The sequence below is a fragment of the Streptomyces sp. NPDC012466 genome (assembly GCF_042955215.1).
Lineage (GTDB): Bacteria > Actinomycetota > Actinomycetes > Streptomycetales > Streptomycetaceae > Streptomyces.
This window is the reverse complement of the sequence record NZ_JBIBEQ010000012.1, coordinates 1-55,889: the sequence shown is the minus strand read 5'-3', so window position 1 is coordinate 55,889 and position 55,889 is coordinate 1. Positions and strand designations below refer to the sequence as shown.

The following is a 55,889-nucleotide window of genomic DNA, read 5'->3' as shown; positions in this document are numbered from 1 at the left end:
TTCTTCAGCAGCACATAGCCGCCGATCAGCGCCGCGAGCACCCACAGCCCCATGATCCCGAGGCCTCCCCAGGGCCCGTACGGGGTGTCGTCGTCGATCGGCGTGACCACCTGCATGATCTTGCTGCCGGCCTGGTCCGGAAGGAACCGGCCGACCTTCTTCGTCGCGTCGACGTTGCCGAGGATGTTGGAGATCAGGAAGAAGAACGGCATCAGGATGCCCAGTGACAGCATCGGCGAGCGCAGCATCGCGGCGACACCCATGGAGAACATCGCGATCAGCGCCATGTAGAGGCCGCCGCCGATCACCGCCCGCAGGACCCCCGGGTCGCCGATCTCCGCCCGGTGCGAGCCCAGCATCGCCTGCCCCAGGAAGAAGGCGGCGAAGCTGGTGACGAGGCCGACCAGCAGGGCGAGCGCCGACGCGACCGCGATCTTGCTGAACAGGAAGGAGCCGCGCTGCGGCACCGCGGCCAGCGAGGTGCGGATCATGCCGGTGCTGTACTCGTTCGACACGACCAGCACACCGAAGACGATCATCGCCAGCTGGCCGAGACTCATCCCCGCGAAACTGATGAACGTCGGGTCGAACTCCGCCCGGTCCTGCGGGTTCATCGAGTCGAACTCGTTCTTCGACAGTGCCGAGATCAGCATGCCGAGGGCGATCGTCACGACCACCACCAGCGAGAGCGTCCACACCGTGGACGCCACCGACCGGATCTTGGTCCACTCCGACCGTACGACCTGTGCCGTCGCCATGCTCAGCCCCTCTTCCAGCCGTCGCCCCACTGCTGCCGCGGTGCCTCGGGGCTCGCCGCGCCCGTCTCGCTGTGTGCGTGATACTCCACCGACCCCGCCGTCAGCTGCATGAACGCCTCCTCCAGCGAAGCCTGTTGCGGGCTCAGCTCGTGCAGCGTGATCCGGTGTTGCGCCGCCACCTCACCGATCTGCTCCGCCTTGCCGCCGTCCACCTCCAGCACTCCCTCGCCGCTCTCCACGGCCACGATCCCGGCCTGGTGCAGCACGTCGAGCAGCCGCTCCCGCTGCGGACTGCGGACCCGGACGTACGACCGCGAGTTGCGGTCGATGAAGTCCGCCATGGAGGTGTCCGCGAGCAGCCGGCCCTGCCCGATGACGACGAGGTGCTCGGCCGTCAGTGCCATCTCGCTCATCAGGTGGGAGGAGACGAACACGGTCCGGCCCTGTGCGGCGAGCGACTTCATCAGGGTGCGGATCCAGTGGATGCCCTCGGGGTCGAGGCCGTTGACCGGCTCGTCGAACATCAGGATCCGCGGATCGCCGAGCAGCGCGGCCGCGATGCCGAGCCGCTGCCCCATGCCCATCGAGAAGCCCTTGGTCTTCTTCCTGGCGACCGCCGTCAGCCCGACGGTCTCCAGCACGTCCCGCACACGGCTGCTCGGAATGCCGTTGCTCTGCGCGAGGCACAGCAGATGGTTGTAGGCGGTGCGCCCGCCGTGCCAGGCCTTGGCCTCCAGCAGGGCGCCGATGTAGGTCAGGGGGTCCTTGAGCTGGTGGTAGTGCTTGCCGTCGATACGGACGTCGCCGGCGGTCGGGTGGTCGAGACCGAGGACCATCCGCATGGTCGTGGACTTGCCCGCCCCGTTGGGCCCGAGGAAGCCGGTGACGATGCCCGGTCTCACGGTGAAGGACAGGTTGTTGACCGCCACCTTCTCGCCGTACCGCTTGGTCAGCCCCTCCAGCTCAATCATGCCGTCACGCTAGAACGTGACAAAGCCCTCTGCCACCCGAGCGACAGAGGGCTTTGCGGAGGTTCAGACTCCGTATGCCGGGCCGTTACCGGGACTGCTGCGCCGGGACCCCACGGGAGATCGGCTCGTCCTCGGCCGGCGTACCGGCGGCGGCCACCGCGGCGCCCGTGAGCGTCGCGAGCATCTCGCGGACGTTCGTCAGCTGGGCGTTGATGCTGTCGCGGCGGTTGGTGAGGGCGGCCAGCTCGCGCTCGGATTCCGAACGGATGCGGTCGGCCTTGGCGTTGGCGTCGGCCACGATGTCCTCGGCCTGGCGCTGGGCCGTCTCCACTGTCTGGCGGGCGCGGCGCTCGGCGTCCGTGCGCAGCTTCTCGGCCTCCAGGCGCAGCTGCTCGGCGCGGTGCTCGATCTCGGCGAGGCGCTTCTCGGCCTTGGCCTGACGGGAGGCCAGGTCGCGCTCGGACTGCTCGCGGCGCTTGGCGAGGTTCGTCTCGAAGTCGGCGGCGGCCTGAGCGGCCTTGGCGCGGGTCTCCTCGAAGAGGGCGTCCGCCTCCTCACGCTTGGACTGCGCGTCCTTCTGCGCCTCGGAACGCAGCTGGGCGGCGTCACTCTTGGCCTTCTCGACGATCCGCAGGCCCTCGTCCTCGGCCTTCGCCTTGCGCTCCGCGGAGTACGACTCGGCGTCGTTGCGCACCTGCTGGGCCGCCGACTCGGCGAGCTCGCGGTGCTGCTCGGCGGCGCGCCGGGCCTCCTCGCGCAGGTCCTTCGCCTCCTCCTCGGCGAGGCGGAGGATCTTCTCCACGCGCGCACCGAGACCCGCGTACGACGGCTCGGCGTCGGTGATCTGGGCCTGGGCGTTCTGCGTCTCGAGGTGGAGCTCTTCGATGCGCTTTTCCAGAGCGGTGATGCGGGCGAGAGCGCTGTCACGGTCGGAGACGAGCTTGGAGATACGTTCGTCCACCTGAGCGCGGTCGTACCCACGCCGCACAAGCTCGAAGCCGTAGGGGGAAGTGTCGCTCATGGGGTTCCTGTCGAATGAGACCGGTGAGGTGATAGGTGGAATCCTAGGGGCCGAAACGGTGTGTCATCGAGCGGATGCGCGTTTGATCTGGAAAATGACACCCCTTTTGAGTGGCTAACCCCCGGACCGCTTGCCAAAGACTTGGTCAAAGGCCCCAGCACACACCGGATTCGCCCCGTTTGGCTAGCTATCCGAGGACTTGCCACCCGAACGGGGTGCGCCGACCGTCGCGCCGGCCTTGACTCCGTTGTCCTTGCCCGAAGAGGGGGCCTCGAAGGATTCCAACGCCTCCAGGACGTCCTGGACACGGGAGATCTCGGCGTTGATGTCCTCGCGACGGCGGACCAGGACCTCCAGCTCGCGCTTGCCCTCCTCGACCGTGCGCTTGGCCTCGCGGATCGCCTCGGCCTTGAGCTCCTCGGCCTCCCGGACCAGCGTGGACTTCTTCTGCTCGGCCTCCTTGAGCAGCCCCTCCGCCTTCTTCACCGCGGCGATACGGACCTTGCCCGCCTCGGAGTTGGCCTCCGAGACGATCTCCTTGGCCTTGGCCTGCGCCTTCGCCAGCTGCTCCTCGGCCGCCTTGACGAGCGCGTCGCACCGGTCGCCCGCCGACTTCATCGTCTCGGCCGACTCGCGACGGGCCCGCTCGTGCAGCTGTTCGATCTCGGAGGTGATGCGGTCGCGCAGCTCCTCGGCGCGCTCCCTTATCTGCGTGGCGTCCCGGCGCGCGCCGACCAGCAGCTCGTCCGCGTCCGTACGGGCCTTCTCCACCAGCAAGTTGCCCTCGACCGTCGCCTCGGACACCAGCCGGTCGGCCTCGGTGCGGGCCGCACCCACCATCGTGTCGGCCTGCGACTCGGCCTCCGCCGTGGTCTTGTGCGCCTGCTGCTGCGCATCGGTCAGCAGCTTGTCCGCCTCGGCCGTGGTCTCCGTGATGAGCTTGTCGACCTGCTCGGCCGCCTCGGAACGCCGCTTGTTGGCGTCCTTGCGGGCCTCGTCCAGCGTGCGGTCGGCCTCCTCGCGCGCGGAGCTGACCAGCCGCTCCGCCTCCGCCTCCGCATCCGACTTGACGCGCTGGGCCTCGTTGCGGATCCGCTCCGCGTGCTGCTGCGCCGAACCGACCGTCTCGGCGGCCTCGGCCCGCAGCCGCTCCGCCTCGCCGCTGGCCTCCCCGACCAGCTGCTCGGCCTTGGCGACCGACTCCGCCCGCACCCGCTCGGCCTCGGTGGCCGCCTCGGAGCGGACGCGCTCGGCCTCGGAGATCGCCTCCGTACGGACCCGCTCCGCCTCGGCGACCGTGTCCATCCGGAGCCGGTCCGTCTCCTGGATCGTCTCCGTCGCGAGCCGCTCCGCCTCGTTGCGCGCCTCGGTGATGAGGGTGTCCGCCTGCGTCGCCGCGTCCGACCGGATGCGGTTGGCGTCCTCCCGGGCGTCCGCCCTGGTGCGCGAGGCGCTCTGCTCGGCCTCCGCGATCGCGTCCGACGCCTCCGTGCGCACCCGCTGGGCGTGCTCGGCGACGTCCGTGCGGATCCGCTCCGCCTCCGCGATCGCCTCGGACATCGTCCGCTCGGCGAGCGCCTTGGCGGCCTCGGACTCCTCGTGCGCCTCGCGCCGCAGCCGGCCCGCGTCCTCGCTCGCGCGCTCCCGCTCGGCGTAGGCGTCGGAGCGGACCCGGTCCGCCTCCTCCTGGGCCTCCCGGCGCGTACGGTCCGCCGCGTGCTCGGCGGCGGAGCGCAGCCCGGTGATCTCCTCCTGGGCCTGCTCGTGCAGCCCCGCGACGGAGTCCCGGACCTGCTGGGCGTGCTGCTCGGCCGCCGACACCATCTCCGTGGCGCGACGGTCGGCCTCCTCGACCAGCCGTACGGCCTCGGCCTGCGCGTCCTCCACGCGCTTGCGCGCCGAGGCCAGCAGCTCCTCGCTCTGCTCGCGGGCCCGCTCACGCTCCTGGTCGGCCTCCTGCCGGGCGCTGCCGAGGAGTTCCTCGGCCTCGCGGCGGCGCCGGTTTGCCTCCTCCTGGGCGGCGGCCAGCGTCTCGGACGCCTCCGCGGCGAGCCGCTCGGCGGCGGACTGCGCCTCCGCGCGCATGCGGTCGGCGCTCTCCTGCGCCTCCGACTTCAGCCGCTCGGCCTCGTTCGCCGCCTCCGAGCGAAGCCGTACGGCGACGGCCTCGCCCTCGGCACGCGCCGCGGACGCGTCCGACACGGCCTCGTCGCGCAGCCGCTCGGCCTCCGTCTCGGCCTGCTGCTGGAGCGTACGGATCCGCTCGGCGGCCTCGGCACGCAGCCGCTCGTTCTCCTCGGCGGCCTCGCGGCGGATCCGCGCGGCCTCCTCACGGGCGTCCGACAGCGCCTGCTCGGCGGCCGTCAGCCGCTCCTCGGCCTCCCTCTGGAGCCGCGTCAGCTCCTCGGCGGCCTCGGCACGACGGGCCTCCATGGCCCGCTCGGTCTCCTCGTGCAGCTCCCGCGCCGCGCGCTCGGCGTCCTGCTTGAGCGCCTCGGCCTGCTCGACGACCTCCTCGCGGTGCCGCTCGGCCTCCTGCCGGGTGCGCTGGAGCGTCTCCTCGGCCTGCCGGCGCAGCGTCGTCGCCCGCTCGATGGCCTCGGTGCGGACCTTCTCGCTGTCCGCCTGGGCCGTCGTGCGCAGCTCGTCCGCGTCCGCCTTGGCCTTGGCGAGCAGCTCCTCGGCGGACTTCGCCGCCTCCTCGATCTGCGCCACGGCCTCCTTGCGGGCCTCGGCGCGGATCTTCTCGCCCTCTTCGACCGCGTCCGCCCGCAGCTGCTCGGCCTCGCCGCGCAGCCGGCGGGCCTCCTCCTGCAGCTCGACCGTCTTGGCGCGGTACTCCTTGGTGTCGTCCTTCGCCGCGCCCTTGAGCTGCTCGGCGATGTCGTGCGCCTCGGCCCGCAGCCGGTCCGCCTCCGCCTCGGCCTCCGAGCGGATCCGCTCGGCCTCCTCGGCCGCGGCCTTCGTGGTCTTCTTGGCGTCCTCCGACGCCTTGTTGAGGACCTCCTCGGCGGTCCTGGCCGCCTTCGACAGCTGGGTCGCGGTCTCCTCGGCGGTGAGCGTGCGGGCCTTCTCGGAGGCCTCCGCCACGATCTTCTCGGCCTCGGCGCGGGCGTCGGCGACCAGCTGCTCGGCCTCGGACTTGGTGTTCTCGGCCTCCTTGGTGGCCTCCTCGACCAGCCGGGCGACCTGCTCCTTGGCGGTGCGCGTGCGGGTCTCGTTGGCGGACTCGGCGCTCGCCAGGGCCTTGGCTGCGGCCTCCTTGGCCTCCGAGAGCAGCTTCTCAGACTCGGTCTGCGCCTTGCGCAGCGCCTCCTCGGCCTCGGTCATCCGCTGCTCGGCGGCCCGGCTCAGCTCCTGGGCCTCGCGGCGCGCCGACTCCGACTCCGAGACGGTGGACGTACGCAGCTGCTCGGCGTGGTCGGTGGCCTCCTGGGCCTGCGTGGAGGCGGCGTTGAGCAGGCGCTCGGCGTCCGTGCGGGCGCGGCGCAGGATCTGCTCGGCCTCGGCGCGTGCCTCCTCGGCCGCGCTCGTCAGCCGCTGCCGTGCCTCGGTCGCCAGCCGCTCGGCCTCCGCGCGGGCGGTGGCCAGGGCCTGCTCGGCCTCGGCCCGGGACTCCTCCAGCAGCCGGCGGGCCTGCTGCTCGGTGCGGGCCCGCAGCTGCTCGGCCCACGCCACGTTCTCGTTGACGTGCGACTCGACCGTCTGGCGGCGCTCGGCCAGCTCCTGGTCCAGCTGCTGGCGGCGGGTCACCGCCTCCTGGTGCAGCTCGGCCTGGAGCCGGGCCGCCTGCTCGGCGTGCTCCTGGAGGATCCGCTGGGTCTGCGCCCGGGCCTCGCTCAGCTCGCGGTCGGCGTCCGCGCGGATCTGGTCGGCCTGCATCTGCGCGTTGCGCAGCAACTGCTCGGCCTGCCAGCCGATGTCGCCCCCCTCGAAGGAGGGCCGGGACATGATGGTGCGCCGCGCCTCGTGCAGCTTGGCGCGCAGCACCTCGACCTGGTAGCCGAGGTCCTCGGCGTGCTGGATCGCCTTTTCCCGCTCGGTCTTCAGCCGCTTCATCTCGGCTTCGAACCGAGAGAGGTGGTCGACGTCAGCCGCCGGCTCTCGCTCCTGGCTCTCGTAGCCCCGCACTGCGCGGTCCCATCCGTCCCCTGGTCGCAACTCTCTCCAAACGAGCTCCGTCCATCCGCCGGACGGGGCCCCCGGGGAATGGTGTCAGATCATCGGCGGAGCGCAGGCTGCTGCCCCGACGCTCGTCCCCCGAAACCCGGACCCCGGTGGTCCTGCCGTCGCACGGCGGGACCGCGGTCACCCTGATGAGCGGCGACCGCCCCCAACCCTACCGGCCCCTATGTACGAGGGTCAGTGCTCAGGTGACTCAACAGGCGCCGAAGTGACCAGTTCTGTCAGTACGCCATGACAGTCCTTGGGGTGCAGGAAGGTGATCCGTGACCCCATGGAACCGCGTCGCGGCTCTTCGTACAGCACGCGTACGCCCTTGCCCTTGATCTCATCGGCGTCCCCGTCGACATCCGCCGTACCGAAAGCGATGTGGTGGACGCCCTCCCCGTTCTTCGCCAGCCACTTCGCGACGGTGGAGTCCTCGCGGGTCGGCTCCAGGAGCTGCAGGTACGAGGCGCCGCCGTCGGACGTATCGTTGATCTTGAGCATGGCCTCGCGCACGCCCTGCTCCTCGTTGACCTCGGAGTGGAACACCTCGAAGCCGTAGGTGGCACGGTAGAACTCGACGGTCTTGTCGAGGTCGAAACAGGCGATTCCGATGTGGTCGATTCGCGTCAGCATGGATTCAGTGCAGCGCTCCGAAGGTGGTTACGCAACGTGCGCGCGATCACACCGACAGCCCGATGACGGCACGGAGTGCCACTCAGTACATTCGAAGTAAACCCTCGTTCACTCCTCGGCTGTGCAGCCGGTAAGGGGATCGCAGCTCATGTCTTCTGCTACGACCAGCTCGGTGATCGTCTCGGGGGCGCGTACGCCCATGGGGCGGTTGCTCGGATCGCTGAAGTCCTTCTCCGGAGCCGACCTCGGCGGCTTCGCGATCAAGGCCGCCCTCGACCGTGCGGGGATCGGCGGCGACCAGGTGCAGTACGTGATCATGGGCCAGGTGCTCCAGGCGGGAGCGGGCCAGATCCCGGCCCGCCAGGCCGCGGTCAAGGCCGGCATCCCGATGAACGTCCCGGCGCTGACCATCAACAAGGTGTGTCTGTCGGGCCTCGACGCCATCGCGCTCGCGGACCAGCTCATCCGTGCGGGTGAGTTCGACGTGGTCGTCGCCGGTGGTCAGGAGTCCATGACCAACGCCCCGCACCTGCTGCCCAAGTCCCGTGAGGGCTACAAGTACGGCGCCATCCAGATGCTCGACGCCATGGCCCACGACGGTCTGACCGACTCCTTCGACGGCGTCGCCATGGGCGAGTCGACCGAGAAGCACAACACCCGCCTCGGCATCGCGCGCCCCGAGCAGGACGAGATCGCCGCCCTGTCGCACCAGCGGGCCGCCGCCGCGCAGAAGAACGGCCTGTTCGAGGCCGAGATCACGCCCGTCGAGATCCCGCAGCGCAAGGGCGACCCGGTGCTCTTCAGCAAGGACGAGGGCATCCGCGGCGACACCACCGCCGAGTCCCTGGGCAAGCTGCGTCCGGCCTTCGCCAAGGACGGCACGATCACGGCCGGGTCGGCCTCGCAGATCTCCGACGGTGCCGCCGCCGTCGTGGTGATGAGCAAGGCCAAGGCCCAGGAGCTCGGCCTGGAGTGGATCGCCGAGATCGGGGCGCACGGCAACGTGGCCGGACCGGACAACTCGCTCCAGTCGCAGCCGTCCAACGCGATCCTGCACGCGCTGAAGAAGGAGGGCCTGGAGGTCTCGGACCTCGACCTCATCGAGATCAACGAGGCGTTCGCGGCCGTGGCCGTGCAGTCCATGAAGGACCTCGGTGTGTCCACCGAAAAGGTGAATGTCAACGGTGGTGCCATTGCCCTGGGTCACCCGATCGGGATGTCCGGCGCGCGTCTCGTGCTGCATCTCGCGCTGGAGCTGAAGCGGCGCGGCGGCGGTGTGGGTGCGGCCGCGCTGTGCGGTGGCGGCGGGCAGGGCGACGCGCTGATCGTGCGCGTGCCCAAGGCCTGAGTTTCGGTACGTCCCTTATCTGAACGGAGCTGTGATGCAGGACGTCTCCACGCTGGTGGCCCAGGCCAGGGAGGGGAGGCCGCGGGCGGTCGCCCGGCTGATCTCCCTGGTGGAGGGGGCGTCCCCGCAGCTGCGGGAGGTCATGGCGGCGCTCGCGCCGCTGACGGGCGGGGCGTACGTGGTCGGGCTGACCGGGTCGCCCGGGGTCGGCAAGTCCACGTCGACCTCGGCGCTGGTCTCCGCGTACCGCAAGCAGGACAAGCGGGTCGGCGTGCTCGCCGTCGACCCGTCGTCCCCGTTCTCGGGCGGCGCGCTGCTCGGGGACCGGGTGCGGATGTCGGAGCACGCGTCCGACCCGGGCGTGTACATCAGGTCGATGGCCACGCGCGGGCACCTGGGCGGTCTGGCCTGGTCGGCCCCGCAGGCGATCCGGGTCCTGGACGCCGCCGGCTGCGACGTCATCCTTGTCGAGACGGTGGGGGTCGGGCAGTCGGAGGTGGAGATCGCCTCGCAGGCGGACACCTCCGTCGTGCTGCTCGCGCCGGGGATGGGCGACGGGATCCAGGCGGCCAAGGCCGGGATCCTGGAGATCGGCGACGTGTACGTCGTGAACAAGGCCGACCGGGACGGGGCGGACGCGACGGCCCGCGAGCTGAACCACATGCTGGGGCTGGGGGAGTCCCGGGGGCCGGGCGACTGGCGTCCGCCGATCGTGAAGACGGTGGCCGCGCGGGGTGAGGGCATCGACGAGGTCGTCGAGGCGCTGGAGAAGCACCGGGCCTGGATGGAGGAGCGGGGTGTCCTCGCGGAGCGGCGTCTGTCCCGGGCGTCCCGGGAGGTCGAGACGATCGCGGTGACGGCGTTGCGGGAGCGGATCGGTGACCTGCACGGAGACCGCCGCCTCGGGGCGCTCGCCGAGCGGATCGTGTCCGGGGAGCTGGATCCGTACCGGGCGGCCGACGAACTGGTGGCGGGGTTGACGGAGGGCTGAGCACCGCGGACCGGTGCGCGCGCCTCCTCGCCGGGTGCGGGCGAGCGGGGGCGGGCGTCCGGTCCCTCTCAGCCGCGGGCAGTCGTGCCGCCGGGGCGGCACGGGTGGGCGGTGGGGGTCCCCCCTGCTCGAGCGAAGCCGAGAGCTTGGGTGAGGCACCTCGTCGCGCCGAGCCGCGCGACGCCCCGGCGTCAGCACGGACACCGGGGCGGTCGACACACGACAGTGACCGGTCAGTCCTGGTCGTCGCTCTGGTCGTCGTCCTTGTCGTTGTCGTCCGCGCGGTCCGCCGTGACCTTGCCCGACGTCAGGTCGACCTTCCAGTCCTGCTCGGTGCCGCCGGACTTGTGCGTCTCGGCCTCCCAGGACTTGCCCTTGCCGTCCTCGTCGAGGTCGACGGACGTCACCACGCCCTTGCCGGCGGCGGCCTTCGCGGCTTCCTCCGCCGTCACGGAGGAGCCCTTCAGGGCAGCACGCACCTGCGCCGTGTCGTCCTCGTCGTCGGCGTGCGCACCGAGGACCTTGCCGTCGGCCGGGTCGACGCTCACGCTGTGCCAGGTGCTGTCGCCCGACAGGACGTCGACCTTCCAGACCACCTTGTCGCTGTCGTCCTCGTCGTCCAGCTCGGCGGAGACGGCCGTGCCCGAGGTGTGCTTCAGCGCGGAGGCGATGGCCTCGGACGCGGTGACCTTCGAAGAAGCCGCCCGGGCGCCGTCGTCGCCGTCGTCCTGCGCGTCCGGGCCGTCCTGGTCGTCCCGGACGTCGTCGCCCGACAGCCGGGTGTCGGCCGCCTGCCGCGCCGAGCCGGCGTCGTCACCGGTGGTCGCGAGAGCCGTGGCCGTACCGCCTCCGATCAGAGCGGCGGCGGTCACAGCGGCGATCACGATGTTGCGCTTCATGCGGATTCCTCCCGAGTCGTTTCGTTTGCGACGTCTTCGACTCTGGCTGATCGAGGCTGAGAGGAACCTGAAGACCCCTGAAGGGATCTTCAGGTTGCTTTTGCGACTCTTTACGCATGCGCCTGTTGATCGTGGAGGACGAGAAGCGGCTGGCCCTGTCGCTCGCCAGGGGCCTGACGGCCGAGGGGTACGCCGTGGACGTCGTCCACGACGGACGGGAGGGCCTGCACCAGGCCTCGGAGGGGACGTACGACCTGGTCGTCCTCGACATCATGCTGCCCGGCCTCAACGGCTACCGGGTCTGCGCCGCCCTGCGTGCCGCCGGGCACGACGTGCCGATCCTGATGCTGACCGCCAAGGACGGCGAGTACGACGAGGCCGAAGGGCTGGACACCGGCGCCGACGACTATCTGACCAAGCCGTTCTCGTACGTCGTGCTCGTCGCCCGGATCAAGGCGCTGCTGCGGCGCCGCGGACAGGGCGCGGGGGCCTCGCCGGTGCATGTGCACGGGGACCTGAAGGTGGACACCGCGGCCCGGCGGGTGTTTCTGGGCGAGGACGAGATCGCCCTCACCGCCAAGGAGTTCTCCGTGCTGGAGCAGCTCGTGCTGCGGGCCGGCGAGGTCGTGTCCAAGTCCGAGATCCTGGAGCACGTCTGGGACTTCGCGTACGAGGGTGATCCGAACATCGTCGAGGTCTACGTCAGCACCCTGCGGCGGAAGCTGCGGGCGGGGCTGATCCGGACCGTGCGCGGGGCCGGGTACCGGCTGGAGACGTCCTCGTGAGGCGGCTGTTCGGGTCCGTGCGGGCGCGGGCCACGCTGGGGGCGACGCTCGTGGTCGCGGTGGCGCTCGTCGCGGCCGGGGCCGCCGTGCTGCTGTCCCTGCGCTCGAACCTGATCGGCGAGGCCGGAACACAGGCGGAGCGATCCGCCCGGGCGGTCGCCTCCGAGCTCGCCGCCGGGACGCCGTACGACAAGCTCTCGGGCCTGGACGGCGACGGGCCGGTGCAGGTCCTGGACGAGCACCGGCGGCTCGTCGCGGCGGGCGAGGATCTGGAGCGCATCAGCGGCACGGACACCGACCGGGTGAAGCCGCAGCCGGCGGCGAAGCCTGCCGGGGGCGACGACGATGACGACGCGGAGGACGCCGGCGAGGCCCTCGAACCCGGTGAGATCTCCGGGGAGACCGTCTTCAGCAACGGGTCCGCGACGATCGACGGGGACGCGCAGGACTACCGGTTCGCCGCCGTCGAGGTGGAGACCCACGACCGGGGGCACCTCAAGGTCTACGCCGGTTCCCCGCTGGCCGCCGAGCACGGGGCCGTGCGGACCGCGCTGACGGTGATGCTGATCGGCTTCCCGCTGCTGCTCGGTGTCGTCGCGGGCGTGACCTGGCTGGTCACCCGGCGGGCCCTGCGGCCCGTGGAGGGGATCCGGCGCGAGATGGCCGCGATCACCAGGTCCGAGGACCTCGCGCGGCGCGTTCCCGAGCCGGACACGCACGACGAGATCGCCCGGCTCGCCAGCACCACCAACGAGACGCTCGCGGCCCTGGAGACGTCCGTGGAGCGGCAGCGGCGCTTCGTCGCCGACGCCTCCCACGAGCTGCGCAGCCCGATCGCCTCGCTGCGGACACAACTGGAGGTGGCCGCCGCGCACCCCGAGCTGCTGGACCTCGACGGGGCCGTGGAGGACACCGTCCGGCTCCAGCGGCTGGCGGCCGACCTGCTGCTGCTCGCCCGGCTGGACGCGGGGGAACGGCGGGGCGACACGAAGGTGGACCTCGCCGGGCTCGCCCGGGAGGCGGCCGAGGGGCGGAAGGGTGTCACCGTGGACGCGGAGCCGGTGGAGGTGGCCGGATCACGCGGGCAGTTGGGGCGGGTGCTCGCCAATCTGCTGGACAACGCCCAGCGGCATGCCCGGTCGGCCGTCACCGTGAGCGTGCGGCGCGAGGGGGGCCGGGCCGTGGTCGGGGTGGCGGACGACGGCGACGGGGTGCCCGAGGGCGACCGGGAGAGGATCTTCGAGCGGTTCGTGCGCCTGGACGCCGCCCGCAGCCGCGACGACGGCGGGGCGGGGCTGGGGCTCGCCATCGCCCGGGACGTCGCCGTCCGGCACGGCGGCACGCTCACCGCCGGACGGGGGCCCGCAGGCGGAGCCCTGTTCGAACTCCGCCTGCCGCTCGCCTAGCCGGGGGCCGCGGTCACGGGCGTCCGCGCTGCCCGCGCAGGTGCTCCGCGATGGGCTTGAGGGACTTGTCGAGTTCGGTCAGGGCCTCGGGGGACAGCAGGTCGATGAAGTGCCTGCGCACGGACGCCACATGGTGGGGCGCGACCTTCTGCATCGTCGCCATGCCGTGGTCGGTCAGTACCGCGTAGAGTCCCCGGCGGTCCGACTCGCAGTTCTCCCGCCGGACCAGGTTCGCGTTCTCCATGCGCGTGATCTGGTGTGAGAGGCGGCTCTTGGACTGGAGGGTGGCGGAGGCGAGGTCGCTCATCCGCATCCTGTGATCCTCGGACTCGGAGAGATTCACCAGGATCTCGTAGTCGTTCATTGTCAGGCCGAACGGCTGCAGGTCCTTTTCGAGCTGGTACGTCAACAGCCTGTTGACCTCCAGGTGGGTGCGCCAGGCGCACTGCTCCGCATCGGTCAGCCAGCGGGTGGCCGTCTCGGTCTCCATGAATGAAGTCTACCTAAAAGGTTGAAAGGCGAACTAGTGAGGGGTGGCGTGTGACCGCGCACACCTGGGCGAACAGCAGTGCGCAGGCGTTCGATGTCACACTCCGCAGACTACCGCTCACAGCCCGAAGCGACGCTGGAGGTCCCCCAGCTGTCCGGGAAGACGCGGTACTCCGGACTGCCCGGCCTGAGGGCTGTGCGCCCCGCCGCCGGGCACGCCCGCCTGGTGCGGAACGGACCCTGTGGCGTGCTCGGCCATCAGGGTCTCCGACGACTGGAGCAGCACCGTCCCGGCGCCGACGAACTCGAACTGGTGCTCCTCGCCGGAGGCCCCGCCGAGGCCCGTCAGTGCACGTAGACCGCCCATGACGCCGGTCATGTACCCGTGGTCGTAGTGGTGGCACGGGGAGGGGCAGTCGGCCCACCCGACCAGGGCCTGGGGGTCGACCCGGATCGGGGGTTCCATGAACACCACCGGGCCGTTCGACGCGGCCACGAACTTTCCGGTTCCGATGAGGGTCAGAAAACCCGGCACGATTGATTGCTTCAGTGACAGAGTTGGCTGAAAAGCGAGGAGGTTGCCCGAGCGAATGGTCAGGTTGCCCTCTTCGAGGTCGTACGAATTGACGTCGAAGGCCCGGTCGGCGAGGAGCATCTTGCCCGAGCCCTCCGCCACGACCCAGTCGCTCGCGTGCAGTGGCGAATGGAAGGATGTGCGGACGAGACGGTCCAGCCGGCCGTGTCCGACACCGTTGAAGTCGATCGAGCCGTAGTAGGCGATCATCTTCCCCTTCTGCAGGAACCACTGGCTCCCCTTGAGCTCCACGCAGAAGGTGTACGCGTTGACGTTGTCGTCGGGCGGCAGCGTCGCCGGGTCGAAGACCACGGGGCCGGCGCCGGGGCTTCCGTACGTGCTCACAGCTTCTCCTCCGACGCCTGGACGTACACCGCACCGCTGCCGCTGAGCTCCAGCTGGAACGCCTCGCCCGAGCCGCGGCCCACCATGTCCCGCCAGCCCAGGGCCGTGGACAGCTTGTTGCGGACGTCGCCGTGGTGGGCGACGTAGGCCTGCGGGTCCACATGGACCGGCCGCTGCGGGCTGATCGGGATCTCGATGACGCCGCCGTGGGCCATCACCGCGACGGCCCCGTGCCCCTTCAGCGTCGTCGTGAAGAGCCCCTGGCCGCTGACCTGGCCGCGCACCATGCCCATGACGCCGCCCTGCGAGCCGAGGAACATCGTGCCCTGCTGGAGCGAGCCCTCGAAGGCCAGGAGGCGGTCCGCCTCCACGTAGAGCGTGTCGCCGGTGAGCCGGATCACCTGGATGTGGTGCCCGCCGTGCCCGAAGAGGACCGTGCCACTGCCCTCGACGGTCATCAGGGGGGTGTCCTCGTCGGCGACACGGCGGCCGATCATCGACATGATCCCGCCCTGGCCGCCCGCCATGTTGGGCGTGAAGGACACCTCGCCCTTGTAGGCGAGCATCGCGCCGCGCTGGCTGAACAGCCGCTGCCCCGGCGCGACCGTCGCCTCGACCATCTTCGCGTTGATCTCCCGGAAGGCCATCACACGTCTCCCGCGATCGTGTTCCGCTCGCTCGGCTGCACGTACACCAGACCGTCCCCCTCGAACCGCATCTGGAAGGCCTCGCCGCCGCCCTCCCCGAGCAGCGTGCGGAACGTCACACCGGACTGGAAGGACTGCCGCAGGTTCCCCTGGTGCGCCACGTACGCCCCCGGGTCGACGGTCAGCGGGTACTGCGCGCTCACCCGCAGCACCACGGCCGGGCCGTCCGACATGATCGCCGCCTGGCCGTGGCCCTCGACGGTCGTCGTGAACAGCCCGTTGCCCTGCGAGGCGCCGCGCAGGCCGGTGAACTCCGTGCCCGTGCGCAGCCCGCCGTCGGTCGCGAGCAGGTTGCTCGACTCGACGTAGAGCTTGTCGCCCTGGATGCTGACCAGGTTGATCTCGGAGGCGCGGTCCGCGAACCAGCAGGTCCCGCGCCCTTTCACCTCCATCAACGTCATCTGCTCACCGGTCAGCCGCCGGGTCACCATGCCCCGGATGCCCTCACCGCCGCCGCTGAGCTTCTTGAAGGCCATCTCCCCGTCGTACGCGACCATCGAGCCGTTCTTCGCCTTCACGGCATCCCCGGTCATGTCGACGGCGAGCACCTTGCTGCTCTGAAGTCGGAACATCGCCACGACTGGAAGGTAACCGCAGGCCGGGGCCCGCGGACAGGGCCCATGGGTGGAGAACGTCCCTGAGCGCACCCCTAGGGACCGGGGGTCCCCGGTGGTTTGCCACAATGGGCGGGACGCTTGTGCGTGCGTTCACAAACCGTTTCTCTCCCACCGAAGGTGACCCGTGGACCTCAAGACCGCCACCGCCATCCGCCGCCTCCGCCTGGTCTCGGCCCCGGAGGCGATCTCGTTCCTCCTCCTGCTGGTCTGCTCGGTACTGAAGCGGACCACGGACTTCAACGCCGTGCCGGTGATGGGCATGGTGCACGGGGTGCTGTTCGTCCTGTACGTGATCTTCTGGGCCGACGCGTGGAACCGCGCGAAGTGGTCGCTGAAGACCGCCGCGCTGTACTTCGTCCTCTCGGTGCTGCCCGCCGGCGGGTTCTTCGCCGAGCGCAGGCTGCGGCGTGAGGCCGACGACGCGGTCATCGCGTCCCGCGCCCGCAAGGAAGGCGTGGTGGGCGCGTGATCGTCGCCTTTTCCGTGACGCCGCTCGGGGTCGGCGAGGACGTGGGGGAGTACGTCGCCGACGCCGTGCGGGTGGTGCGCGAGTCGGGGCTGCCGAACCGGACCGACGCGATGTTCACCTCCGTGGAAGGAGAGTGGGACGAGGTCATGGACGTCGTCCGTCGCGCGGTCGCCGCGGTCGAGCGGCGTGCGCCCCGGGTCTCCCTGGTCCTCAAGGCGGACATCCGCCCCGGCGTGACGGACGGCCTCACGTCCAAGGTGGAGACGGTGGAGCGGCACCTCGCCGAGTAGGCCCCCGGAGCGGTGCCGGCGACGAGGACCCGCCGCGCGCCCGAAGGGCGAGACAGGGCTGACCACCATGTGACCGGCCGGTAAGGTCGGGTTCGTGCCGAAGCCGCTCAGTCTCTCCTTCGATCCGATCGCGCGCGCCGACGAACGCTGGAAGCAGCGCTGGGGAAACGTGCCGTCCATGGCCGCGATCACCTCGATCATGCGCGCCCAGCAGATCCTCCTCGCCGAGGTCGACGCCGTGGTCAGGCCGTACGGGCTGACGTTCGCGCGCTACGAGGCGCTGGTGCTGCTCACCTTCTCCAAGTCCGGCGAGCTGCCGATGTCCAAGATCGGTGAGCGGCTCATGGTGCACCCCACCTCCGTGACGAACACCGTGGACCGGCTGGTCAGATCGGGTCTGGTCGCCAAGCGGCCCAACCCGAACGACGGCCGCGGCACCCTCGCCAGCATCACCGACAAGGGCCGCGAGGTCGTCGAGGCGGCCACCCGGGACCTGATGGCGATGGACTTCGGACTCGGGGTGTACGACGCCGAGGAATGCGCGGAGATCTTCGCGATGCTGCGGCCGCTGCGCGTCTCGGCGGGCGACTTCGAGGAGGAGTGACCCGGGGCAAGATCTCCCGGAACGGGTCGTTACGCTCGACGGCATGAAGAAGAGCGTGCTGACCCGCTATCGGGTCATGGCCTACGTCACCGGTGTCCTGCTCGTCGCGCTGACCCTCGGCATGGTCGGCAAGTACGTCCTGGATCTGGGCGGCGCGGCTGATTTCACCCAGGTGGTCAGCATCGCGCACGGCTGGTTGTACGTCGTGTACCTGATCTTCGCCTTCGACCTCGGCTCCAAGGCGAAGTGGCCGGTCAAGAAGCAGCTGTGGGTGCTGCTGGCCGGCACGATCCCCACGGCCGCGTTCTTCGTCGAGCGCAGGATCAGCCACGAGCTGGAGGGCAGGCTCGCCGAGGACGCGCCCGCGCCCGTCAAGGCCTAGGCGCGTTCCGGGGCCGCCGCACGCGCGCGTGCGGCGGTCGTTCTCACCCGTTCGCCAGGTCACTCCCGTCAGCCATCGACATTTACTAGGACGTCCAAGTAAATTCGAGGGTATGGACGCTGACGCCATCGAGGAGGGCCGCCGCCGCTGGCAGGCCCGGTACGACGCCGCACGCAAGCGCGAGGCCGACTTCACCACGCTCTCCGGCGACCCCGTGGAGCCGGTGTACGGGCCGCGGCCCGGTGACACCTACGACGGGTTCGACCGGATCGGCTGGCCGGGCGAGTACCCCTACACCCGCGGCCTGTACGCGACCGGTTACCGAGGGCGGACGTGGACCATCCGGCAGTTCGCCGGGTTCGGCAACGCCGAGCAGACCAACGAGCGCTACAAAATGATCCTCCGCAACGGCGGAGGCGGGCTCTCGGTCGCCTTCGACATGCCGACGCTCATGGGCCGTGACTCCGACGACCCGCGCTCGCTGGGCGAGGTCGGGCACTGCGGTGTCGCCATCGACTCGGCGGCCGACATGGAGGTCCTGTTCAAGGACATCCCGCTGGGCGACGTCACGACGTCGATGACCATCAGCGGCCCCGCCGTCCCCGTCTTCTGCATGTACCTGGTCGCCGCCGAACGGCAGGGCGTCGACCCGTCCGTCCTCAACGGCACGCTCCAGACGGACATCTTCAAGGAGTACATCGCCCAGAAGGAGTGGCTCTTCCAGCCCGAGCCGCATCTGCGGCTCATCGGCGACCTGATGGAGCACTGCGCGGCCGGCATCCCCGCCTACAAGCCGCTGTCCGTCTCCGGCTACCACATCCGCGAGGCCGGGTCGACGGCCGCGCAGGAGCTGGCGTACACGCTGGCGGACGGCTTCGGGTACGTCGAGCTGGGCCTCTCGCGCGGGCTGGACGTGGACGTCTTCGCCCCCGGCCTGTCCTTCTTCTTCGACGCGCACGTCGACTTCTTCGAGGAGATCGCCAAGTTCCGCGCGGCCCGGCGGATCTGGGCCCGCTGGATGCGGGACGTCTACGGGGCCACGTCCGAGAAGGCGCAGTGGCTCCGCTTCCACACGCAGACCGCGGGCGTCTCCCTCACCGCGCAGCAGCCGTACAACAACGTCGTACGGACGGCGGTGGAGGCGCTGGCGGCCGTGCTCGGCGGGACGAACTCGCTGCACACCAACGCGCTCGACGAGACCCTCGCCCTGCCGAGCGAGCAGGCGGCGGAGATCGCGCTGCGCACCCAGCAGGTGCTGATGGAGGAGACCGGGGTGGCCAACGTGGCCGACCCGCTGGGCGGTTCCTGGTACGTCGAGCAGCTGACCGACCGCATCGAGGCGGACGCGGAGAAGATCTTCGAGCAGATCAAGGAGCGCGGACTGCGGGCGCACCCCGACGGGAAGCACCCCATCGGCCCGATCACCTCCGGCATCCTGCGCGGGATCGAGGACGGCTGGTTCACCGGAGAGATCGCCGAGTCGGCGTTCCGGTACCAGCAGGCGCTGGAGAAGGGCGACAAGAGGGTCGTCGGCGTCAACTGCCACACCGGGTCGGTGACCGGGGATCTGGAGATCCTGCGGGTCAGCCACGAGGTGGAGCGCGAGCAGGTCCGGGCGCTGGGCGGGCGGAAGGCGGCCCGTGACGAGGCCGCGGTGCGCACCGCCCTGGAGGCCATGCTGGCCGCCGCCCGCAGCGGCGCCAACATGATCGAGCCGATGCTGGACGCGGTGCGCGCGGAGGCCACGCTCGGGGAGATCTGCGGAGTGCTGCGGGACGAGTGGGGGGTCTACACCGAGCCCGCCGGGTTCTGACACCGGGTTCCGGCTCAGGGCCGTCCGAACGATAGGCCCTAGTTCCCCAGCCCCCGCAACAGCACCCTGGTGAAGCCGCGGACCCATTCCTCGTCCGCCGGTTCCGCGCTCACCAGGGTGCGGTGGACCACCGCTCCCGCCACCATGTCGAAGATCAGGTCCACCGTGCGGGCGGCCGACGCGGGGTCCGGCTCCGGCGGGAGCTCGCCCCGTTCCTGGGCCCGCGCGCGGCCCTCCAGGACCAGGCGCTTCTGGCGGTCGACGACCGAGGCCCGGATGCGTTCGCGCAGGGCCTCGTCGCGGGTGGCCTCCGCCACCACCGCCATCAGGCCGCTCTTCGCCTCCGGGAGAGCCAGGATCGCGGCGAACTGGAGGACCACGCCCTCGATGTCGGCGGCCAGGGAGCCGCAGTCGGGAAGCTCCAGCTCGTCGAAGAGTTCCGCCACCGCGTCGACGACCAGTTCGTTCTTGCCCGCCCAGCGACGGTAGAGCGTGGTTTTCGCAACCCCGGCGCGCGTCGCGACGTCTCCCAGGGTGAGTTTGGACCAGCCCAGTTCCACGAGAGCCTCGCGGGTCGCGGCCAGGATCGCGGCGTCCGCCGTGGCGCTGCGCGGACGCCCCGTGCGGCTGGCTGGGCTGCGGCTCTGCATCTGCTGACCATAAACCGGCGGTTCCTGCGTGGCCGTGAGAGGGAGATCACCGGGGGGTGGTGTCCCGGGCGTGCGGAGTGGCATTACGCTACGACTCGTAGCGAAAGCCCGTGAGGGACGTACACGGGCCTCGGCACACCGGCGTGGGGTGGGGACCCGGCGCCGAAAAGGCACCCGACCGGCCTGGCTTTCACACCGTTTTTCACACGCGCGCGCAGTACGGGGGAGGATAGACGCATGCAGCCACGGAACATGTCCATGAGCGGAGTCGTCGACCTCGCCGCGGTGAAGGCGGCCCAGGAGGCCAAGGCGAAGGCGGAGCAGGCGCGCGCACAAGCAGCCCGGGAGGGCGGGACGGGGGCGATCTCCCCGGCCGATCTCGTCATCGACGTCGATGAGGCGGGGTTCGAGCGGGACGTCCTGCAGCGTTCCGCCGAGGTGCCGGTCGTCATCGACTTCTGGGCCGAGTGGTGTGAGCCCTGCAAGCAGCTCAGCCCTTTGCTGGAGCGGCTGGCCGTCGAGTACAACGGCCGCATTCTGCTCGCCAAGATCGACGTCGACGCCAACCAGATGCTGATGCAGCAGTTCGGCATCCAGGGAATCCCCGCGGTGTTCGCGGTCGTCGCGGGGCAGGCGCTGCCGCTCTTCCAGGGGGCGGCGGGCGAGGCGCAGATCCGCCAGACCCTCGACCAGCTGGTGCAGGTCGGCGAACAGCGCTTCGGCCTGACCGGTCTCACCGTCGACCCCGAGGCCGAGCCGGGCGGCGCCCCGTCGGCCCCCGAGCGTCCGGCCGGTCCGCACGACGGGCTCCTCGAGGCCGCCGTGCAGGCGCTCGACTCGGGCGACCTGCCCGGTGCCGTCCAGGCGTACAAGAACGTGCTGACCGAGGACCCGGGCAACGAGGAGGCCAAACTGGGTCTGGCGCAGGCCGAGTTGCTCCAGCGGGTGCAGGGCGTCGACCCGCAGCAGGTGCGCCGGGACGCGGCCGACAAGCCGGCCGATGTGCAGGCGCAGATCGCCGCCGCCGACCTGGATCTGGTGGGCGGCCATGTCGAGGACGCGTTCGGCCGGCTCATCGAGACCGTGCAGCGCACGGTGGGTGACGACCGGGACACCGTACGGATGCGGCTGGTGGAGCTGTTCGAGGTCGTCGGGCCCGACGATCCCCGCGTGATCGCGGCGCGCAGGGCGCTGGCCCGCGCCCTGTTCTGACCAGTCGTTAAACGCGCGGGCATGTGATGCCCGCGTGAAAAGTTTGCCCACAGAGGGTCACTGCGGCCGCGCTTTACCAAATCTTGGTAATCGCGGCCGCTGTTACTACGAGTAAGTCACGGGCGTTGATCTGTCGGATTCTGTCCATCGATCAACAGCTTTGTACTGCCGTTCGGCACCACCCTGTGTCGCCGACCGAGACCGATGGGTCGTTGTTCGGTTATCCGGCCGTTACTAGCGAGTAACGAACCCCCTTGTGCGGGCGGCGAGAATGCACCACGATCGGCCACGCTCGGTCCAATCCCGTACCCCGGCAGCCGGTTGGGTCGCGGGACGTCCTGGGTCCCCACCGAGCAGAGCCGGCGGCAGTGGCGCCGGCTCTTGGACAGGGGGGTCTTCGCCCTTCCGGTGAAGCCTGTCCAGCAGGGTTGTGCGTGATGCGTGTCAGGCGCGACCAGTGGTTGTGTCGCTCGGGGGTGATCGCCGGTGATTCGGGCGCAGTTGCGCCGCCGAGTGCAGGCGCTCTCCTTCCCGAGGACGTAGCACTTCTCCCATCCCTGCCCGGCTGAGCCTCGAATCGAGGCTGGTCAGGACAGGAGATGTACGTCCGAGAAGGAGGAAATATGGAGTCCCAGGTGCGTGGCGGGACCAGATGGAAGCGGTTCGCTGTGGTCATGGTGCCCAGCGTCGCCGCCACGGCTGCGATAGGTGTCGCCCTCGCGCAGGGCGCTCTCGCCGCGTCGTTCAGTGTCTCCGGGCAGTCGTTCAAGGTCACGACCGACCAGCTCGTCGGTACGGGCTTCTCGCAGTACGGCGCCCTCGATGAGGGATACACGATGGACGGCAAGAAGGCCGTTCACCCGGTCGCCGTCTCGTCGTTCAAGCAGGCGACGATCAAGAACCTGTGCCAGTCGGTCGTCACCCCGAACATTCCGGTGCTCGGGAACGTCAGCCTGATCCTGCGTGCGGGACAGGGGGCGAAGCCGGTCGAGGCGCAGAACCTCTACATCGACGTCGCCGACCTGAGCGCCGATGCGACGTTCGAGAACATCGACATCGGTGTGGCCGCCAAGGACGCCACCAAGGGTCCGGCCATGCGGAAGGGCGAGACGTCCAACCCGTACGGCTTCGCCCAGCAGGCGGACAAGGCGACCCTGACCGACGTGAAGCAGACGGCGTGGGCCACCACCGCCGGAACCTTCAAGCTCAGCGGCCTGAAGATGTCGCTGTCGACGGGTGTCAAGGAGTGCTACTAAGCACTCGATGACGGGCGGGGGAGCCGGTGGCGCCCCCGCCCGTCCACCTTCCGGCCGCGCCTTCACGCGGGGCCCACATCACCACCACAGCAACGCTGTACCAGGGAGCTGTTTTTCCATGAGCGCCGAGACTCCTGCCGCCACCGGCCAGTTCACCGTCCGAAGGCAGCAGTTCCGCGCCTGGCGGGGTGAGCGGCCGTTCTGGGCCGGGCTGTTGGTCCTCCTCAGTGGACTGCCCATCGCCTACTTCCCGTACGCGAACCTCCAGATCGGTCACCTGACGCTGGCGATGGCGACCACCGCGGGTGCCGGGTCCCTGATCATCGGCGTGCTGCTCGTCGTACTGGGCGTGAGCCTCTGGTTCCAGAAGCACGTCCGCGTCTTCGCGGGAGTCGCGGCGATCCTGCTGGCGCTGGTGTCCATCCCCGTGTCGAATCTCGGCGGCTTCCTCGTCGGCTTCCTCCTCGCTCTCGTGGGCGGGGCGATGGCCGTGGCCTGGGCGCCGGGCGCGCCACCCGCGGGGCAGCCCGCCGTCATGGCCAGCACGGGCACGGGCGAGGCTCCCGGCGCCAAGGGCCACGACACCACGGTGCTGCACCCCCTGGACGGGGTGGGCGAGCCGAACGATCTGTCAGGAACGAACCCGGCCAACGGGGCGAACGGGAGGCACAGTGCCGGCTGACGAGGTGACCCACGGGGTTGATGTGGAGACGTCCCGTGTGAGAACCGGGCCGCGCCACGCGGCACCCAAGAAGCCGCTGTTCACCAGGTTCAACAGGCCGGCCGGCAAGGCGATAGCCATGGCGGCCATGCCGACGGCGGTGCTCATGGGGATGGGCTTCACGTCGACGCTCGCCATCGCCGACAGCAACAACCCTTCGGCGCCCACGGCGAAGAGCCTGACGGCCGACGAGTACAAGGACTGTGTGGCGGCCCTGGAGGACTCCGGCAAGGAATCCGACAAGGACTCCGACAAGGAATCCGCCTCGCCCACGCCGTCCCCCTCGGCGAGCGACGGCACGACGGACGAGAAGGACGACCAGGGCGGCACCGCCCCGGAGCCGTCCCCCTCGGGTGGCACGGACGCCGGCAACGGCGGTTCCTCTTCGTCGGATTCAGGTTCCGACGACAAGGCCGAGCCGAAGCCGAGCCCGTCCACGAGCGCGCCCGCCACGGGCGGCGACGACGCGGCCGCGACTCCGTCCCCCTCGCCGTCCGAGAGCGGCGGCAACCTGCTGGAGGACATCGGCGACGCGATCGGCGGCATCTTCGACGGCGGCGACAAGGGCGAGGCGAGCCCCGGCCCGACCCCGTCCGCCTCGGCGTCGCAGAGCACCGAGAAGCCGGCCGAGGACACCTCCGGCGCCGGCGAGGACACGGCCGAGAAGGCCACCGGCACGGTCGAGGACACCGTCAAGGACACCACCGGCAAGGCGTCCGAGACGGTGAAGGACACCGGCAAGACGGTGGAGGACACCACCAAGGCCGTCGAGAAGGCGGCCGAGGAGACGGCGGAGAAGGCCGCGGAGGCCACCGCCTCGCCCAGCCCCTCCCCGAGCGCCACCACGGACGCCGACGACTGCCCCGCCGCCACCGACGCCGAGGGTGGCGTCGACAACAAGGTGCCGCTGCCCGACGACCCGTGGTTCCTCAACGCCAGCTCTCTGACGCTGAAGGGCGCCGACTACAAGGGCATCGTCGAGGTGCGGACCGCCAACGGCACCGTCAAGAAGGTGCTGAAGTACGTCATCTCCGGCGGCACCGACATCGGCGACCTGCACCAGACCGTCCAGGACAAGCAGTCCGGCAAGACCTACCACGTGCAGGCCGCCAAGGGCTCGACGTCCACGATCACCGGTGGCGACACCGTGATGTACACGGAGAGCATCTCCGGCAACCTGCTCGGGCTGATCCCGATCACGTTCGACCCGGAGCACCCGCCGCCGCTGAACATCCCGCTGATCTACTTCACCAACGTGAAGGTCCAGCAGGCGGGCCAGTTCGGCGGGACCCTGCACGTGCCGGGGCTGCACAACTTCATCACCGGCTGAGCGCCCCTCAGAGCCTGTTCGGGAGCCGCACACACCGAGGGGCGCCCCCTGGAATACCAGGGGGCGCCCTCGGCGCCGTGCACGGGCCTTCACGGCCTCCTGCGGGATCAGCCCTTGGCCTCGCCCAAGTGGTGGACCCGCACCATGTTGGTGGTGCCGGGCACGCCGGGGGGCGAACCGGCGGTGATGACCACGATGTCGCCGTCGTTGAAGCGGTTCAGCTTCACCAGCTCCTGCTCCACCAGGTCGACCATCTCATCGGTGCTGTTCACGAACGGCACCACGTGCGGCTCCACGCCCCAGCTCAGCGCCATCTGGTTGCGGGTGCCCTCGTCGGTGGTGAAGGCGATGATCGGCTGGACCGCGCGGTAGCGCGAGAGCCGGCGGGCGGTGTCGCCGGACTGCGTGAAGGCCACCAGGCCCCGGCCGCCGAGGAAGTCGGCGATCTCGCACGCGGCCCGGGCCACCGAACCGCCCTGCGTGCGGGGCTTCTTGCCCGGCACCAGCGGCTGCAGGCCCTTGGACATCAGCTCCTGCTCGGCCGCGGCGACGATCTTCGACATCGTCTTGACGGTCTCGATCGGGTACGCGCCCACGCTCGACTCGGCGGACAGCATGACCGCGTCGGCGCCGTCCAGGATCGCGTTGGCCACGTCCGAGGCCTCGGCGCGGGTCGGACGGGAGTTGGTGATCATGGACTCCATCATCTGGGTCGCCACGATCACCGGCTTGGCGTTGCGCCGGCACAGCTCGATCAGGCGCTTCTGCACCATGGGGACCTTCTCGAGCGGGTACTCGACGGCCAGGTCACCGCGGGCGACCATCACACCGTCGAACGCCATCACGACGTCCTCCATGTTCTGCACCGCCTGCGGCTTCTCCACCTTGGCGATGACCGGGACGCGGCGGCCCTCCTCGTCCATGATGCGGTGCACGTCCTGGACGTCCTTGGCGTCGCGGACGAAGGACAGCGCGACCAGGTCGCAGCCCATGCGGAGGGCGAAGCGGAGGTCGTCCACGTCCTTCTCGGACAGGGCGGGCACGTTGACGGCCGCACCGGGCAGGTTGATCCCCTTGTGGTCGGAGATGACGCCGCCCTCGATGACGATCGTCTTCACCTTGGGGCCCTCGACCTCGGTGACCTTCAGCTCGACGTTGCCGTCGTTGATGAGGACCTGGTCGCCCTTGGTGACATCTCCGGGCAGGCCCTTGTAGGTCGTCCCGCAGATCGTCTTGTCGCCGGGGACGTCCTCGGTGGTGATGGTGAACTCGTCACCGCGCACCAGCTCCACGGGACCCTCGGCGAAGGTCTCCAGACGGATCTTCGGGCCCTGGAGGTCGGCGAGGACACCGATGGCCCGGCCGGTCTCCTTGGCGGCGGCACGGACCCGGTCGTACCGGCCCTGGTGCTCGGCGTGCGAGCCGTGGCTGAAGTTGAAGCGGGCCACGTTCATGCCGGCTTCGATCAACGCGACAAGCTGATCGTGGGAGTCGACCGCGGGGCCGAGAGTACAGACGATTTTCGAACGGCGCATGGGGGCGATCCTATCGGTTTGTTTCGCAACGGAATATTCCGTCTGGCGGAAAATACAAAAGGGCGGGTTGCCGCTCAGGTGTGATTCCCCGAACCAATTACCAGCGCGTAGGTCTGTGTCGCGATCTCCAATTCCTCGTCAGTGGGCACCACCGCCACGGCGACCCGGGCGCCCTCGGGCGAGATCAGCCGTGCCTCGTCGCCGCGCACGGCGTTGCGCTCGCCGTCCACCGCCAGGCCCAGCTCCTCGAGGCCCGCCAGGGCGGCCGACCGCACGGGAGCCGCGTTCTCACCGACACCGGCGGTGAAGGCGACCGCGTCCACGCGCCCGAGTACGGCGTAATAGGCGCCGATGTACTTCTTCAGCCGGTGAATGTAGATGTCGAACGCCAGCTCCGCCTGCTCGTCGCCCTCGTCGACGCGGCGGCGGATCTCCCTCATGTCGTTGTCACCGCACAGACCGATCAGACCGCTCTTCTTGTTGAGAAGAGTGTCGATCTCGTCGGCGGACATTCCACCAACGCGCATCAAATGGAAGATGACGGCCGGGTCCATGTCTCCGGAGCGCGTACCCATCACGAGCCCCTCCAAAGGCGTCAGGCCCATGGAGGTGTCCACGCACCGGCCGCCCCGCACGGCCGAGGCCGACGCCCCGTTGCCCAGGTGCAGCACGATCACGTTCGTCTCGGACGGGTCCTTGCCCAGCAGCTCGGCGGTGGCCCGGGAGACGTAGGCGTGCGAGGTGCCGTGGAAGCCGTAGCGCCGCACGCGGTGCTCGTCGGCGGTCTTCACGTCGATCGCGTAGCGGGCGGCCGACTCCGGCATGGTCGTGTGGAACGCGGTGTCGAAGACGGCGACCTGCGGCAGGTCGGGCCGCAGCACCTGGGCCGTGCGGATGCCGGTGAGATTGGCCGGGTTGTGCAGCGGGGCCACCGGGATCAGCCGCTCGATCTCGGCGAGCACCGCGTCGTCGACGACGGTCGGCTCGGTGAAGGCCTTGCCGCCGTGCACCACCCGGTGCCCGATCGCGGCCAGTTCGGGCGAGTCCAGGCCGAGGCCGTCCTTGGCGAGCTCCTCGGCGACGGCCTTCAGAGCGGCGTCGTGGTCGGCGATCGCACCGCCGCGCTCCCGGCTCTCACCGCCGGCCGGGGTGTGCTTCAGCCGGGAGGTCTGCTCGCCGATGCGCTCGACCAGGCCCACCGCCAGCCGGCTGCTGTCGCGCATGTCGAGCAACTGGTACTTCACCGACGAGGAACCGGAGTTCAGGACGAGGACACGGGTGGGGCTCACTGGGCGGTCGCCTTCTCGCTCGGGGACGGGGCGGGGGTCTGGGCCTGGATCGCCGTGATGGCGACGGTGTTGACGATGTCCTGGACGAGGGCGCCCCGGGACAGGTCGTTGACCGGCTTGCGCAGACCCTGGAGCACCGGGCCGACGGCGATCGCGCCGGCCGAGCGCTGCACGGCCTTGTAGGTGTTGTTGCCGGTGTTCAGGTCGGGGAAGATCAGCACGCTCGCCTGCCCGGCGACCTCGGAGCCGGGCAGCTTGGTCGCCGCGACCGACGGCTCCACGGCGGCGTCGTACTGGATCGGGCCCTCGATCTTCAGGTCGGGCCGGCGCGAGCGGACGAGTTCGGTGGCCTCGCGCACCTTGTCGACGTCGGCGCCGGAGCCGGAGGTGCCGGTGGAGTACGACAGCATCGCGATCCGTGGCTCCACGCCGAACTGCTCGGCCGTGGTCGCCGACTGGATGGCGATGTCGGCGAGCTGCTGGGCGTTCGGGTCCGGGTTGACCGCGCAGTCACCGTAGACGAGGACCTTGTCGGCCAGGCACATGAAGAACACGGACGAGACGATGTCGGCGTCCGGCTTGGTCTTGATGATCTCGAAGGCCGGCCGTATGGTCGCGGCCGTGGAGTGCACCGAGCCCGACACCATGCCGTCGGCGAGGCCCTCCTGGACCATCAGCGTGCCGAAGTAGTTCACGTCGGAGACCACGTCGTAGGCCAGCTCCACGGTGACGCCCCGGTGCGCGCGCAGGGCCGCGTACTTCTCGGCGAAGGCGTCGCGCAGATCGGAGGCGGCCGGGTCGATCAGCTGGGACTCGCCGAGATCGATGCCGAGATCGGCGGCCTTCTTGCGGATCTGGTCGACCGGGCCGAGCAGCGTCAGCTCGCACACGCCCCGGCGCAGCAGCACCTCTGCCGCGTGCAGCACACGCTCCTCGGTGCCCTCGGGCAGGACGACCCGGCGCAGGTCGGAGCGGGCCTGCTCCAGCAGCTTGTGCTCGAACATCATCGGCGTCACGCGGTCGCTGCTCGGCGCGGAGACGCGGCGCGCGAGGTCGCCGGTGTCGGCGTACCGCTCGAACAGGCCGAGGGCCCGCTCCGCCTTGCGCGGGGTGGCGGCGTTGAGCTTGCCCTCCAGGGAGAACAGCTGCTCGGCGGTGGGGAAGCTGGTGCCGGCCACCGACAGCACCGGGGTGCCGGGGGCGAGCCGGTCGGCGAGGGTGAGGATGTCGTCGCCGGGCACCTCGTCCAGCGTGAGCAGCACGCCCGCGATCGGCGGGGTGCCGGCGCTGTGCGCGGCGAGCGCGCCGACGACCAGGTCGGCGCGGTCGCCCGGGGTGACGACGAGGCAGCCCGGGGTCAGGGCGCCCAGGAAGTTCGGCAGCATCGCGCCGCCGAAGACGAAGCCGAGCACGTCCCGGGCGAGCCCCGAGTCGTCGCCGAGCACCACCTTGGCGCCCAGGGCGTGACCGATCTGCGAGACGGTCGGCGCGGACAGCGCGGGCTCGTCGGGCAGGACGTAACAGGGCACGGGCAGCCGGGAGTCGAGCTGGCCGGCGATCTCGTCGCGGTCCTCGCGGGCCACCCGGTTGGCGACCATGGCCAGGACGTCGCAGCCCAGGGTGGCGTAGGCGCGGTAGGCGTTGCGCGTCTCGGCGAGCACCGACTCCACGGGCTGCTTGCGGCCGCCGACGACCGGGATCACGGACGCGCCGAACTCGTTCGCCAGCCGGGCGTTGAGCGACAGCTCGTCCGGGAGCTGGGTGTCGGCGTAGTCGGTGCCGAGGACCAGGACGACGTCGTAGTCCCGGGCGACCAGGTGGAAGCGGTCGACGAGCGTGGACACCAGCTCGTCGGTGCCGGCCTCGGCCTGGAGGGCGGACGCCTCGTGGTAGTCCATGCCGTAGACGGTCGCCGGGTCCTGGGTGAGCCGGTAGCGGGCGCGCAACAGCTCGAAGAGGCGGTCGGGCCCGTCGTGGACCAGGGGACGGAACACACCGACCCGGTCCACCTGCCGGGTGAGGAGCTCCATGACCCCCAGTTCGACGACCTGGCGTCCGTCGCCGCGGTCGATGCCGGTCACGTACACGCTGCGGGTCACGCGCGCTCTCCGTTTCGTCTCGAGTGGGGGAGGCCTCACGCCCACTGCTATCCAGCCAGGGGCACAAAAATCGCCCACCGAGGTGAGCAGAACCCTCTTGACAATACCTCTGTGGCTATATAAGGCGCCCGGCAGGTCGGGGTGCCGCACCGGGCTGCGGAGCGTGAAACAATCGGCAGTGGCTCACCGGTATCAACAGCGAGCAGGAGACACAGCACGATGCGTATCGGAGTTCTCACCGCAGGCGGCGACTGCCCCGGCCTGAACGCCGTGATCCGGTCGGTCGTGCACCGGGCGGTGGACAACTACGGCGACGAGGTCATCGGCTTCGAGGACGGCTACGCGGGCCTGCTCGACGGCCGCTACCGTTCCCTCGACCTGAACGCGGTCAGCGGCATCCTGGCCCGCGGCGGCACCATCCTCGGGTCGTCCCGGCTGGAGCGCGACCGGCTCCGGGAGGCGTGCGAGAACGCCTCCGACATGATCCACGAGTTCGGGATCGACGCGCTGATCCCGATCGGCGGCGAGGGCACGCTGACGGCCGCGCGCATGCTGAGCGACGCGGGCCTGCCCGTCGTGGGCGTCCCGAAGACGATCGACAACGACATCTCCTCCACGGACCGCACCTTCGGTTTCGACACCGCGGTGGGGGTCGCCACCGAGGCGATGGACCGGCTGAAGACCACCGCCGAGTCCCACCAGCGGGTGATGGTGGTGGAGGTCATGGGCCGGCACGCGGGCTGGATCGCGCTGGAGTCCGGCATGGCCGCCGGCGCGCACGGGATCTGCCTGCCGGAGCGCCCGTTCGACCCGGCCGACCTCGTGAAGATGGTCGAGGAGCGCTTCTCCCGCGGCAAGAAGTTCGCCGTGATCTGCGTCGCCGAGGGCGCCCACCCCGCCGAAGGCACCATGGACTACCTCAAGGGCGCCATAGACAAGTTCGGCCACGAGCGCTTCCAGGGCATCGGGACCGCCCTCGCGCACGAGTTGGAGCGGCGCCTCGGCAAGGAGGCCAAGCCGGTCATCCTCGGCCACATCCAGCGCGGTGGTGTGCCGACCGCCTACGACCGGGTGCTCGCCACGCGGTTCGGCTGGCACGCGGTGGAGGCGGCACACCAGGGGAGGTTCGGCCGGATGACCGCCCTGCGCGGGACGGACATCGTGATGGTCCCGCTCGCGGAGGCCGTGACCGAGCTGAAGACGGTGCCGAAGGACCGGATGGACGAGGCCGAGTCGGTCTTCTAGACGTCGGTCCCCTGGCCGGCCTCCAGGCCGGTGCCGTCCTGGAGCTTCGTCCAGAAGTGCTCCACGATCCGGTCCAGGAAGTCCTGGCCGGCGCCGCCCGCGTCACCGCTGCCGCCGCCCCAGCTCAGGGTGGCGGCCATGTGCCCCTGGTAGTCCTCGTGCAGGGCCCGCAGGGCGTCCTCCAGGAACCGCCGGTCCAGGGGCACGAGTTTGGCCACCGGGCGGACATGGGCCTGCCAGCGGGTGGTGGCGGCGCTGCGCAGCAGGTCACCGAGCTTGGCGTTCCTGCCGGTCACGGTGACGAAGTCGGGCAGTCCGAGGCCGAGCAGATCGGCCAGGGCGGCGGACTGGCGGTCGGTGCCGCGCCAGGTGTCGGTCTCCTCCATGCGCAGATACGCGTGCACGTCGTGCCCCACGGCCCGGGCCACGTCCTCCGGGGCGAGGCAGCGGGCGATGCGGTGTTCGCGCAGGGTGCGCGGTCTGCCGATGAGTTCGGCGGGCGAGCACCACAGCATGCCCGCCAGCGCGGTGAGTTCGGAGTTGGTCGGGGCGGCGGCCCCGCGTTCCCAGGCCATCACGTCGTCGGGGGTGATGTGGGGATGCCCGTACGAGACGCGCATGCCGTAGGCGACGTGCTCGGGTGCCATGCCGAGGGCCGCGCGCAGCCGGCGGGCGGCGGGGGCGTTGAAGGGCGGGACCGCGGGGGCGGACCGCGGCGGGGGAGGGGGTAGAGGCTGGCTCGGTCGGGCTGAAGGTCGGCGCACGGCCCACAAGCTAGGGCGGCGGGAGGGGGCTGACTACGGTCTGTTCGGCCAGGATCACGGATTGTAGGAAGCTACGGCTACCGGCGGGTTCGACCGGGGCTGAAGATCGTCTGTCGGCCGGGGCGGGAGCGGGGCGAGGATGGCGCCGGGGCCGGTGATCGCGGGCCCGGAAAGGCGGCGACTCACGTGAACGGCAAGCTCAACGGGCATATGCGCGAGCGTCTTCTCGCGCCGAACTTCTGGCACCTCGCCACCGTGGGGGCGGACGGGGCGCCTCAGGTGTCGCCCATGTGGGCGGACATCGAAGGGGAGTACGTCATGGTCAACACCTCGATGGGGCGGGTGAAGGAGGAGAATCTGCGGCGCAATCCGTACGTTTCGCTGTCGCACCACGACCCCGGCAACCCGTACGACCGGGCGGAGATCCGGGGGAAGGTCGTGCGGTTCGTGGAGGGAGAGGCCGCGGAGCGGGCGATGGACCGGCTGGCGCGGAAGTACCTCGGCGAGGACCGGTACCCGTGGCTGCTGCCGGGTGAGCGCCGGGTGATGCTGCTGATCGAGCCGACACGGGTGCGGAGGCTGGAGGGAGTCGAGCCGTTCCGGCCGGGCGTACTGCCCCAGGGGACGGACACCCCCTAGCGCCAGTCGGGGGCGCCCGGGGCGGCCGGGGGGAGCCGGGACTCGATGCGTGCGCGGATGTCCCCCATCACGGCGATGATGCGGTCCTGGTGTTCACGGGTCAGCCGGGCCACCGGGACCGAGCAGCTGATCGCGTCGACGACCGGTGTGCCGTAGCGCAGGGCGAAGCCGAAGCCGGCGATGCCGGGCACCGTCTCCTCGCGGTCGACGGAGTACCCGCGCTCGCGCACCCGGGCGAGGTCGGCGAGCAGGGCGGCGCGACGGGTGTGCGTGTTATCCGTGAGGGCGGTCAACGGCTCGTCGGTGTAGGGCAGTTCGTCGTCGGGGCGCTCGGCGAGCAGGGCCTTGCCGAGCGCCCCGGCGTGCGCGGGGACGGGGCGGCCGACCCGGCTGATGGTGCGCAGGTACTCGTGGGACTCGCGGGTGGCGAGGTAGACGACGTCCCGGCCGTCGAGCCGTGCCATGTGGAGGGTCTCGCCGAGCGCGTCCGACGCCTCGTCGAGGTAGGGGCGGACCAGCCGGATCCGCCGGTCGCCGTCCAGGTATCCGGTGCCGGTGAGGAGTGCGCGGATGCCGATGCCGTAGAGGGAGCCGGTGGCGTCGGTGCGGACCCAGCCGGAGTCGACGAGCGTCTGGAGCAGCTGGTACATGCTGCTGCGCGGCACGTCCAGGTCCTGCGCGAGCTGGTCGAGGCGTGAGGGCTCCTCGCCCCGTTCGGCGAGGAGTTCGAGCAGGGCGACGGTGCGCGCCGCCGACTTCACGCCGCGGACGCCCCTGCTCTCCTGCATGGGCTCATCGTAGGTCCCCCCGATTCGTGATCGTCCGGCCCATTGACCCGGCCCGTTCATCCACTTAGCCTCCATCTGCATACGTGGACGCCATCTGCATACAGGGATGAGACACCGGTTCAAAGGGGAACTGCCTTGCCTCTGCTCGTCGTAGGGATCAGCGTTCTGATCCTGCTTCTCCTCATGACCAGGCTGCGACTGAACGGCTTCGCCGCCCTGCTGCTCGTGGCGGTGGGGGTGGCGCTGGTGCAGGGCATCCCGGTGGCCACCATCCCGGACGTCCTCTCCGAAGGCATCGGGGGCCAGATCGGCGACACCATGCTGACCATCGGGCTCGGCGCGATGGTGGGCCGCGTGATGGGGGACTCGGGCGCCGCCCAGCGCATAGCCGGCAAGCTCCTCGACGCGTTCGGGCCGCGCTGGGTCCAGGTGGCCATGGTGGTCACATCCATGCTGATCGGCGTGACCATGTTCTACGAGGTCGCCTTCATCATCATCGTGCCGATCGCGTTCACCCTCGTGCGGGTCACCGGGGCGAAGCTGCTGTGGGTGGGCCTGCCGATGTCCATCGCGCTGTCCACCATGCACAGCTTCCTGCCCCCGCACCCCGGGCCCACCGCCGTCGCCGCGACCTTCCACGCCTCCGTCGGACTGACCCTGTTCTACGGCCTGTTCATCGCCGTGCCCGTCGGTGCGCTCATCGCCCTGACCTGGCCCCGGCTGCCGTTCGTCGCGCGGCTGACGCCGACCGTCCCCAAGGGCCTGGTCAGCGAACGCGAGTTCACCGAGGAGGAGATGCCGGGCCTCGGCTGGGCGCTGTTCGTGGCGCTGTTCCCCGTGGTGCTGATCGTGGCCGCCGCGGTGACGGACATGGCCACGTCCGGCGAGGGCCCCCTGCTGCACGCCGTCGCGTTCGCCGGGTCGGCGCCGATCGCGCTGCTGCTGACGTTGTGCCTGGCCGTCTGGGCGTTCGGGCCGCGCATCGGGCGCAGCCTGGCGGACGTCGGGGCGTCCTGCACGTCGGCGGCCCAGGCGATGGCGATGATCCTGCTGGTGATCGGCGCGGGCGGGGCGTTCAAGAACGTCCTGGTCGAGGGCGGGATCTCCGACTACATCAAGGACGCCACGGACGGCTGGTCCATCTCCCCGATCGTCCTCGCCTGGCTCGTCGCCGTCATCCTGCGGATCGCCCTCGGCTCGGCCACGGTCGCCGTCGTCACGGCCTCCGGGGTGGCGCTGCCGCTGCTGGCCGGCAGCGGGGTGCACCCGGAGGTGATGGTGCTGGCCGTCGCCTGCGGCTCCATCGCGTTCTCCCACGTGAACGATCCCGGTTTCTGGCTGTTCAAGGAGTACTTCAACCTGTCGGTCATCGAGGCGATCAAGGTCCGTACCTCCTATACGACGGTGCTGGCCGTGCTCGGACTCGGCGGGGTGCTGGTGGTCGAGTGGGTGCTCGACGTTCTGAGTCTGTGAACCGGGATTTTCGAGAAAGGGCAATGATGAGCATCGGTCAGCAACCGGTCATCACGGCGTACGCCGTCCATCCCGTCGCCGGACGGGACAGCATGGAGCTGAATCTCTCCGGCGCGCACGGGCCGTACTTCACCCGCAACGTCCTCGTGCTCACCGACTCCGAGGGGCGGACGGGGCTGGGCGAGGTGCCCGGCGGGGAGCGGATCACGCGGACGCTGCGGGACGCGGAGTCCCTGGTCGTCGGGGCGAAGGTGGGCGACTACAAGCGGGTGCTCCGCGAGATCGGTGAGCGGTTCGCCGACCGGGACGCGGGCGGACGGGGCGCGCAGACCTTCGACCTGCGGACCACGGTGCACACCGTCACGGCGGTCGAGTCGGCGCTGCTGGACCTGCTGGGCCAGCACCTCGACGTACCGGTGGCGGCGCTGCTGGGGGACGGGCAGCAGCGGGACTCCGTGCGGGTGCTGGGCTACCTCTTCTACGTGGGCGACCCGGACCGGACGGACCTGGAGTACGTGCGGGAGCCCGGCTCCTCGGTGGAGTGGTACCGGGTGCGCCACGAGGAGGCGTTGTCGGCGGAGGCGATCGTGCGGCAGGCCGAGGCGGCGTACGAGCTGTACGGGTTCCGCGACTTCAAACTCAAGGGCGGTGTGCTGGAGGGGAGCGAGGAGGTCGCGGCCGTTCGGGCGCTGAAGCGGCGCTTCCCCCGGGCGCGGGTCACCCTCGACCCGAACGGGGCGTGGTCGCTGCGGGAGGCGGTCGAGCTGTGCCGGCCGCTCGTGGGGACACTCGCGTACGCCGAGGACCCCTGCGGGGCGGAGGGCGGTTACTCGGGACGGGAGGTGCTAGCGGAGTTCCGGCGGGCGACCGGGTTGCCGACCGCCACGAACATGATCGCCACGGACTGGCGTCAGATGGCCCATGCGCTGGCTCTCCAGTCGGTGTCCATCCCGCTGGCCGATCCGCACTTCTGGACCATGCAGGGGTCGGTGCGGGTGGCGCAGTTGTGCAACGCGATGGGGCTGACGTGGGGGTGCCACTCCAACAACCACTTCGACATCTCGCTGGCGATGGTGACGCACTGCGGGGCGGCGGCCCCGGGGGAGTACAACGCGCTGGACACGCACTGGATCTGGCAGGAGGGCCTGGAGCGGCTGACCGTCGAGCCGCCCCGGATCGTGGGCGGCGAGATCGCCGTTCCCGATGCGCCGGGGCTGGGCGTCGAGCTCGACATGGACCGGCTGCTGGCGGCGCACGAGCTGTACCGGGAGAAGGCGCTGGGCGCGCGGGACGACGCGGCGGCGATGCGCTCCCTCGTCCCGGGCTGGTCGTTCGACGCGAAGCGGCCGTGTCTGGTGCGGTGACGCCCGCGGCCGGCTCCGCTCCCGGCGCAACGCCTTCAGCCCTTGACCGCCCCGCCCGGGGCGTAGCCTCCTCCCAGGGAGAACACACCAGCCCGGTACGCGGGACCCGCATGCCGGTGCGCATCCTGCCCCTGTTGTGGCCGGGACGGCTGCGTCGTGAACCCAAGTCGAGTGGTCTGGTCAGGTCGATGCGTGTGCGGCGGTTCTCGGCGGCTGGTGGGCCGTCACTGGCCCGTGACCCAGCGGTACTGCAACTCCGGCCGGCCCACCGTGCCGTACTGCGGGCGGCGGGCCGCGCGGCCCGCGTCGACGAGATGCTCCAGGTAGCGGCGGGCGGTGATGCGGGAGATGCCCACGGTCTCCGCGACTCCCGCGGCCGTGAGGCCCTCCGCGCTGTCGCGCAGGGCCACCGTCACCCGCTCCAGCGTCGGCGCGCTCAGCCCCTTGGGCAGGGCGGCCGGGCCCGGCGCGCGCAGGGCCGCGAGCGCCCGGTCCACCTCGTCCTGACCGCTGGCCTCGCCGACCGCAGCGTGGAACTCGGCGTAGCGCACCAGACGGTCGCGCAGGGTCGCGAAGGTGAACGGCTTCAGGACGTACTGCACGACCCCCAGCGAGACGCCCTCGCGCACGACGGCCAGGTCGCGCGCCGACGTCACCGCTATGACGTCCGCGTGGTGGCCGGCCGTCCTGAGGGACCGGGCCAGTTGCAGCCCGTGCACGTCCGGCAGGTGCAGATCGAGCAGGAGGAGGTCCACCGGGGTGCGCTCCAGGACCCGGCGGGCCTCCGCACCCGAGTGCGCCTTGCCCACGGCGACGAACCCGGGCACCCGGCCGACGTACATCACGTGCGCGTCGGCGGCGACCGGGTCGTCCTCCACCACCAGTACCCGAATGGCCTGCTCGGTGTCCGTCATGCGTCGCCTCCAGCGCCTCTGGCCACCGTGGCCCCGGATGTCACGCCCGCGCCCGGCGTCCCGGACTCCCGCAGCGGCAGCCGCACCTCGAACTCCGCCCCGCCCCCGTCGGCCCCCGTCACCGTCAGGGAGCCCTCGTGCCGCTGCGCCGCCTGCCGTACGAGCGCCAGCCCGAGGCCCCGGCCGCCCGGGCCCGCCGGTTTCGTCGTGAAGCCGCGCTGGAAAACCGCCTCGGCGTGCTCGGGGTCGACGCCCGGGCCCGTGTCGGAGACCCGCAGCACCAGCTCCGGGGTGTCCCCGGCGTTCCGGGTGTACGCCGCCACCGTCACCCGGGCCCCCGCGCTGCCCTGCGCCGCGTCCACGGCGTTGTCGATCAGGTTGCCGAGGATGGTCACCAGGTCCCGCGCGGGCAGGGTCTCCGGCAGCAGGCCGTCGTCCAGGCTGCTGTCCTCCGACACCATCAGCTCCACGCCCCGCTCGTTCGCCTGGGCGGTCTTGCCCAGCAGCAGTGCCGCGAGCACCGGCTCGCTCACCGCCGCCACGACCTGGTCGGTCAGTGCCTGCGCCAGCTCCAGCTCGGCCGTCGCGAACTCCACCGCTTCCTCCGCCCGGCCCAGCTCGATCAGCGAGACGACCGTGTGCAGCCGGTTCGCCGCCTCGTGGGCCTGTGAGCGCAGCGCCTGTGTGAAGCCCCGCTCGGAATCCAACTCGCCCATCAGCGACTGGAGTTCGGTGACGTCACGCAGCGTGACGACGGTACCGCGCCGCTCGCCGCCCGACACCGGTGAGGTGTTGACGACCAGGACCCGGGACGCCGTCAGGTGCACCTCGTCCACCCGTGGCTCCGACGCCAGCAGGGCACCCGTCAGCGGGGCCGGCAGCCCCAGCTCCGCCACCGACCTGCCCACCACGTCCCCGGCCACGCCGAGCAACTCCCGACCTCCGTCGTTGATCAGCGCCACACGGTACTGCCCGTCCAGCATCAGCAGGCCCTCGCGTACGGCGTGCAGGGCGGCCTGATGGTAGTCGTGCATCCGGCTGAGCTCGGTCGCGTTCATGCCGTGGGTGTGGCGGCGCAGCCGGGCGTTGATGACGTAGGTGCCGACCGCGCCCAGCGCCAGCGCGCCCGCCGCGACGCCGAGCAGGGCCGTCAGCTGGTCCTGGACCCGCTGGGTTATCTGGTCGACCCGGATCCCCGCGCTGACCAGACCGACCACCTTCCGGCCGTCCCGGATGGGGGTGACCGCGCGGACCGACGGGCCGAGCGTGCCGGTGTAGGTCTCGGTGAAGGTGTGGCCCTTCAGGGCCCGCTCGGTGTGGCCCTGGAAGGTCTGGCCGATCTGCCGGGGGTCGGGGTGCGTCCAGCGGATGCCCCGCGGATCCATGATCGTGATGAAGTCGACCTCGGTGTCCCGCATCACCTTCAGCGCGTACGGCTGGAGCTCGGCCGTCGGATCGCCGGTGCGGGTCGCCGCCAGCACGGACGGGGAGTCCGCCACGGACCGCGCCACCGCCCTGGCCTGGCGCGCCGCGGCCTCCTCGGCCTGGCTGCGGTCGCTGACATAGGTGAACAGCGCGTATCCGGCCACGACGACCGCTATCAGCACGGCCTGCATGGCGAAGAGCTGGCCCGCCAGACTGCGGGGACCGGGGACGGTGAGGCGCATGCCGTCAGTCTGCACCGTGGCTGATTGTGAACTAAATGAACGGAAGGGTGACCGCGCTCACAGAGCAGGACATAGTCACGGGCATTCCCCATAACGCATCCCCCGGGAGCCCCGCTCCCTTTCCCCCGGACGTGAGCCGCACGCCGGTGATGCCGACGACGTCGTCAAGGAGGGCCGCCGTGACCAGCGCAGCCGATACGGCACCTGCCGCACCCAAAGCCAAGCGGGACCGCACGCACTATCTCTACATCGCGGTGATCATCGCGGTCGCCGCCGGTATCGCGGTGGGTCTGGCCGCACCGGACTTCGCCACCGAGCTGAAGCCGATCGGCACCGGGTTCGTGGCCCTGATCAAGATGATGATCTCGCCGATCATCTTCTGCACGATCGTGCTGGGCATCGGCTCGGTGCGGAAGGCCGCCAAGGTCGGCGCCGTCGGCGGTATCGCCCTGGGCTACTTCATGGTGATGTCGCTGGTCGCGCTGGGCATCGGCCTGGTCGTCGGCAACATCCTGGAGCCGGGCACCGGCCTCGCGGTGACCGACGCGGTCAAGGACGCCGGTCACGCGCAGATCGACGCCGAGGCGAAGAACACCACGGAGTTCCTGCTCGGGATCATCCCGACCACGATCGTGTCGGCCTTCACCAACGAGTCGGTCCTGCAGACCCTGCTGGTCGCCCTGCTCGCGGGCTTCGCGCTCCAGGGCATGGGCTCGGCCGGGCAGCCGATCCTGCGCGGCATCGAGCACATCCAGCGGCTCGTCTTCCGCATCCTCGCCATGGTGATGTGGGCCGCCCCGATCGGTGCCTTCGGCGCCATCGCCGCCGTCACCGGTTCCGCCGGCGTGGAGGCGCTCAAGAGCCTCGCCGTGCTGATGCTCGGCTTCTACGTCACCTGTTTCCTGTTCGTCTTCATCGTGCTCGGCGCCCTGCTGCGGGCCATCTCCGGCCTGAACATCTTCACCCTGTTCAAGTACCTGGGCCGCGAGTTCCTGCTGATCCTGTCCACGTCCTCCTCCGAGTCCGCGCTGCCGCGGCTCATCGCCAAGATGGAGCACCTGGGCGTCAGCAAGCCGGTGGTCGGCATCACCGTCCCGACCGGCTACTCCTTCAACCTCGACGGCACCATGATCTACATGACCATGGCCTCGCTGTTCATCGCCGACGCCATGGGCACGCCGATGTCGATCGGCGAGCAGATCCCGCTGCTGCTCTTCCTGCTGGTCGCCTCCAAGGGCGCCGCCGGTGTCACCGGCGCCGGCCTCGCGACGCTGGCCGGCGGTCTGCAGTCGCACAAGCCGGCCCTGGTGGACGGCATCGGCCTCATCGTCGGCATCGACCGCTTCATGAGCGAGGCCCGCGCCCTGACCAACTTCGCCGGCAACGCCGTGGCCACCGTGCTGATCGGCACCTGGACGAAGGAGATCGACAAGGACCGCGTGAACCAGGTCCTCGCCGGTCAGCTGCCCTTCGACGAGAAGACGCTGCTGGACGACGGGCACGGCGGTCCGGCCGAGGACCACGTCGAGGCCGAGGTGCCCGACCAGGGCGGCGAGAAGGAGCTGGCGAAGGCCTGAGGGCCGCACCGCCCCCGCGAGACTCCGGGCGGCTGGGTGTCCCCCCGTCGCTCAGCCGCCCGGTTCACGATTCAGCACGATCAAGCGTTCAGCTTCGCCACCAGCTCGGTGGCCTTCGAGGCGGGCACGCCCGCCGCGGTCAGCACGGTGACCGCGGCGCAGCGGCCCGCCTCTCGCGCTGCCAGCAGGCCGTCGTTCACCGCCTCCATCACCGCGAACAGCGTCTGCTCGTGCACGTACGCCAGGGCCGGAGCCGGCAGCGGTGAGCTGAAGACACCCTCGTCCAGCCCGTGCTGCAGCAGCCCGATGCTCTCCTGGCGGACCGGGGCGAGCCGCTCCCGGATGCCCTGCATGGTGACCGTGCGCTGGGCGAGCGCGACCAGCAGCCGGTAGCGGTCGGCGATCGCCCACACCGCCAGCACCGAGCGCGCCACCGCCTCCGCCGGATCCCGCACGTCCGCGCGGCCCGCCGCGTGCGCGGCCGACAGCGCCTCCACCGCCTCGTCGACGAGCGTGCTGATCAGCGCCTCGCGGTTCGGGAAGTGCCCGTACACCGTTCGCCGTACGACGCCCGCGGCGCGGGCGATCTGGTCCATGGACGCGTCGGGGTCACGCAGCAGCTCGGCGAGGGCGACGTCGAGAAGGCGGCGGCGGTTGGCGTCGGCGCGGCTGGTACCCGTGGTCATGGGTGTCATTGTGCCCCTTCCCCCATCGAGTTGCACAGTGCTGTGCAACGGCGTAGATTGCACATCGTTGTGTAAATGCACACCCATGTGCAATTCAGCGAGGAAGGCAACCCCTGCCATGCGACTCGTCATGAACGAACCGGCCGAGAGGATGGACCGCCCCTACGCACGCCGCTGGTGGGCGCTCCTCGTGCTCTGCCTGAGCCTGCTGATCATCGTGATGGCGAACACCGCCCTCACCGTCGCCGCGCCCGCCATGACCGAGGACCTCGGGCTGTCCAGCGCAGACCTGCAGTGGGTGATCGACGGCTACACCGTCCCCTACGCCGCTCTGATGCTGCTGCTCGGCGCGATAGGCGACAAGTACAGCCGCCGGGGCGCGCTCGTGCTCGGACTGGTCGTGTTCGCGGGCGGCTCCGTCTTCGGCTTCCTCGCGGACAGCTCCACGACGGTCATCGCCGCACGGGCCGTGATGGGCGCCGGCGCCGCGATGATCATGCCCGCCACGCTGTCCCTGCTCGCCGCGACCTTCCCGCGCGCCGAACGGGCCAAGGCCATCACCCTGTGGACCGCCACGGCCGGGCTCGCCATCGCGGCCGGACCGCTGGTCGCCGGGGCGCTGCTGGAGGACCACGGCTGGTCCTCGACGTTCCTCATCAACGTCCCCGTCGCGGTCCTGGCCCTCGTCGGCGCCCTCGTCCTCGTACCGCCGTCCCAGGCCGCCGACCGCGGGCGCATCGACTACGGCGGCGGACTGCTGTCGGTGGTGTGGATCGCCGCGCTGGTCTACATGATCATCGAGGGCCCGCACTTCGGCTGGGGCGTCAAGGCCGTCACGGCGGCGGTCGTCGCCGGCGCCGGGCTCGTCGCCTTCGTCCTGTGGGAGCTGCGCCACCCCCGCCCGCTCCTCGACGTCCGCCGCTTCAAGGACCGCGGCTTCGCCGGCTCCAACCTCGCCGTCGCCCTGTTCTTCCTGGCGGTCTTCGGGGCCTTCTACTACCTGACGCAGCACCTCCAGTTCGTCCTCGGCTACGACGCCCTGGACACGGGACTGCGCATGCTGCCGCTGGCGGGTGCCGTGTTCGTGGGGGCGGCTCTCACCGGCTTCCTCACGCCCCGGGTCGGCATGAAGTGGACCGTCACGGCCGGCATGGTCGGCGGCACGGCGGCCCTGGCCCTGCTCACCCAGGTCGACGCCGGTTCGTCGTACGGCGACTTCGTCGCGCCCCTCGTCGTCCTCGGCCTGTCCATCGGGCTCGCGCTCTCGCCCTGCACGGACGCGATCATGGGGGCGTTCCCGGAGTCCGAGCTGGGCGTCGGCGGCGCCGTGAACGACACGTCGCTGGAGCTCGGCGGTTCGCTGGGCATCGCGATCCTGGGCTCGCTGCTGGCGACGTCGTACTCCGGCCACCTCTCGGACGCGACGGCCGGCAGCAAGCTCCCCGCCTCCTCCCTGGCCACGGCCCAGGACTCCGTCGGGGCCGGGTACGCCGTCGCCCACGGCATCGGCGCCAAGGCCCGGCAGCTCGCCGAGCAGGCCGCGCACACCAGCGACCCCCAGCAGGCGGAGCGGCTTCGGTCGCAGGCCGAACAACTGGGCGGCGGCGCGCGGCAGATGGCCGACGCGGTCGGATCCGCGTTCTCCGACGCGGTCGCGCACACCAGCCTGATCGGGGCCGTGATCCTGGGCGCCGGCACGGTGGTGGTGGCGCTGCTGCTGCCCGGCAGGGCGAAGGCCGCCGACGAGCCCGCGGCGGAAGACAAGGAACCGGAGTCCGCCGGGGCCCGCTAGGGAGTGTCCGCAAGGTCGCGTCGTCCGCCCGGAGGGCGAACCCTGCGGCGTCATGGGGGTGCCCCCTGCTCGAGTGGAGTCGAGAGCCTGGGGGAGGTGCCGGGTGTCGCGGGGCGGGCGGGACTTTGCGGGACACCCTCTAAGGGCTGTCCCGCAAATACCCTTGCCGTCTGTGCCGACGCGGCCTTGGATGCGTCGCCAGGCAGTTTGAACGGCGGCAGGCGGCAGAGGCTCAGCCTTGCGGCTCCTGCGGCTTGACGTCGAGCTCGCGCAGATTCTGGTCCTTGAGCTCGGTGCGAGCCTCCGTGCGGTGGCCGCGGGCGATGTAGTCCCGCACAATCGCCTCGATCGCGTCCTGGGGCGAGCCGATCCCAGCCAGGACCATCACTTCCACTACGAGTTCGGCGTCGAGACTGATATTGACCTTGGCCATCGTGCCCCCTCATCGCGTCGCACGCGCACTCTAGCTGCTCACGGTTCCGTTGCGTGTGCTCAAGATCCGATCCTGAGCCCGCGTCAGTTCGGCAAGCTGATCACCGCGCTGCGGCGTGAAGGCGCCGATCCGGTCCGCAAGGGCCGGCCTTGGAGTCTGCCGTTGGAGGTCAGGGTTCACAGGCCAGGGCGACCTGTTGGGGACTGCCCCCGCGCTCCGCCGCCACCGCGTGGAACGCGCCGAAGCGCTCGGCCCCCTCCGTGCGCGACGGCCCGTCCAGGGAGCTGCGGGCCAGCCCGCCCAGCGGGCTCCACGGCAGGAACGCCAGCCCCAGCTCCGCGCACAGCCGCAGCTCCGGCTCGCTGTCCCGGACGGCGGGCGAGTACCGGTTCTGCACCGACACCAGCCGGTCGCCGAGGATCTCGCGGGCCCGGCGGATCTGGTCCGCGTCCGTGTTGGACACCCCGGCCAGCCGGATCGTGCCCGCGTCGAGCAGCTCGCGCAGCGCGCCCACCGACTCCTCGAAGGGCACCGCGGGGTCCGGCTTGTGCAGCTGGTAGAGGCCGATGGCCTCCACGCCCAGCCGCTTGCGCGACGCCTCGGCGGCGGCCTTGAGGTGGCGGGGCGAGCCGTTCACCGTCCAGTCGCCGCCCGCCGGGCGTCCGCGGCCGCCCTTCGTCGCCACCAGGACGCCGGAGGTGTCACCGCCCCAGGCGGCCAGCGCGCGGGCCACCAGGCGTTCGTTGTGGCCGGGCTCCGCGCCCGGCAGGTGGTACGAGTCGGCCGTGTCCAGCAGGGTCACGCCCGCGTCCAGCGCCGCGTGCACGGTGGCCAGGGCGCGTTCCTCGTCCGGCCGGCCCTCGATGGACAGCGGCATCGCTCCGAGCCCGATCGCGCTGACCCGCACCCCGCCGAGAGTTCTGTAGCGCATGTCAGTCGCCCTTCCCGAGCGTCTCGGCGACGGCACGTGGCAGCCACCGCCGCGCGTCGGTGAAGGTGAAGCCCAGCCCGGCCGCCCGGGCGTTGTCCATGCCGTACGAGCGGCGGAAGGAGAACGGCGAGACCTCGCCGACCTCCACGGGCCGGAACTCGGTCCGGCCGCCGGGCACATGGGCGGCCACCGCCTCGCACAGCTCCTCGGTGCTCAGTGCCCCGGGCGCGGCGGCGTTCACCGGCCCGGTGAAGTCCTCGCCCGCCGCCCAGGCCAGGAAGCGGGCGATCTCCTCGACGTACACATAGGTGGCCGGCCGGTTCACCGTCGGCACGGCGATCGGTTCGCCGGTGCGTATCCGCTCGGCGTAGTGGGCCAGCCTGCCCGTGAAGTCGTCGCCGCCGCCGAGCACATGCGCCACCCGCACCGTCGTGCAGGGGAACGCCGCGCCGCCGGCCGCGAGGACCGCCTCGGCCTGCCGCTTGCCCTCCCCGTAGTGGGCCTCCGCGAAGGCGGGGTCGTCCCAGGGCAGGTCCAGGTCGACGCCGACGGTGGACGGGGCGACGGCCTCCTCGCGCACGAGGGCGGGGGAGTCCTCGTACTCGTACACCTCGACCGTCGACGTCATCACATAGCGGCGGGTACGGCCGGTGAAGACGCGGCGGGCGATCGCGGCCTGGCGCGGGGTGTAGCAGACCTGGTCGACGACGACGTCGAAGACCCGGGAGCCGAGCGCGCCGGTCAGCGACGTCTCGTCGTTGCGGTCGGCGAGCAGGTGCTCCCCCCCGGCGGGGGGCGGGGAGGATCCCCGGTTCAGCACCGTGACGCGGTGGCCCGCGGCGAGCAGCCGTGCGATCAGACGCTTTCCGACGTAACGGTTTCCGCCGATGACCAGGACATCCAGGGGCTTTTCCATGGCCATAATTCTCCCGGCGTACATCCACGCCCTGAAGGGGGAACCATGGGAGTTCAGGCCGCCGCGCCAAAAGAACCACGGCATCTGCGCAGTGCCGCCGACGAAACATCGGTGGCCTTCGACGCGCTGGACCGGCAGATCCTCCAGCTGCTCCAGACCGACGGCCGCATCAAGCTCAGCGAGCTGGGCCGGCGGGTCAGGCTCAGCCCCGCGGCCGTCACCGAGCGGGTGCGGCGGCTGGAGGCGGCGGGTGTGATCAGCGGCTACGGCGCCCACATCGTGCCCGCCCGGCTCGGTTACGGCATCCAGGCGTTCATCCGAGTCGACCCGCACGGCGGCTACACGCTCAAGCACCCCAGGACCCTGGAGCTGATCGAGCGTCCCGAGATCACCGAGGTGCACCACGTGGTGGGGGAGGACTGCTGGATCCTCAAGGTAGCCGTCCGGGACACCGTCCACCTGGAGGAGATCCTGGAGGGCGTTTCCGCGCTGGGCCGCACCACGACGTCGATCGTGCTGACCTCCCCGGTGGAGCGCAAACCGCTGTTGCCTTGACGCCGGGGTCAAGGATTACGTTCATGGGCATGCGAATCGGCGAGCTGGCCGCACGGGCCGGGACCACGACGCGGACGCTGCGGTACTACGAGTCGCGGGGGCTGCTGCCCGCGCGGCGCACCGGCAACGGATACCGGACCTACGACGAGAGCGATCTGCGGCTGCTCCGGCAGATCAGGACGCTGCAGGACTTCGGGTTCGACCTGGAGGAGACGCGGCCCTTCGTGGAGTGTCTGCGCGCCGGGCATCCCGAGGGCGACTCGTGCCCGGCGTCGCTCGCGGTCTACCGGCGCAAGCTGGACGAACTCGACTCGCTCATCGGCCAGCTGAGCACCGTGCGGGAGACGGTCGCGCGGCAGCTGGCCCGGGCCGAGCTGGCCGCCGAGGCGGAGGTTCCGGGCGGTCCGGAACCCGTGTGCGAGCTGGGAGGGGACCACCCATGGTGATCGATGTGACGGACGGGGACTTCGAGGCGGAGGTGATCGGCGCGGAGCTGCCGGTGCTGGTGGAGTTCACCGCCGACTGGTGCCCGCCGTGCCGGCAGATGGGCCCGGTGCTCAAGGCCCTCGCCTCCGAGGAGGGCGACCGGCTGAAGGTCGTGCAGCTGGACGTGGACTCCAATCCGGAGACGACCAACGCCTACAAGGTGCTGTCCATGCCGACGTTCATGGTGTTCCGCGGCGGTGAGCCCGTGAAGTCGATGGTCGGCGCACGGGCCAAGCGGCGGCTGCTGGAGGAACTCGCCGACGTGCTGTAGAGACCGGCCCGGTATGCGCCCGGCATGAGGAAATCCCCCGAGCAATTGCGCTCGGGGGATTTCCTTGCGTATATTTGTTTGTTCGTGCCTTCAAGTCGATTGCAGGCACGGTGAAGTTCAGTGAGCACAGTATATCCGGGCGGGAGTGGAATTGTCAAACACCGAATTTCCGGACGATGAATTGCGCCAGGAACAGGAATTCATCGACGGGTTGTACGCGCGCGTGGACGCGCTGCGCGGCGACGCCGAGACCTCCGTCACGGACGCCCTCGCGCAGGGCAACACCCCCATGCAGGCCAGACTCGAGCGGGACATCCTCGTGGCCGAGCGCTCCGGGCTGCTCGCCGCGCTGAACGCGGTCGACGGCTCCCTGTGCTTCGGCCGGATCGACCTCACCTCGGGCGTCACCCACCACATCGGCCGGATCGGGCTGCGCACCGACGACGCCGAGCGCACCCCCGTCCTGATCGACTGGCGCGCCGACGTCGCACGCCCCTTCTACCTGGCCACCGGCCACACGCCGATGGGCCTCCGGCGCCGGCGGCACATCGCCACCGACGGCCGCAGGGTCACCCAGCTGCACGACGAGCTCCTCGACCTCGGCGACCGGACCCGCACCGGCCACGAGGACCCGACGGGCGACGCCGTCCTGCTCGCCGCCCTCGACTCCGCGCGCACCGGCCGCATGAGCGACATCGTGCAGACCATCCAGGCCGACCAGGACCGCATCATCCGCGCCCCGCACCGCGGCGTCCTGGTGGTGGAGGGCGGCCCGGGCACGGGCAAGACGGCCGTCGCCCTGCACCGCGCCGCCTTCCTGCTCTACGAGCACCGGGAACTGCTCGCCAAGCGGGCGGTGCTGATCGTCGGGCCCAACCCGGCGTTCCTCGGCTACATCGGGGAGGTGCTGCCCTCCCTCGGCGAGACCGGCGTGCTCCTCGCGACCGTCGGCGAGCTGTACCCCGGCGTGAAGGCGACCGCGACCGACACGCCGGAGGCGGCCGCCGTGAAGGGCCGCGCCGACATGGCCGACGTGCTCGCCGAGGTCGTCCGCAGCCGGCAGGCGCTGCCCGATCCGGTGATCACCATCGAGCACGACCGCGAGGTCCTCATGCTCGACGACGGCCTGGTCAACGTCGCGCGCGACCGCGCCCGCGCCGCCAAGCTGCCGCACAACGCCGCCCGCGAGCACTTCGAGGGGCACATCCTCAACGCCCTCACCGACCTGTACGCCGAGCGGATCGGCACCGACCCCTTCGACGGGTCCAGCCTGCTCGACCCCAGCGACATCACCCAGATCCGCGACGACCTCGCCGAGAACCCCGACGTATGGTCCGCCATCGACCAGTTGTGGCCGGTGCTCACCCCGCAACGACTCGTGGCCGACTTCCTCGCCGCCCCGGAGGAGTTCCTGCCCCCGGCGGACGCCGACGCCGTACGGCGCCCCGTGACCCGGCGCTGGACGGTGGCGGACGTGCCGCTGCTCGACGAGGCCGCCGAACTCCTCGGCGACGACGACCGGCTCGCCCGCGAGCGCGCCCAGCGCCAGCGGGAGCAGCAGATCGCCTATGCGCAGGGCGTGCTGGAGGTGTCGTACGCGTCCCGTACCTACGAGTTCGAGGACAAGGAGGAGGGCGACCCCGAGGGCTCCGAGGTGCTGTCCGCGCACGACATCATCGACGCCGAGCGGTTCGCCGAGCGACACGAGGAGGACGACCACCGCAGTGCCGCCGAGCGCGCCGCCGCCGACCGCACCTGGGCGTTCGGGCACATCATCGTCGACGAGGCGCAGGAACTGTCGCCGATGGCGTGGCGGCTGCTGATGCGGCGCAGCCCGACCCGCTCGATGACCCTGGTCGGCGACCCGGCGCAGACCGCGGAGGCGGCCGGGGTCGGCTCCTGGTCGGACATCCTCTCCCCGTACGTCGAGGACCGCTGGGAGCACACCCGCCTGGGCGTCAACTACCGCACCCCGGCCGAGATCATGGACGTCGCGGCGGCCGTGGTGCGCGCCGAGCACCCCGGGTTCGAACCGCCCAGCTCCGTGCGCTCCACGGGCGTACGCCCCTGGGCCCGCGCCACCGACGACCTTCCGGGCGCCGTCGCCAAGGCCGTGGACGAGCTGACCCCGGCCGAGGGCAGGCTCGCGGTGATCGCACCGCGCGACCTGCACCGCGGTATCGCGGCCCGGCTGGACGGCGTCACGGCGGGCGCGGAACCCGACCTCACCCGGAAGGTCGTCCTGCTCGACCCGCGCCAGGCCAAGGGCCTGGAGTTCGACTCCGTCCTGGTGGTCGAGCCCGGCCGGTACGGCACCAGCGATCTGTACGTGGCCCTGACCCGGGCCACCCAGCGGCTGGGCCTGCTGCACACGGGGGAGCTGCCGAAGGCCCTGGCGCAATCCCTCGCGTAGCACGACGGAGCCGTACCCGGCCGGGTACGGCTCCGCTCAGCGCAGGAGCGAGCGCGGATCCCGCAGGGCGTGCCACAGTCCGGCGGCGAGCGGTACGACCGTCAGGGCGAAGAAGACCCAGAACAGGAACTCGGCCCCGGGCGCGAGCTCGTAGACGGTGCCGTCCTCCCACAGGCAGTAGGCCCGCGGCGGAAACGGGGTGGAGACTCCCGACACCTTTCCGCTCCCGATGACGCCCTCCTGAAACGGTTCCCTGGGGCAGGGGGCGGTCTCCGGGAAGAGGACGGGGTCGTCCGCCGCCATGATGAACAGCCAGGTGGCCGCGGTGAGCGGCACCGCCCAGAAGACCGACGTCTTCACCCACAGCGGCAGCAGCGGATGCGCCAGCAGCCCCCGCAACGCGACCCAGCCGACGACCAGCCCGGCGAAGACGGGCAGCAGTGTCATGACGTCACGGCCGTCTTGCGGGCCCGGAGCTCGCTCGCGTAGCCCGCGCCGATGACGAGCAGCGCGGCGGACAGGGCGAGGGACGCGCTCGCCCAGTTCATCCACCCGTAGTCCGGATCGCTGGAGTAGACGGAGCCGTCCTCGCGGACGCAGTCGAAACGCAGCGGCAGGTACGAGGACCGGTGGTGGCTCAGGCCCTCGATCGTGGCCGGGGCGAAGCCGTCGCGGCAGGCCGGGGCGGGCATCGAGTTCGCGCCGTCACCGAAGGCGTGCTCCGACATCAGCACGGCGAAGGCCCCCGGCGAGTACACGGCCGCCGCCGCCCACGCGGCCACCCCCGCCGCACGGCGCATCAGATGAACCGGCCACGGCCGGGGCCGCCCGGGCAACGCCATCGCGACGACACCCGCCGCGGCGACGAGCGCGCCGACGGCGCAGGCCGCGGAGACACCGAAGCCCATCAGCACGGCTGGAGCTGCGAGGTGAACCGGACGGCACGCATAGGGACACCCCAGCAGCACCCGACCGGACGGGCTGTGACGGAGGCCATACCTCCGGTCACAGCCCTGTCACAGGGGCCCCCGGTCCCCTATGCCGGCCGGAGCCACACCGTCGCCAGCGGTGGCAGGGTCAGGCGGATGCTGGCCGGGCGGCCGTGCCAGGGCTGGGGTTCGGGTTTGACCGGGTCGGGGTTGGTGACGTCGCTGCCGCCGTAGCGGGCCGCGTCGGTGTTGACGGCCTCGTGCCAGGCGGGGACGTCCTCCGGGACGCCCAGGCGGTAGTCCTGGCGGGTGACCGGGGCGAAGTTGGACACCGCCAGCACCGGGGCGCCCTCCGGGTCCAGCCGCAGGAACGCGACGACATTGTCGTCGGCGGCGTCCCCGACGATCCACTCGAAACCGGCCGGGTCCGTGTCGAGGCGCCACAGCGCCGGGGTCGCCCGGTAGACGGTGTTCAGGTCGCGCACCAGGTCACGTACACCGCGGTGCTCGGGCTCCGCCCCGTAGCCCGGATCCAGCAGCCACCAGTCGGGGCCGTGCGCCTCGGACCACTCGGCGCCCTGCGCGAACTCCTGCCCCATGAACAGCAGCTGCTTGCCCGGGTGGGCCCACATGAAGCCCAGGTAGGACCGCACTCCGGCGCGCTGCTGCCACCAGTCGCCGGGCATCTTCGACACCAGCGAGCGCTTGCCGTGCACGACCTCGTCGTGCGAGATCGGCAGGACGTAGTTCTCGCTGTAGGCGTACACCATCGAGAACGTCATCTCACCGTGGTGGTACTTGCGGTGCACCGGCTCGTGGCTCATGTACTGGAGCGAGTCGTGCATCCAGCCCATGTTCCACTTCAGCCCGAACCCGAGGCCGCCGAAGCCGCTCGGGCCCTTGTGGTGGGTGGCCCGGGTGACGCCGTCCCAGGCGGTGGACTCCTCGGCGATCGTGACCACGCCGGGCACCCTGCGGTACACCGTCGCGTTCATCTCCTGCAGGAACGCCACCGCGTCCAGGTTCTCCCGGCCACCGTGCTCGTTGGGCGTCCACTGGCCCGGCTCGCGCGAGTAGTCCAGGTAGAGCATCGAGGCCACCGCGTCCACCCGCAGGCCGTCGATGTGGAACTCCTCGCACCAGTAGACGGCGTTCGCGACGAGGAAGTTGCGCACCTCGTTGCGTCCGAAGTCGAACTCCAGCGTGCCCCAGTCGGGGTGCGCCGCCCGCAGCGGATCCGCGTGCTCGTACAGCGGCCGGCCGTCGAACTCGGCCAGCGCCCAGTCGTCCCGCGGGAAGTGTGCCGGCACCCAGTCCATGAGGACGCCGATACCGGCCTGGTGGAGCTTGTCGACCAGGAACCGGAAGTCGTCCGGTGTGCCCAGCCGGGCCGTCGGCGCGTAGAAGCCGGTCACCTGATAGCCCCAGGAGCCGCCGAACGGATGCTCCGCGACCGGCATCAGCTCCACGTGCGTGAAGCCCAGGTTCTTCACGTACCCGGGGAGCTGCTCGGCCAGCTGGCGGTACGTCAGGCCGGGCCGCCAGGAGGGCAGATGGATCTCGTACACCGAGAACGGCGCCTCGTGCGCCGGGGCCTCGGCGCGCCGGGCCAGCCACTCGTCGTCGCCCCACTCGTACTGCGAGGACGTGATGACCGACGAGGTCGCGGGCGGCACCTCCGTGCGGCGGGCCATCGGGTCGGCACGCATCGTCCTCGAACCGTCGGGCCGGGTGATCTCGAACTTGTACAGCTCGCCCTCGCCGACGTCCGGCAGGAACAGCTCCCACACCCCGGACGAGCCCAGCGACCGCATGACGTGACCGGTGCCGTCCCAGAAGTTGAACGTGCCGGCCACGCGCACACCGCGCGCGTTCGGCGCCCACACCGCGAACCGGGTGCCGGTCACACCCTCGTGGGTCATCGGGTGCGCGCCCAGCGCCGTCCACAGCTCCTCGTGCCGGCCCTCACCGATCAGGTGCAGGTCGAGGTCGCCCAGCGTGGGCAGGAACCGGTAGGCGTCCTCGGTCTCCAGGACCGTTCCCTCGTACTCCACGACCAGCCGGTACGCGGGGACCTCGCGCAGCGGCAGCAGGCCGGAGAAGAACCCCTCGCCGTCGGCGTGCAGCTCGGCGCGCAGCTCCCCGGCGACGACGGTCACCGACAGGGCGTAGGGCCGGAACGCCCGGAAGGCGATACCGCCGGGCACCGGGTGCGCGCCGAGCACGGAGTGCGGGTCGTGGTGCGTACCGCCGAGCAGCCGCTCCCGGTCCACCGCGTCGACGGCGGGCGAGACGGCGACCTCCATCTCCGGAGGGACGACCTGGGCGGCGGCCGTCCCGGAGGTGGCCGTCCCGGTGAGAGCCCTGCCCGCGGGGGCCTTCCTCGCGGGGGCCTTGGCGGTGGTGGCCTTCTTGACGGCCGTCTTCTCGGTGGCCGCCTTCTTGGCCGTCGTCTTCGGCGGGGCCGCCTTGGTGGCCGGTGCCTTGGCAGCCGTGGCCTTCGTCGCGGCGGCCTTCTTCGTGACGGCCTTCTTGGCGGCGGCCTTGGCGGGCGCAGCCTTCTCGGCCGTCGCCTTCTTCGCGGCCTTCTTCGCCGCCGCCTTCACGGGCGGCGCGGCCTTCTCGGGAGCCGCCTTCCCGGCCGTCGCCTTCTTCGCCGTCGTCTTCGCAGGCGTCGCCTTCTTGGCCGCGGCCTTCACCGCCGGTGACTGCGCGGCGGGCGTCTTCTTGACGGCGGCCTTCTTCGCGGCGGCCGTCTTCTTCGCCGCTGCCTGTTTCGGCACCGCCGTCTTCTTCGCGGCGCTCTTCTTCTGCGCGGCCGTGGGCTGCTCGGGGATCTTCTCCCCGGCGGTCCCCTTGGGATGCGAACCGCTGGACTCAGGACGGGGGGTCACGGGCGGAGCCTCCAGGACGAGGGGTCGGTCAGGTCAGGTGGCCGGACGAGGCGAGCCGGTCTATGGCGGCCAGGGGCACCGGCAGCCAGTCGGGGCGGTGCCGGGCCTCGTACACCACCTCGTAGATCGCCTTGTCGGTCTCGTAGGCCCGCAGCAGCACCGGGTCGGTGCGCGGGTCCAGGCCGGAGGCCTCCGCGTAGCCGGAGCAGTACGCGGAACGGCAGGTCTCGGCCCAGTCCGGCTGGGGAGGGTCGGCCGAGCGCGCCGCGTAGTCGAAGGACCGCAGCATCCCGGCGACGTCCCGTACGGCCGGCTGCGGCATGCGCCGCTCGGCGAGCGGCCGGGCCGGCTCTCCCTCGAAGTCGATCAGCCACCACTCGCCGGACGGCGAGCGCAGGCACTGCCCGAGGTGCAGATCGCCGTGCACCCGCTGCGCGGTCCAGGTGCGGCCCTCGGCGGCAAGATCGCCCAGCGCCGTGAACGCCGACCGCAGCCCACCGGCGTACGGCCGCAGCGCGGGCACCGCCTGGACGGCCGCGTCCAGCCGCTCGATCATGCCGTCGACCATCATCTGGAGCTGCATGTGGCCGAGCGTGACGGTCGGCAGCGCCCGGGCCAGCGCGGTGTGCACCTCGGCGGTCGCCCGCCCCAGGGCCCGCGCCTCGGCGCTGAAGTCCTCGCCCTTGGCCAGCTCGCGCAGGGCCAGCTCCCAGCCGTCGGAGGCGCCCTGCAGGAACGGCTGGAGCACCCCGAGGACGTACGGCTGGCCGGCGACGTCGCCCGGGCCCGCCGTGACGACCGGGTCCGCCGCGGGGGAGATGTCCGCGACCATCCAGGCCGTCGGAGCGGGAACGCGGGGGCACCCCTCGCGGGCCAGCGCGAGCGGCAGCTCCAGATCGGGGTTGACCCCGGGCACGATCCGGCGGAGCAGCTTCAGGATGAACGTATCTCCGTAGACGATCGACGAGTTGGACTGCTCGGCGGTCACCACGCGCGGCACCAGCCCGGAGCGGATGTCCTGCCCGGCGTCCCGGTCGAAGCGGAGCCTGCCGATACGGGCCCGGGTGCGCAGCGCCTCCAGGAGCAGCTCGGCCGGCCTGGTGTCGTGCAGGGCGTCGTAGACGGTCCGGCCGGCCAGCGGTCCCGTCGGCACATGTCCGATCAGCGCGGGCGCCAGCCGAGGCGGCAGCGCCTCGCGCACGCCTATCAGCAGCTGGTAGCAGTCACCGGGGTGACCCGGCGCACCGTGGGACGGCACGACGGGCTGGTGGGCGCGGACGAGCAGGTGGAACAGGCCCAGCTTGGACGTGGCCGGGAGCAGCTCGGTGGCCTCGACCAGCGTGAACCCGGTGACCGGCCGCCCCTTGCCCGCGAACCAGCGCTGCCGCGGCAGCCATTCCCGCAGCAACGGGTCCAGGGAGGCAAGAAGGCCGGGCGGGGTGGTGACGGTGCGTGTGACGGCTTCCGACATGGCGTCGCGTCCTTTCACCCATTTTTGGTGCGCCTCCGGCGCCTGCGGCCGGCCCCGGACGGCGCCCCTCCGGCTCACGCGGGTGGGCGGGGTGTTACTGATGCGTGCCCCGGGCGGGGCGGAGGAAACGCCCCGCCGCCGGGGTTTGCCGCCCGCCCCGCACGTCAGGCCTCAACAGGCCTTTTCAGGCCTCACATGGTTTCCTTGCGAAGCCTGAACCAGTAGAACCCGTGGCCCCCGAGCGTCAGCAGGTACGGCAGCTCGCCGATCGCGGGGAAGCGGACCCCGCCGAACAGCTCCACCGGGTGCCGCCCCTCGAAGGCGCTCAGGTCCAGTTCCGTGGGCTGTGCGAAACGGGAGAAGTTGTTCACGCACAGCACCAGGTCGTCCTCGTACTCCCGCAGGAACGCCAGCACCGCCGGGTTCGTCGACGGCAGCTCGGTGTACGAGCCGAGTCCGAAGGCGGGGTTCTGCTTGCGGATCTCGATCATGCGGCGGGTCCAGTGCAGCAGCGAGGACGGCGAGGCCATGGACGCCTCGACGCTCGTGACCTGGTAGCCGTAGACCGGGTCCATGATCGTGGGCAGGAACAGCCGCCCGGGATCGCACGAGGAGAACCCGGCGTTGCGGTCCGGGGTCCACTGCATCGGCGTGCGCACCGCGTCGCGGTCGCCGAGCCAGATGTTGTCGCCCATGCCGATCTCGTCGCCGTAGTACAGGATCGGCGAGCCCGGCAACGACAGCAGCAGGGCCGTGAACAGCTCGATCTGGTTGCGGTCGTTGTCCAGCAGCGGGGCCAGCCGCCTGCGGATGCCGATGTTGGCGCGCATGCGGGGGTCCTTGGCGTACTCGGCCCACATGTAGTCGCGCTCTTCGTCGGTGACCATCTCGAGCGTGAGCTCGTCGTGGTTGCGCAGGAAGATGCCCCACTGGCAGTTCGACGGGATGGCCGGTGTCTTGGCCAGGATCTCGGAGACCGGGTAGCGGGACTCGCGGCGTACGGCCATGAAGATGCGCGGCATGACGGGGAAGTGGAACGCCATGTGGCACTCGTCGCCACCGCTCGGGTAGTCGCCGAAGTAGTCGACGACGTCCTCGGGCCACTGGTTGGCCTCCGCGAGCAGCACGGTGTCCGGGTACTGCGCGTCGATCTCCTTGCGCACCCGCTTCAGGAAGTCGTGCGTCTCCGGGAGGTTCTCGCAGTTCGTGCCCTCCTGCTGGTACAGGTACGGCACCGCGTCCAGCCGGAACCCGTCGATGCCCAGGTCCAGCCAGAACTTCAGCGCGGAGATCATCTCCTCCTGCACGGCCGGGTTCTCGTAGTTGAGGTCCGGCTGGTGGGAGAAGAAGCGGTGCCAGTAGTACTGCTTGCGGACCGGGTCGTAGGTCCAGTTGGAGGCCTCGGTGTCGACGAAGATGATCCGTGCGTCCTGGAACTGCTTGTCGTCGTCGGCCCACACGTAGTAGTCGCCGTAGGGCCCGTCGGGATCTTTTCTCGACTCCTGGAACCACGGGTGCTGGTCGCTGGTGTGGTTCATGACGAAGTCGATGATCACGCGCATGCCGCGCTGGTGTGCGGCGTCGACGAACTCCACGAAGTCGGCCAGGTCGCCGAACTCCGGCAGCACGGCCGTGTAGTCGGAGACGTCGTAGCCGCCGTCGCGCAGCGGGGACTTGAAGAACGGCGGCAGCCACAGGCAGTCGACACCCAGCCACTGGAGGTAGTCGAGCTTGGCGGTCAGGCCCTTGAGGTCACCGACGCCGTCGCCGTTGCTGTCCTGGAACGAGCGGACGAGCACCTCGTAGAAGACGGCGCGTTTGAACCACTCCGGGTCACGGTCCCTCGCGGGAGTGTCCTCGAAGGTGTCCGGAACGGGTTCGTTGACGATCATGTTGTGGGTGACCCTCCGATCTCCGGGGTGGACGGTCGCAGAACCGTGAAGACGTGCGCGGGCCTGCGGCCCGGTTCGAGGCGCACATAGTTGGCCCTGCCCCAGTGGTAGGTCTCGCCGGTGAGCTCGTCGCGCACCGGCACCGACTCGTGCCAGTCGAGGCCGAGTTGCGGCATGTCCAACGAGACCGTGGCCTCCTGGGTGTGGTGGGGGTCGAGGTTGGCGACCACCAGAACCGTGTTCGAACCCTTCCGCTTCGAGTAGGCGATCACCGCTTCCTGGTCGGCGTCGTGGAAGTGCAGGTCGCGCAGCTGCTGGAGGGCCGGGTTCTCCCGCCGGACGGTGTTGAGCCGGGTCAGCAGCGCGGTGATGGTGCGGCCCTCGCGTTCGGCCGCTTCCCAGTCACGGTGCCTGAGCTGGTACTT

Annotated in this window: 50 protein-coding genes and 2 pseudogenes (1 of these 52 running past the window's edge); 24 read left to right on the top strand and 28 right to left on the bottom strand. The window is 70.9% G+C overall.

All coding sequences use genetic code 11. The features are described 5' to 3' along the window. The 5 genes from ACFY9E_RS34565 to mce all read right to left on the bottom strand — a co-directional run. Positions 1-758 carry the 5' portion of an ABC transporter permease gene (locus ACFY9E_RS34565; RefSeq protein ID WP_390991025.1) on the bottom strand. The gene continues 13 nt to the left of window position 1, outside the view, so only the first 758 of its 771 coding nucleotides appear in the window; it begins with the start codon at positions 756-758; its stop codon lies off the left edge, out of view. Positions 759-760: 2 nt separating this feature from the next. Continuing rightward, the gene (locus ACFY9E_RS34560) at positions 761-1,729 is read right to left on the bottom strand and encodes an ATP-binding cassette domain-containing protein (protein ID WP_390991023.1); all 969 of its coding nucleotides are present in this window, start codon (positions 1,727-1,729) and stop codon (positions 761-763) included. Positions 1,730-1,814: 85 nt separating this feature from the next. Then, positions 1,815-2,750 carry a cellulose-binding protein gene (locus ACFY9E_RS34555; RefSeq protein ID WP_184850054.1) on the bottom strand — a complete coding sequence of 312 codons (936 nt, stop codon included), beginning with the start codon at positions 2,748-2,750 and terminating at the stop codon, positions 1,815-1,817. 183 nt (positions 2,751-2,933) lie between these two features. Beyond that, complete coding sequence (gene scy, locus ACFY9E_RS34550) at positions 2,934-6,881, bottom strand: polarized growth protein Scy (RefSeq protein ID WP_390991020.1); 3,948 nt, start codon at positions 6,879-6,881, stop codon at positions 2,934-2,936. 231 nt (positions 6,882-7,112) lie between these two features. Further along, complete coding sequence (mce, locus tag ACFY9E_RS34545) at positions 7,113-7,553, bottom strand: methylmalonyl-CoA epimerase (RefSeq protein WP_102911843.1); 441 nt, start codon at positions 7,551-7,553, stop codon at positions 7,113-7,115. A gap of 148 nt (positions 7,554-7,701) precedes the next feature. Between mce and ACFY9E_RS34540 the strand changes: the two genes are divergently transcribed. Further along, positions 7,702-8,901 carry an acetyl-CoA C-acyltransferase gene (locus ACFY9E_RS34540; protein WP_390991017.1) on the top strand — a complete coding sequence of 400 codons (1,200 nt, stop codon included), beginning with the start codon at positions 7,702-7,704 and terminating at the stop codon, positions 8,899-8,901. A 34-nt stretch (positions 8,902-8,935) separates the two neighbouring features. Next, complete coding sequence (gene meaB, locus ACFY9E_RS34535; protein WP_390991014.1) at positions 8,936-9,892, top strand: methylmalonyl Co-A mutase-associated GTPase MeaB; 957 nt, start codon at positions 8,936-8,938, stop codon at positions 9,890-9,892. A gap of 233 nt (positions 9,893-10,125) precedes the next feature. Here the strand turns inward: meaB and ACFY9E_RS34530 are convergent, their stop codons facing one another. Continuing rightward, positions 10,126-10,791 (bottom strand): PepSY domain-containing protein, encoded by a 666-nt coding sequence (locus ACFY9E_RS34530; RefSeq protein WP_390991011.1) that lies wholly within the window; start codon positions 10,789-10,791, stop codon positions 10,126-10,128. Between the two features lie 116 nt (positions 10,792-10,907). Between ACFY9E_RS34530 and ACFY9E_RS34525 the strand changes: the two genes are divergently transcribed. Both ACFY9E_RS34525 and ACFY9E_RS34520 read left to right on the top strand, forming a co-directional pair. Beyond that, positions 10,908-11,576 (top strand): response regulator, encoded by a 669-nt coding sequence (locus ACFY9E_RS34525; RefSeq protein ID WP_390991008.1) that lies wholly within the window; start codon positions 10,908-10,910, stop codon positions 11,574-11,576. Further along, positions 11,573-12,982 carry an ATP-binding protein gene (locus ACFY9E_RS34520; protein ID WP_390991005.1) on the top strand — a complete coding sequence of 470 codons (1,410 nt, stop codon included), beginning with the start codon at positions 11,573-11,575 and terminating at the stop codon, positions 12,980-12,982. The genes ACFY9E_RS34525 and ACFY9E_RS34520 overlap by 4 nt, the downstream gene beginning before the upstream one ends. Positions 12,983-12,995: 13 nt before the next feature. On the opposite strand, the gene ACFY9E_RS34515 is transcribed toward ACFY9E_RS34520, so the two are convergent. From ACFY9E_RS34515 to ACFY9E_RS34500, 4 genes are all read right to left on the bottom strand, one after another. Beyond that, a complete protein-coding gene (locus ACFY9E_RS34515) occupies positions 12,996-13,472 on the bottom strand; it encodes a MarR family transcriptional regulator (protein WP_352119830.1) in 477 nt (158 codons plus the stop codon). Between the two features lie 117 nt (positions 13,473-13,589). Continuing rightward, entirely contained in the window at positions 13,590-14,390 is an 801-nt protein-coding gene (locus tag ACFY9E_RS34510; protein ID WP_390991002.1) for an AIM24 family protein, read from the bottom strand. Further along, complete coding sequence (locus tag ACFY9E_RS34505) at positions 14,387-15,037, bottom strand: AIM24 family protein (protein ID WP_390990999.1); 651 nt, start codon at positions 15,035-15,037, stop codon at positions 14,387-14,389. Before ACFY9E_RS34505 ends, ACFY9E_RS34510 begins: the two co-directional genes overlap by 4 nt. After that, positions 15,037-15,669, bottom strand: coding sequence for an AIM24 family protein (locus ACFY9E_RS34500; RefSeq protein ID WP_031105041.1), 633 nt, complete (start codon positions 15,667-15,669; stop codon positions 15,037-15,039). The genes ACFY9E_RS34505 and ACFY9E_RS34500 overlap by 1 nt, the downstream gene beginning before the upstream one ends. A 169-nt stretch (positions 15,670-15,838) precedes the next feature. On the opposite strand from ACFY9E_RS34500, the gene ACFY9E_RS34495 reads away from it, so the two are divergent. The 5 genes from ACFY9E_RS34495 (at position 15,839) to ACFY9E_RS34475 (ending at position 19,272) form a co-directional block, all read left to right on the top strand. Next, the gene (locus tag ACFY9E_RS34495) at positions 15,839-16,183 is read left to right on the top strand and encodes a DUF3817 domain-containing protein (RefSeq protein ID WP_390990996.1); all 345 of its coding nucleotides are present in this window, start codon (positions 15,839-15,841) and stop codon (positions 16,181-16,183) included. Then, positions 16,180-16,473, top strand: coding sequence for an MTH1187 family thiamine-binding protein (locus ACFY9E_RS34490; RefSeq protein WP_030854324.1), 294 nt, complete (start codon positions 16,180-16,182; stop codon positions 16,471-16,473). The genes ACFY9E_RS34495 and ACFY9E_RS34490 overlap by 4 nt, the downstream gene beginning before the upstream one ends. 94 nt (positions 16,474-16,567) lie before the next feature. Beyond that, positions 16,568-17,077 carry a MarR family transcriptional regulator gene (locus tag ACFY9E_RS34485; RefSeq protein ID WP_390990993.1) on the top strand — a complete coding sequence of 170 codons (510 nt, stop codon included), beginning with the start codon at positions 16,568-16,570 and terminating at the stop codon, positions 17,075-17,077. A 43-nt stretch (positions 17,078-17,120) separates the two neighbouring features. Beyond that, entirely contained in the window at positions 17,121-17,459 is a 339-nt protein-coding gene (locus tag ACFY9E_RS34480) for a DUF3817 domain-containing protein (RefSeq protein WP_030854329.1), read from the top strand. 112 nt (positions 17,460-17,571) lie between these two features. After that, on the top strand, positions 17,572-19,272 hold the full coding sequence (locus ACFY9E_RS34475; RefSeq protein ID WP_390990990.1) for a methylmalonyl-CoA mutase family protein: 1,701 nt from the start codon (positions 17,572-17,574) through the stop codon (positions 19,270-19,272). A gap of 38 nt (positions 19,273-19,310) precedes the next feature. On the opposite strand, the gene ACFY9E_RS34470 is transcribed toward ACFY9E_RS34475, so the two are convergent. Then, entirely contained in the window at positions 19,311-19,922 is a 612-nt protein-coding gene (locus ACFY9E_RS34470; protein ID WP_390990987.1) for a TetR/AcrR family transcriptional regulator C-terminal ligand-binding domain-containing protein, read from the bottom strand. Positions 19,923-20,159: 237 nt separating this feature from the next. Here ACFY9E_RS34470 and ACFY9E_RS34465 point away from each other — a divergent pair, with 237 nt between their 5' ends. The 4 genes from ACFY9E_RS34465 (at position 20,160) to ACFY9E_RS34450 (ending at position 24,441) form a co-directional block, all read left to right on the top strand. After that, positions 20,160-21,134 carry a tetratricopeptide repeat protein gene (locus ACFY9E_RS34465; protein ID WP_390990985.1) on the top strand — a complete coding sequence of 325 codons (975 nt, stop codon included), beginning with the start codon at positions 20,160-20,162 and terminating at the stop codon, positions 21,132-21,134. Positions 21,135-21,757: 623 nt separating this feature from the next. Next, positions 21,758-22,390, top strand: a complete 633-nt coding sequence (locus ACFY9E_RS34460) for a DUF6230 family protein (RefSeq protein WP_189592944.1) — start codon at positions 21,758-21,760, stop codon at positions 22,388-22,390. A gap of 118 nt (positions 22,391-22,508) precedes the next feature. Next, positions 22,509-23,072, top strand: a complete 564-nt coding sequence (locus tag ACFY9E_RS34455) for a DUF6114 domain-containing protein (RefSeq protein WP_390990983.1) — start codon at positions 22,509-22,511, stop codon at positions 23,070-23,072. After that, entirely contained in the window at positions 23,062-24,441 is a 1,380-nt protein-coding gene (locus ACFY9E_RS34450) for a hypothetical protein (RefSeq protein ID WP_390990981.1), read from the top strand. Before ACFY9E_RS34455 ends, ACFY9E_RS34450 begins: the two co-directional genes overlap by 11 nt. Positions 24,442-24,548: 107 nt before the next feature. Here the strand turns inward: ACFY9E_RS34450 and pyk are convergent, their stop codons facing one another. From pyk to pta, 3 genes are all read right to left on the bottom strand, one after another. Then, the gene (gene pyk, locus ACFY9E_RS34445; protein ID WP_390990978.1) at positions 24,549-25,976 is read right to left on the bottom strand and encodes a pyruvate kinase; all 1,428 of its coding nucleotides are present in this window, start codon (positions 25,974-25,976) and stop codon (positions 24,549-24,551) included. Positions 25,977-26,050: 74 nt separating this feature from the next. Continuing rightward, on the bottom strand, positions 26,051-27,265 hold the full coding sequence (locus ACFY9E_RS34440) for an acetate/propionate family kinase (protein ID WP_390990975.1): 1,215 nt from the start codon (positions 27,263-27,265) through the stop codon (positions 26,051-26,053). Then, the gene (gene pta / locus ACFY9E_RS34435; RefSeq protein ID WP_390990972.1) at positions 27,262-29,364 is read right to left on the bottom strand and encodes a phosphate acetyltransferase; all 2,103 of its coding nucleotides are present in this window, start codon (positions 29,362-29,364) and stop codon (positions 27,262-27,264) included. Before pta ends, ACFY9E_RS34440 begins: the two co-directional genes overlap by 4 nt. A 219-nt stretch (positions 29,365-29,583) precedes the next feature. Here pta and ACFY9E_RS34430 point away from each other — a divergent pair, with 219 nt between their 5' ends. Beyond that, positions 29,584-30,609 carry an ATP-dependent 6-phosphofructokinase gene (locus tag ACFY9E_RS34430; protein ID WP_390990970.1) on the top strand — a complete coding sequence of 342 codons (1,026 nt, stop codon included), beginning with the start codon at positions 29,584-29,586 and terminating at the stop codon, positions 30,607-30,609. On the opposite strand, the gene ACFY9E_RS34425 is transcribed toward ACFY9E_RS34430, so the two are convergent. Continuing rightward, entirely contained in the window at positions 30,606-31,382 is a 777-nt protein-coding gene (locus ACFY9E_RS34425) for an XRE family transcriptional regulator (RefSeq protein ID WP_390990967.1), read from the bottom strand. The genes ACFY9E_RS34430 and ACFY9E_RS34425 overlap by 4 nt on opposite strands. 201 nt (positions 31,383-31,583) lie before the next feature. Between ACFY9E_RS34425 and ACFY9E_RS34420 the strand changes: the two genes are divergently transcribed. Continuing rightward, positions 31,584-32,012 carry a TIGR03618 family F420-dependent PPOX class oxidoreductase gene (locus ACFY9E_RS34420; RefSeq protein WP_390991470.1) on the top strand — a complete coding sequence of 143 codons (429 nt, stop codon included), beginning with the start codon at positions 31,584-31,586 and terminating at the stop codon, positions 32,010-32,012. On the opposite strand, the gene ACFY9E_RS34415 is transcribed toward ACFY9E_RS34420, so the two are convergent. After that, entirely contained in the window at positions 32,009-32,800 is a 792-nt protein-coding gene (locus tag ACFY9E_RS34415) for an IclR family transcriptional regulator C-terminal domain-containing protein (protein WP_390990965.1), read from the bottom strand. The two genes, ACFY9E_RS34420 and ACFY9E_RS34415, sit on opposite strands and share 4 nt — an antisense overlap. 135 nt (positions 32,801-32,935) lie before the next feature. Between ACFY9E_RS34415 and ACFY9E_RS34410 the strand changes: the two genes are divergently transcribed. Then, complete coding sequence (locus ACFY9E_RS34410; RefSeq protein ID WP_390990962.1) at positions 32,936-34,273, top strand: gluconate:H+ symporter; 1,338 nt, start codon at positions 32,936-32,938, stop codon at positions 34,271-34,273. Between the two features lie 26 nt (positions 34,274-34,299). Beyond that, entirely contained in the window at positions 34,300-35,637 is a 1,338-nt protein-coding gene (locus ACFY9E_RS34405) for an enolase C-terminal domain-like protein (RefSeq protein ID WP_390991467.1), read from the top strand. A 224-nt stretch (positions 35,638-35,861) separates the two neighbouring features. On the opposite strand, the gene ACFY9E_RS34400 is transcribed toward ACFY9E_RS34405, so the two are convergent. Together ACFY9E_RS34400 and ACFY9E_RS34395 are read right to left on the bottom strand one after the other, a co-directional pair. Continuing rightward, positions 35,862-36,551: a response regulator gene (locus ACFY9E_RS34400; protein WP_390990959.1), complete on the bottom strand. Its 690-nt coding sequence runs from the start codon at positions 36,549-36,551 to the stop codon at positions 35,862-35,864. After that, positions 36,548-38,218 (bottom strand): ATP-binding protein, encoded by a 1,671-nt coding sequence (locus tag ACFY9E_RS34395; protein ID WP_390990956.1) that lies wholly within the window; start codon positions 38,216-38,218, stop codon positions 36,548-36,550. Before ACFY9E_RS34395 ends, ACFY9E_RS34400 begins: the two co-directional genes overlap by 4 nt. A gap of 179 nt (positions 38,219-38,397) precedes the next feature. On the opposite strand from ACFY9E_RS34395, the gene ACFY9E_RS34390 reads away from it, so the two are divergent. Further along, complete coding sequence (locus ACFY9E_RS34390; protein ID WP_390990953.1) at positions 38,398-39,795, top strand: cation:dicarboxylate symporter family transporter; 1,398 nt, start codon at positions 38,398-38,400, stop codon at positions 39,793-39,795. Between the two features lie 80 nt (positions 39,796-39,875). On the opposite strand, the gene ACFY9E_RS34385 is transcribed toward ACFY9E_RS34390, so the two are convergent. After that, a complete protein-coding gene (locus ACFY9E_RS34385; protein WP_390990951.1) occupies positions 39,876-40,490 on the bottom strand; it encodes a TetR family transcriptional regulator in 615 nt (204 codons plus the stop codon). Between the two features lie 109 nt (positions 40,491-40,599). Between ACFY9E_RS34385 and ACFY9E_RS34380 the strand changes: the two genes are divergently transcribed. Next, positions 40,600-42,273, top strand: coding sequence for a DHA2 family efflux MFS transporter permease subunit (locus ACFY9E_RS34380; RefSeq protein ID WP_390990948.1), 1,674 nt, complete (start codon positions 40,600-40,602; stop codon positions 42,271-42,273). A 232-nt stretch (positions 42,274-42,505) separates the two neighbouring features. On the opposite strand, the gene ACFY9E_RS34375 is transcribed toward ACFY9E_RS34380, so the two are convergent. Next, positions 42,506-42,706, bottom strand: a complete 201-nt coding sequence (locus ACFY9E_RS34375) for a type II toxin-antitoxin system VapB family antitoxin (RefSeq protein WP_190204072.1) — start codon at positions 42,704-42,706, stop codon at positions 42,506-42,508. Positions 42,707-42,775: 69 nt separating this feature from the next. Here ACFY9E_RS34375 and ACFY9E_RS34370 point away from each other — a divergent pair. Further along, positions 42,776-42,880, top strand: a pseudogene (locus ACFY9E_RS34370) (IS5/IS1182 family transposase); the annotation flags it as partial. Here ACFY9E_RS34370 and ACFY9E_RS34365 read toward each other — a convergent pair. Both ACFY9E_RS34365 and ACFY9E_RS34360 read right to left on the bottom strand, forming a co-directional pair. Further along, positions 42,876-43,637 carry an aldo/keto reductase gene (locus tag ACFY9E_RS34365; RefSeq protein WP_390990945.1) on the bottom strand — a complete coding sequence of 254 codons (762 nt, stop codon included), beginning with the start codon at positions 43,635-43,637 and terminating at the stop codon, positions 42,876-42,878. The pseudogene ACFY9E_RS34370 and the gene ACFY9E_RS34365 sit on opposite strands and share 5 nt — an antisense overlap. A 1-nt stretch (position 43,638) precedes the next feature. After that, on the bottom strand, positions 43,639-44,553 hold the full coding sequence (locus ACFY9E_RS34360; RefSeq protein ID WP_390990942.1) for an NAD-dependent epimerase/dehydratase family protein: 915 nt from the start codon (positions 44,551-44,553) through the stop codon (positions 43,639-43,641). A 45-nt stretch (positions 44,554-44,598) separates the two neighbouring features. Between ACFY9E_RS34360 and ACFY9E_RS34355 the strand changes: the two genes are divergently transcribed. The 4 genes from ACFY9E_RS34355 to ACFY9E_RS34340 all read left to right on the top strand — a co-directional run bounded on the left by ACFY9E_RS34355 (position 44,599) and on the right by ACFY9E_RS34340 (position 48,278). Further along, a complete protein-coding gene (locus ACFY9E_RS34355) occupies positions 44,599-45,108 on the top strand; it encodes an AsnC family transcriptional regulator (protein WP_390990939.1) in 510 nt (169 codons plus the stop codon). 29 nt (positions 45,109-45,137) lie between these two features. Then, on the top strand, positions 45,138-45,554 hold the full coding sequence (locus tag ACFY9E_RS34350) for a MerR family transcriptional regulator (RefSeq protein ID WP_390991464.1): 417 nt from the start codon (positions 45,138-45,140) through the stop codon (positions 45,552-45,554). Then, the gene (locus ACFY9E_RS34345; protein WP_390991461.1) at positions 45,551-45,865 is read left to right on the top strand and encodes a thioredoxin domain-containing protein; all 315 of its coding nucleotides are present in this window, start codon (positions 45,551-45,553) and stop codon (positions 45,863-45,865) included. The genes ACFY9E_RS34350 and ACFY9E_RS34345 overlap by 4 nt, the downstream gene beginning before the upstream one ends. A gap of 151 nt (positions 45,866-46,016) precedes the next feature. Next, entirely contained in the window at positions 46,017-48,278 is a 2,262-nt protein-coding gene (locus ACFY9E_RS34340; protein ID WP_390990937.1) for a HelD family protein, read from the top strand. A 36-nt stretch (positions 48,279-48,314) separates the two neighbouring features. On the opposite strand, the gene ACFY9E_RS34335 is transcribed toward ACFY9E_RS34340, so the two are convergent. The 6 genes and pseudogenes from ACFY9E_RS34335 to ACFY9E_RS34310 form a co-directional block, all read right to left on the bottom strand. Next, positions 48,315-48,725, bottom strand: a complete 411-nt coding sequence (locus ACFY9E_RS34335) for a hypothetical protein (RefSeq protein WP_390990934.1) — start codon at positions 48,723-48,725, stop codon at positions 48,315-48,317. Then, on the bottom strand, positions 48,722-49,186 hold the full coding sequence (locus ACFY9E_RS34330) for a hypothetical protein (protein ID WP_390991458.1): 465 nt from the start codon (positions 49,184-49,186) through the stop codon (positions 48,722-48,724). Before ACFY9E_RS34330 ends, ACFY9E_RS34335 begins: the two co-directional genes overlap by 4 nt. A gap of 128 nt (positions 49,187-49,314) precedes the next feature. Continuing rightward, the gene (gene glgB, locus ACFY9E_RS34325; RefSeq protein ID WP_390990931.1) at positions 49,315-52,101 is read right to left on the bottom strand and encodes a 1,4-alpha-glucan branching enzyme; all 2,787 of its coding nucleotides are present in this window, start codon (positions 52,099-52,101) and stop codon (positions 49,315-49,317) included. 28 nt (positions 52,102-52,129) lie between these two features. Beyond that, positions 52,130-53,572 (bottom strand): maltokinase, encoded by a 1,443-nt coding sequence (locus ACFY9E_RS34320; protein WP_390990929.1) that lies wholly within the window; start codon positions 53,570-53,572, stop codon positions 52,130-52,132. 191 nt (positions 53,573-53,763) lie between these two features. Next, positions 53,764-55,464: a maltose alpha-D-glucosyltransferase gene (gene treS, locus ACFY9E_RS34315; RefSeq protein WP_107455377.1), complete on the bottom strand. Its 1,701-nt coding sequence runs from the start codon at positions 55,462-55,464 to the stop codon at positions 53,764-53,766. Next, positions 55,461-55,889: pseudogene (locus ACFY9E_RS34310) on the bottom strand (alpha-1,4-glucan--maltose-1-phosphate maltosyltransferase); the annotation flags it as partial. The pseudogene ACFY9E_RS34310 and the gene treS, both read right to left, overlap by 4 nt.

Bases quoted from the DNA above. Each gene is read 5' to 3' on its own strand.
- ACFY9E_RS34465 (WP_390990985.1), top strand. From the start codon at position 20,160: ATGCAGCCACGGAACATGTCCATGAGCGGAGTCGTCGACCTCGCCGCG.
- ACFY9E_RS34395 (WP_390990956.1), bottom strand. From the start codon at position 38,218: ATGCGCCTCACCGTCCCCGGTCCCCGCAGTCTGGCGGGCCAGCTCTTC.
- ACFY9E_RS34335 (WP_390990934.1), bottom strand. From the start codon at position 48,725: ATGACACTGCTGCCCGTCTTCGCCGGGCTGGTCGTCGGCTGGGTCGCG.
- mce (WP_102911843.1), bottom strand. From the start codon at position 7,553: ATGCTGACGCGAATCGACCACATCGGAATCGCCTGTTTCGACCTCGAC.
- ACFY9E_RS34515 (WP_352119830.1), bottom strand. From the start codon at position 13,472: ATGGAGACCGAGACGGCCACCCGCTGGCTGACCGATGCGGAGCAGTGC.
- ACFY9E_RS34405 (WP_390991467.1), top strand. From the start codon at position 34,300: ATGAGCATCGGTCAGCAACCGGTCATCACGGCGTACGCCGTCCATCCC.
- ACFY9E_RS34555 (WP_184850054.1), bottom strand. From the start codon at position 2,750: ATGAGCGACACTTCCCCCTACGGCTTCGAGCTTGTGCGGCGTGGGTAC.
- ACFY9E_RS34505 (WP_390990999.1), bottom strand. From the start codon at position 15,037: ATGGCCTTCCGGGAGATCAACGCGAAGATGGTCGAGGCGACGGTCGCG.
- treS (WP_107455377.1), bottom strand. From the start codon at position 55,464: ATGATCGTCAACGAACCCGTTCCGGACACCTTCGAGGACACTCCCGCG.
- ACFY9E_RS34525 (WP_390991008.1), top strand. From the start codon at position 10,908: ATGCGCCTGTTGATCGTGGAGGACGAGAAGCGGCTGGCCCTGTCGCTC.
- ACFY9E_RS34385 (WP_390990951.1), bottom strand. From the start codon at position 40,490: ATGACACCCATGACCACGGGTACCAGCCGCGCCGACGCCAACCGCCGC.
- ACFY9E_RS34380 (WP_390990948.1), top strand. From the start codon at position 40,600: ATGCGACTCGTCATGAACGAACCGGCCGAGAGGATGGACCGCCCCTAC.
- pyk (WP_390990978.1), bottom strand. From the start codon at position 25,976: ATGCGCCGTTCGAAAATCGTCTGTACTCTCGGCCCCGCGGTCGACTCC.
- ACFY9E_RS34360 (WP_390990942.1), bottom strand. From the start codon at position 44,553: ATGGAAAAGCCCCTGGATGTCCTGGTCATCGGCGGAAACCGTTACGTC.
- ACFY9E_RS34400 (WP_390990959.1), bottom strand. From the start codon at position 36,551: ATGACGGACACCGAGCAGGCCATTCGGGTACTGGTGGTGGAGGACGAC.
- ACFY9E_RS34420 (WP_390991470.1), top strand. From the start codon at position 31,584: ATGCGCGAGCGTCTTCTCGCGCCGAACTTCTGGCACCTCGCCACCGTG.
- ACFY9E_RS34540 (WP_390991017.1), top strand. From the start codon at position 7,702: ATGTCTTCTGCTACGACCAGCTCGGTGATCGTCTCGGGGGCGCGTACG.
- ACFY9E_RS34470 (WP_390990987.1), bottom strand. From the start codon at position 19,922: ATGCAGAGCCGCAGCCCAGCCAGCCGCACGGGGCGTCCGCGCAGCGCC.
- ACFY9E_RS34415 (WP_390990965.1), bottom strand. From the start codon at position 32,800: ATGCAGGAGAGCAGGGGCGTCCGCGGCGTGAAGTCGGCGGCGCGCACC.
- ACFY9E_RS34460 (WP_189592944.1), top strand. From the start codon at position 21,758: ATGGAGTCCCAGGTGCGTGGCGGGACCAGATGGAAGCGGTTCGCTGTG.
- ACFY9E_RS34560 (WP_390991023.1), bottom strand. From the start codon at position 1,729: ATGATTGAGCTGGAGGGGCTGACCAAGCGGTACGGCGAGAAGGTGGCG.
- ACFY9E_RS34355 (WP_390990939.1), top strand. From the start codon at position 44,599: ATGGGAGTTCAGGCCGCCGCGCCAAAAGAACCACGGCATCTGCGCAGT.
- meaB (WP_390991014.1), top strand. From the start codon at position 8,936: ATGCAGGACGTCTCCACGCTGGTGGCCCAGGCCAGGGAGGGGAGGCCG.
- ACFY9E_RS34375 (WP_190204072.1), bottom strand. From the start codon at position 42,706: ATGGCCAAGGTCAATATCAGTCTCGACGCCGAACTCGTAGTGGAAGTG.
- ACFY9E_RS34320 (WP_390990929.1), bottom strand. From the start codon at position 53,572: ATGTCGGAAGCCGTCACACGCACCGTCACCACCCCGCCCGGCCTTCTT.
- ACFY9E_RS34330 (WP_390991458.1), bottom strand. From the start codon at position 49,186: ATGGGCTTCGGTGTCTCCGCGGCCTGCGCCGTCGGCGCGCTCGTCGCC.
- ACFY9E_RS34365 (WP_390990945.1), bottom strand. From the start codon at position 43,637: ATGCGCTACAGAACTCTCGGCGGGGTGCGGGTCAGCGCGATCGGGCTC.
- ACFY9E_RS34455 (WP_390990983.1), top strand. From the start codon at position 22,509: ATGAGCGCCGAGACTCCTGCCGCCACCGGCCAGTTCACCGTCCGAAGG.
- ACFY9E_RS34480 (WP_030854329.1), top strand. From the start codon at position 17,121: ATGAAGAAGAGCGTGCTGACCCGCTATCGGGTCATGGCCTACGTCACC.
- ACFY9E_RS34430 (WP_390990970.1), top strand. From the start codon at position 29,584: ATGCGTATCGGAGTTCTCACCGCAGGCGGCGACTGCCCCGGCCTGAAC.
- ACFY9E_RS34350 (WP_390991464.1), top strand. From the start codon at position 45,138: ATGCGAATCGGCGAGCTGGCCGCACGGGCCGGGACCACGACGCGGACG.
- ACFY9E_RS34475 (WP_390990990.1), top strand. From the start codon at position 17,572: ATGGACGCTGACGCCATCGAGGAGGGCCGCCGCCGCTGGCAGGCCCGG.
- ACFY9E_RS34500 (WP_031105041.1), bottom strand. From the start codon at position 15,669: ATGTTCCGACTTCAGAGCAGCAAGGTGCTCGCCGTCGACATGACCGGG.
- ACFY9E_RS34530 (WP_390991011.1), bottom strand. From the start codon at position 10,791: ATGAAGCGCAACATCGTGATCGCCGCTGTGACCGCCGCCGCTCTGATC.